This is a genomic window from Serratia sp. MMO-28, from assembly GCF_037199905.1.
GTDB classification, from domain to species: Bacteria; Pseudomonadota; Gammaproteobacteria; order Enterobacterales; family Enterobacteriaceae; genus Chania; species Chania oryzae.
Genome location: NZ_JBBCVB010000007.1, coordinates 1 through 56,703, shown reverse-complemented (window position 1 = coordinate 56,703; position 56,703 = coordinate 1). Strand labels below are relative to the sequence as shown.

Genomic DNA, 56,703 nt, shown 5'->3' with positions numbered 1-56,703 from the left:
GCGTAGGCGGCTGTGTGGCTTCGCAGGAAGGTGAGCACATCCGCAACCGGGCGCCTTGCGTTGACATCATTTTTGGCCCGCAGACGCTGCACCGCCTGCCGGAGATGATCAACCACGTCAAAGGGACACGTAGCCCGATCGTGGATATCAGCTTCCCTGAAATCGAGAAGTTTGACCGTCTGCCAGAACCCCGTGCCGAAGGGCCAACCGCCTTTGTTTCGATTATGGAAGGCTGTAACAAGTATTGTACTTTCTGCGTGGTGCCTTATACCCGCGGTGAGGAAGTCAGCCGCCCGAGCGACGACGTGCTGTTTGAGATCGCCCAGTTGGCTGCTCAGGGCGTGCGCGAAGTGAACCTGCTGGGCCAGAACGTTAACGCCTACCGTGGCGCAACCTATGATGGCGGGATCTGTTCCTTTGCCGAACTGCTGCGCCTGGTGGCGGCGATCGACGGTATTGACCGCATCCGCTTCACCACCAGCCACCCGATCGAATTCACCGATGATATTATTGCGGTGTATGAAGACACGCCGGAACTGGTGAGCTTCCTGCATCTTCCGGTGCAGAGCGGTTCAGATCGCATTCTTACCATGATGAAACGTTCGCATACCGCGCTGGAATACAAAGCGATTATTCGCAAACTGCGCAAAGTGCGCCCCAATATTCAGATCAGTTCCGACTTTATCATCGGCTTTCCAGGCGAAACCCAGGAAGATTTTGAACAGACCATGAACCTGATCGCCGAAGTAAAATTCGACAACAGCTTCAGCTTTGTCTATTCACCGCGCCCTGGCACGCCAGCAGCCGATCTGCCAGACGATACCAGCGAAGAAGAGAAAAAACAGCGGCTGTATATCCTGCAGGATCGTATTCACCAGCAGGTATTGCAATTCAGCCGCCGCATGGTGGGCACCGTACAACGTATTCTGGTGGAAGGCACATCGCGTAAGAGCGTGATGCAGTTGGCTGGCCGTACCGAGTGCAACCGCACGGTCAATTTCGAAGGCTCACCAGAAATGATTGGCCAGTTTGTGGATGTGGAAATTACCGAAGTGCTCGCCAACTCACTGCGCGGCACCGTGGTGCGCACCGAGCAGCAAATGGATCTGCGCGTGCATGAATCCCCGCAGGCGGTGATCGCACGCACCCGTAAAGAAAATGAACTGGGTGTCGGCACCTACCAGCCTTGATACCGCTTTCATGACATAACCCGTTTTCTCTGCCGGGCTGTTTTTGCCCGGCGTTTTTTTATTTTTGATGATGAGGCAACATAACAATGCAACTCCCACACTGCCCGAAGTGCAATTCTGAATATACCTATCAGGACAACGATATGTTTATCTGCCCTGAATGTGCCCACGAGTGGAGCGATAGCGCCACGGCAGAAGAGGCTGACGCCCTGATCGTGAAAGACGCCAACGGCAATCTGTTGGCCGATGGCGATGCGGTGACCGTGATCAAGGATCTGAAAGTCAAAGGCAGTTCTTCCATGCTGAAGATCGGCACCAAGGTGAAAAACATCCGTCTGGTGGAAGGCGATCACAACATCGACTGCAAAATCGATGGCTTTGGCCCGATGAAGCTGAAATCCGAGTTTGTGAAAAAGAACTGATCCTTCCCGGTTACAAGGGCCAAATTAATTGGCCCCCACCGCTTTCCCCCCTTGAATTCTCCTCCCGGTGCACAGATAGATCTGGCTGGACTTGCGCCCGCGCTGCGCACCATGAATAATTCAAGAAAGAGAGTTCGGGGTTTGTCCTGAACGCGTGCGTTGAAAACGCAGTTACGTGACATCAACCAGGCCCGGTGTGAGCCTTGAGGAATAGTTTGAACGTCGCAACACAAGAAATCCTGTTAGAGCCCGCAGACAACCAACGTTTGTTGAGCCTGTGCGGCCCGTTTGATGACAACATCAAACAGCTCGAGCGCCGATTAGGGATCGAAATCAATCGCCGTGACAACCGTTTCAAGCTGGTCGGTAAACAGCTGTGCGTGGTTGCCGCCGCCGATATTTTGCGCCACCTGTATGTGGATACCGCCCCGATCCGCGGCGTGATCCCGGACATCGACCCAGAGCAGATCCATCTGGCGATCAAAGAGAGCCGGGTGTTGGAGCAGGTTGCCGACAGCGTGCCGGATTACGGCAAAGCGGTGACCATCAAGACCAAGCGTGGCATGGTGAAGCCGCGCACGCCCAATCAGGCGCAGTACGTCGCCAATATTTTCGCACACGACATCACCTTCGGCATTGGCCCGGCGGGCACCGGTAAAACCTATCTGGCGGTTGCCGCAGCGGTTGATGCGCTGGAGCGCCAGGAAATCCGCCGTATTCTCCTGACCCGCCCAGCGGTTGAGGCCGGAGAGAAACTCGGCTTCCTGCCGGGGGATCTGAGCCAAAAGGTCGACCCGTATCTGCGCCCGCTGTATGACGCCCTGTTCGAAATGCTGGGCTTTGAGCGCGTGGAAAAGCTGATCGAACGTAACGTGATCGAAGTTGCCCCTTTGGCCTACATGCGCGGCCGCACCCTGAATGACGCCTTTATCATCCTGGACGAAAGCCAGAACACCACCATTGAGCAGATGAAGATGTTCCTGACGCGCATCGGTTTCAACTCAAAAGCGGTGATTACCGGTGATGTCACGCAGATCGACCTGCCACGCAACCAGAAATCCGGCCTGCGCCACGCGGTGGAAGTGTTGTCTGAAGTGGAAGAGATCAGCTTCAACTTCTTCCACAGTGAAGACGTGGTGCGCCACCCGGTGGTCGCCCGCGTGGTGATTGCCTATGAAGCCTGGGAAGCGGCCGAGCAGAAACGCAAAGACGCTATCGCCGAACAACGTCAACGCGAGGCGCACACTGCCTCTGAGCAGGAGGCCCCATGAGCCAGGTGATCCTGGATTTACAAATCGCCTGTGCCGACAGCCAGGGGTTACCGGATGAAGCCACCTTCCAGCGCTGGCTGGAAGGCGTGCTGCCGCAGTTTCAGGAAGTGGCCGAAGTGACTATCCGCCTGGTGGATGAAGCGGAAAGCAACGAACTGAATCTGACCTATCGCGGTAAAGATAAACCCACCAACGTGCTGTCATTCCCGTTCGAAGCCCCACCGGGGATCGAGCTGCCGCTGTTGGGCGATCTGATCATTTGCCGCCAGGTGGTTGAACAGGAAGCGGTTGAGCAACAGAAGGCGCTGGAAGCACACTGGGCGCATATGGTTGTTCACGGCAGCCTTCATCTGCTAGGGTATGACCATATTGAAGACGATGAAGCCGAAGAAATGGAGTCTCTGGAAACCGAGATCATGCAGGATATGGGTTATCCGGACCCTTATCTGGCGGAAAAAGACCCCAACTGATGTTAGCATCAGCCCCACCTGGCGCTGATGCTGGCCACCTTAACTCTGACATGAGTGATATTAACTAGAACGCCATGAGCGACGACCATTCACAAAACAACGACAGCCCCAGTCCCAAGAAGGGGTTCTTTACTCTTATCCTTAACCAGTTATTCCACGGCGAACCTAAAAACCGTGGCGATCTGGTAGAGCTGATCCGTGATTCCGAACAAAACGATCTGATCGATCCCGATACCCGCGACATGCTGGAAGGCGTGATGGATATCGCCGAGCAGCGCGTGCGCGATATCATGATCCCGCGCTCCCAGATGGTGACGCTCAAGCGTAACCAACGGCTCGAAGAGTGCCTAGACGTGATCATCGAATCCGCCCACTCACGCTTCCCGGTGATCAGCGAAGACAAAGATCACATTGAAGGCATTCTGATGGCCAAGGATCTGCTGCCGTTTATGCGCGCCGATTCCGAGCCTTTCAGCATCGACAAAGTGCTGCGTCCTGCGATAGTGGTGCCGGAAAGCAAGCGGGTTGACCGGATGCTGAAGGAGTTCCGCTCCCAGCGTTATCACATGGCGATCGTCATTGACGAATTCGGCGGTGTGTCTGGCCTGGTCACCATTGAAGACATCCTGGAGCTGATTGTCGGCGAAATCGAAGACGAATATGACGATGAGGAAGATCGTGATGTCCGCCAGCTCAGCCGCCATATGTTCACCGTGCGCGCGCTGGCACCGATCGAAGATTTCAACGAGATTTTCGGTACTCATTTCAGCGATGATGAAGTCGACACCATCGGCGGCTTGGTGATGCAAGCCTTCGGCCACTTGCCTGCACGCGGGGAAACCATCGAAATCGAAGGCTACCAGTTTAAGGTGGCGATGGCTGACAGTCGGCGCATCATCCAGGTGCATGTCAAAATTCCGGACGATTCTCCGCAACCGAAACTGGAAGAATAAATCACACATGGCTAAAGCCTTCTTACTTGAACGCCAGCGGGTTCGCGCCCTGCTGGCGCTATTGTCCGGTGCCAGCGGCACGCTGGCCTTCTCCCCTTACGATTTCTGGCCTGCGGCCATTGTTTCACTGTTCGGCCTGTTGGCCGTGACGCTCAACCGCACCACCCGCCAATCCGCCCTGCTTGGTTTCTGCTGGGGATTAGGGCTGTTCGGCACCGGTGTGAACTGGGTTTACGTCAGCATTGCCGATTTCGGCGGCATGCCGTTTGCCATCAATATCTTCCTGGTTGCGCTGCTGGCGGCCTATCTTGCGCTGTATACCGGGTTGTTTGCCGGGCTGCTAACGCGCATCTGGCCACGCACCACCTGGTGGCGGCTGGCGATTGCCGCACCGGCGCTGTGGCAACTGACGGAATTCCTGCGTGGTTGGGTGCTCACCGGTTTCCCTTGGCTGCAATTTGGTTACAGCCAGATCGACGGCCCGCTGAAAGGCATTGCGCCATTGTTGGGCGTTGACGCGATCACGCTGATCCTGATGTCCCTCAGCGGCCTGCTGGTTTTTGCCCTTAATCAACGCCGTCTCACCCCAGCGCTCATTGCGATCGCCATGCTGTTGCTGCCTTGGCCGCTGCGCCAACTGCACTGGTTTACCCCACTGCCGGAAAAAACGGTGAATGTCGCCATGGTGCAGGGCAATATCGCACAATCGATGAAGTGGGATCCCAAGTCACTGGTCAGTACGCTGCAAACCTACCTGGATGAGAGCCGGCCATTTATGGGTAAAGCGCCGATCATCATCTGGCCGGAGTCCGCCATTCCAGACGTGGAGAGCAACCAGAACGGTTTTCTCACCATGATGGATGACCTGATGCGCGCCAAAAACAGCAGCCTGGTTACCGGGATCGTCGACGCCCGCGCCACGGCACAGGGCACTCAGTTCTTCAACAGCGTGATCGTCTTGGGGGAAGAAACGCCGTACAGCTACCCGGCAGCTAATCGCTACAACAAGCACCATCTGGTGCCGTTCGGTGAATTCGTGCCGTTGGAAACGCTGTTACGCCCACTAGCCCCGTTGTTCGACCTGCCGATGTCTTCCTTCAGCCGTGGCGATTACGTGCAGCCACAGTTGAACGTACGCGGTTTCAACCTGACGGCAGCTATCTGCTATGAAATCGTACTGGGCCAGCAGGTACGCGATAATTTCCGGCCAGATACCCACTTCCTGCTGACGGTCTCCAACGATGCCTGGTTCGGCCACTCCATCGGCCCGTGGCAGCATTTCCAGATGGCACGCATGCGTGCGCTGGAATTGGGCCGCCCTCTGCTGCGCAGCACCAATAATGGTATTACCGCAGTGGTAGGCCCAATGGGCGAAGTGCAGGCGTCGATCCCGCAGTTCACCCGCAAAGTGCTGGCGGCGGAAGTCACCCCAACCACTGGCGTTACGCCGTATGCGCGCTTTGGTTCCGCCCCGGTTTGGCTCATCACCCTGCTGCTGGGCGGTATGGCGCTGATCGCTCGATTACGGCGTAAGTAGTTGCTTTTCAGGGCGCTAATGCGCCCTGCTTCATTTCTCCCTTCTCCTTCTGGCACGCTCCTTGCTTTAATTCCTCGGTAACAGGTAATGATTGATTTTTACTGATATCGTGCGGCACCCAATGCACAGCGCCAGAGCATAATATGCACCCGCAAAGTGCAATGGCCGTTTATTGCATCCATTTGGTGCGCGTGATGTCGCAAAAAATGAAACAAATTAGTTTCATACTGTTCACAATCGGCTATTTTCTATCGGCAATCCGTCTAAGAGTCTCTATAACACAAGTCGGTAATAGCCGTTTTCACCCGATGCTCGCTAAGCTCGGGCAATCACAACATCAGAGGAGTTGGACCATGCAAATGCGTAAATTGGCGTTATCGCTACTGCTTATCGGTATGTCTTGTAGCGTAGCCCATGCGGAAGAACTGACCGGTACGCTGAAGAAAATCAAAGACAACGGTGTGATTGTTGTCGGCCACCGTGAATCCTCAGTGCCATTCTCCTATTACGACAACCAGCAAAAAGTGGTGGGCTATTCCCAGGATTATTCCAACCAGATCGTTGAAGCCGTTAAGAAAAAATTGGATGCGCCAAATCTGCAGGTGAAAATGCTGCCGATTACCTCGCAAAACCGCATTCCACTGCTGCAGAACGGCACCTTCGATTTTGAGTGTGGTTCCACCACCAACAACCTTGAGCGCCAACAGCAGGCTGCGTTCTCGAATACCATCTTCGTCGTCGGTACCCGCCTGCTGGCGAAGAAAGGCTCCGATATCAAAGATTTCAAAGATCTGGCAGGTAAACCGGTTGTGGTAACTTCAGGCACCACCTCTGAAGTGCTGCTTAACAAACTGAACGACAAAGATCAGATGAAGATGCGCATCATCAGCGCCAAAGACCATGGTGACTCCTTCCGTACCCTGGAAAGCGGCCGTGCCGTGGCCTTTATGATGGATGATGCGCTGCTGGCGGGCGAGCGGGCGAAAGCCAAGAAACCCGATCAGTGGGAAATCGTCGGCACTCCGCAATCCAAAGAGGCCTATGGCTGCATGATGCGTAAAGACGATGCCCAATTCAAAAAACTGGTTGACGATACCATCGCTCAAGCGCAGACCTCTGGTGAAGCCGTCAAATGGTTTGATGTCTGGTTCAAGCAACCGATCCCACCAAAAAATCTCAACATGAACTTCGAACTGTCTGACGACATGAAGCAATTGTTCAAAGAACCTAACGACAAAGCACTGAACTAATAAAAGATAAAGCCGGAACAACCGGTTTTGTTGATGGCTGATTATGGGCAACAGGTATGCGGGGGGCCGTTCCCCTCCCGCATCCCCCCTTCAACCAGTGCATTGCGTGCGCTGCCGCTGCTGAATCGTCATCAAGCTTTAAGGTGCTCTGCACCTGCTTAACGGAGTTTGTTATGTCAATAGATTGGAACTGGGGTATCTTCCTGCAGCAGGCCCCGTTTGGGAATACCACTTACCTTGGCTGGATTTGGTCCGGCTTTCAGGTCACGGTCGCCCTCTCCGTCTGTGCATGGGTGATCGCTTTCTTTGTCGGTTCACTGTTCGGCATCTTGCGGACCGTGCCAAACCGTTTTCTCTCAACGCTGGGAACTTGCTACGTCGAGCTGTTCCGTAACGTGCCGCTGATCGTACAGTTCTTCACCTGGTATCTGGTGATGCCGGAACTGCTGCCTGCCGATCTTGGCATGTGGTTTAAAACCGAACTGGACCCTAACATTCAGTTCTTCGTCTCTTCCATGCTGTGCCTTGGGCTGTTCACCGCGGCCCGCGTCTGCGAACAGGTGCGCGCCGGGATCCAATCCCTGCCACGCGGCCAACGCGCCGCCGGGCTAGCCATGGGCCTGACGTTGCCACAAACCTATCGTTACGTACTGTTACCGAATGCCTATCGGGTGATTGTGCCACCGATGACTTCGGAGATGCTCAACCTGGTGAAAAACTCCGCCATCGCCTCTACCATCGGCCTGGTGGATATGGCCGCCCAGGCCGGTAAACTGCTCGATTACTCCGCGCATGCTTATGAATCCTTTACTGCCATCACCCTCGCGTATATCGGTATTAACGCCGTAATTATGCTGCTGATGCGTATCGTCGAGAAGAAAGTGCAGTTACCCGGCAATATGGGGAGTAAATAATGTACGAATTTGATTGGGGATCCATTGTCCCGAGCTTCCCGTATCTGCTGCAAGGGTTAATGGTTACGCTGAAGATTACCCTGACGGCCATCGTCTTTGGCATCATCTGGGGAACTATTCTGGCGGTCATGCGCCTGTCACCGATCAAGCCAATCAGTTGGTTTGCGGCGCTGTATGTCAACCTGTTCCGCTCCGTTCCGCTGGTGATGGTGCTTCTGTGGTTCTATCTGGTGGTACCAAGCCTGTTGCAACAGGTGCTGGGGCTGTCACCGAAAACCGATATTCGTCTGATCTCGGCCATGGTGGCCTTCTCCCTGTTTGAGGCCGCCTATTACTCGGAGATTATCCGCGCCGGTATTGAGAGCGTGTCACGCGGCCAATCTTCTGCAGCGCTAGCGCTGGGGATGACGAACTGGCAGTCCATGCGGCTGGTGATCCTGCCGCAGGCGTTCCGCGCCATGGTGCCGCTGCTGTTGACCCAGGGGATCGTTTTGTTCCAGGATACCTCGCTGGTTTACGTGCTGAGCCTGGCAGATTTCTTCCGTACTGCCTCCACCATCGGCGAGCGCGACGGCACGCAGGTTGAAATGATCCTGTTTGCGGGTCTTGTCTATTTTGTTATCAGTATCGCCGCATCGGCGCTGGTAAGCTATTTGAAGAAAAGGACTGTTTGATGATATCCCTGAAAAATGTTTCTAAGTGGTACGGTCACTTTCAGGTTCTGACCGATTGCAGCACTGAAGTCAAAAAAGGCGAAGTGGTGGTGGTCTGCGGTCCTTCAGGCTCAGGCAAGTCTACCCTGATTAAAACGGTCAACGGGCTGGAACCCATCCAGAAAGGCGATATTCTGGTGAACGGCACGCAGGTTAACAACAAGAGTACCAATCTGGCGCAACTACGTTCTAAAGTCGGCATGGTGTTCCAGCATTTTGAGCTGTTCCCGCACCTGTCGATCATTGAAAACCTGACGTTAGCACAGATCAAAGTGCTCAAACGCGACAAGGAAGCCTCACGCGAGAAAGGGTTGAAATTGCTTGAGCGCGTCGGCCTTTCCGCACATGCCAACAAGTTCCCCGGCCAGTTGTCCGGCGGCCAGCAGCAGCGTGTCGCGATCGCCCGTGCGTTATGTATGGATCCGATCGCCATGCTGTTCGATGAACCCACTTCCGCTCTCGACCCGGAAATGATCAACGAAGTGCTGGACGTTATGGTGAAACTGGCACAAGAAGGGATGACTATGATGGTGGTGACACACGAAATGGGCTTTGCCCGTAAGGTGGCTCACCGGGTGATCTTTATGGATGAAGGGAAAATCGTTGAAGATCGTAATAAAGACGATTTCTTCAACAATCCACAGTCCGATCGCGCCAAAGACTTTCTGGCCAAAATTCTTCACTAAGGCTTCTGATGCGCCCCGCTATGGGGCGCATCCATCATGCTGACAGGTTGCCGATCTTAAGGCTCAAACGGCCGGCGCTGGAACTGATCGTGGCCGCATTTCGGGCACAGCGGCAGCACTTCTGGCGTATAGAATGCCAGATGGTGGTGGCATTGCTCACACACCAGATTCCCCAACCCTACCACTTCGCCACTGTGATACACGCCGTGGTGGCTGACGTCTTTGAAAACCTCACGCCATTCCAACTGGGTTTTGTCGGTGATATCCGCCAGCTCCTGCCACAGGCTTTCTTTAATCACCCGCATAAATACGCTGTCGGTGAGATCATCCTGGCTCTCTTTATAGCTACGGGCAAACTCTTCCAGATCGCGGCGCACGGCTTGAGTAACCTGTTCCACCTCGGTACGAGTTAACTCCCCCACTTCGTCCAAACGTTTCTCGGCGCTGGCAACCAGCTCGTCGATATCACGCTCCCCGTTCTTCAAACGTTCCGTCAGAGATGCCACCAATTCGCGGTAATACTGAGCAACCTTGTTCATACTTTCTCCTCGATGAACTGCCGTGACCGGACTTATCCTTTCATTTTAGCCTTAAAACCCTGATGACACTCGATGAGTGTGGAAGATTGACCGGCGGTGGATCACATCATGGCGATGTTTTTTTTAAATACGCCGCGTCGGGGCGCTTGGTGTTGTTGCCGGGAGGTCTTATCAGCTATGCTATGCGGATCTAAGTACTCAACAGAATGCTACGGATGTAGCTGTTTCACACCTACAGGACCACCGGCCGCCATGCAAGAGCAATACCGCCCCGAAGAGATAGAATCGAACGTACAGCTTCACTGGCAAGAGAAGCAAACTTTCAAGGTTACCGAAGATGCGAGCAAGGAAAAGTATTACTGCCTTTCCATGCTGCCATATCCTTCTGGTCGCCTACACATGGGCCATGTTCGTAACTACACCATTGGCGACGTGATCTCCCGCTACCAACGCATGTTGGGCAAAAACGTGCTGCAGCCGATCGGTTGGGACGCGTTCGGCCTGCCGGCAGAAGGCGCGGCGGTGAAAAACAACACCGCACCGGCACCGTGGACCTACGACAACATCGAATATATGAAGAACCAGCTGAAATTGCTGGGCTTCGGCTATGACTGGGATCGCGAGATCGCCACCTGCAAACCAGACTACTACCGCTGGGAACAATGGTTCTTCACCAAGCTTTACGAAAAAGGCCTGGTTTACAAGAAGACCTCTGCGGTGAACTGGTGCCCACACGATCTGACCGTGCTGGCCAACGAACAGGTGATCGACGGCTGCTGCTGGCGCTGCGATACCAAAGTTGAACGCAAAGAGATCCCACAGTGGTTTATTAAAATCACCGCTTACGCCGATCAGTTGCTGAACGATCTGGATACGCTTGAAAGCTGGCCAGAGCAGGTGAAAACCATGCAGCGTAACTGGATTGGCCGTTCCGAAGGCGTAGAGATCACCTTCAGCGTGGCCAACAGCGACGAGCAAGTCACCGTCTACACCACCCGCCCAGATACCTTTATGGGTGCCACCTATGTGGCGGTGGCGGCCGGTCACCCGTTGGCGCAGCTCGGTGCCGTGAATAACCCGGCGCTGGTCGAATTTATCGACGAATGCCGTAATACCAAGGTTGCCGAAGCGGACATGGCCACCATGGAGAAGAAAGGCATGGCCACCGGCCTGTTTGCCATTCACCCACTGAGCGGTGAAAAGCTGCCGATCTGGGTTGCCAACTTCGTACTGATGGAATATGGCACCGGTGCCGTAATGGCAGTGCCTGCTCACGATCAGCGTGACTGGGAATTCGCCACCAAGTATGGCCTGCAGATCAAGCCGGTAATCCTGAATCTGGATGGCAGCCAGCCAGACATCAGCGTTGAAGCCATGACCGAGAAAGGCGTGCTGTTCAACTCTGGCGAATTCGACGGCCTGGAGCACGACGCGGGCTTCAATGCCATTGCGGATAAACTGGTTGCCCTGGGCGTCGGCCAACGCAAAGTCAACTACCGCCTGCGCGACTGGGGGGTTTCCCGCCAGCGTTACTGGGGCGCACCGATCCCGATGGTGACGCTGGAAGACGGCACCGTGATGCCAACGCCAGAAGATCAACTGCCGGTGATCCTGCCAGAAGATGTGGTGATGGACGGCATCACCAGCCCGATCAAAGCCGATCCTGAGTGGGCTAAAACCACCGTTAACGGCCAGCCAGCGCTGCGCGAGACCGACACCTTCGATACCTTTATGGAGTCGTCCTGGTACTACGCGCGCTATACCTGCCCGCAGTACGATCAAGGCATGCTGGATCCGGCTGCGGCCAACTACTGGCTGCCGGTCGATCAGTACATCGGCGGGATCGAACACGCGATCATGCACCTGATGTATTTCCGCTTCTTCCACAAGTTGATGCGTGATGCTGGCCTGGTGAATTCGGATGAACCCGCCAAACGCCTGCTGTGCCAAGGCATGGTCTTGGCAGATGCCTTCTACTACACCGGCAGCAACGGCGAGCGAATCTGGGTTTCTCCGGCGGATGCCATCGTTGAGCGCGACGAGAAAGGCCGCATCGTCAAAGCCACCGATCCTGATGGCCATGAACTGGTCTATGCAGGCATGAGCAAAATGTCGAAGTCGAAGAACAACGGCATCGACCCACAGTTGATGGTGGAAAAATACGGCGCGGATACCGTTCGTCTGTTCATGATGTTTGCCTCACCGGCAGAAATGACGCTGGAATGGCAGGAGTCCGGGGTTGAAGGAGCGAACCGCTTCCTGAAACGTGTCTGGAAACTGGCTTACGATCACGTAGAAAAAGGTGCCGTTCAGCCGCTGAACGTGGCTGAGCTGAATGCAGATCAAAAAGCGCTGCGCCGCGACGTGCACAAAACTATCGCCAAAGTGACCGACGATATCGGCCGGCGTCAAACCTTCAACACCGCGATCGCCGCCGTGATGGAGCTGATGAACAAACTGGGCCGTGCGCCACAGGAAACCGATCAGGATCGCGCTCTGCTGCAGGAGGCCTTGCTGGCGGTGGTTCGCATGCTGTATCCATTCACTCCGCACGTCTGTTTCACTCTGTGGCAGGCGCTGAACGGCGAAGGCGACGTGGATACCGCCGCCTGGCCAGTGGCCGATGAGGCTGCCATGGTGGAAGACTCCAAGCTGGTGGTAGTCCAGGTCAACGGTAAAGTTCGCGCTAAAATCACCGTGGCCGCCGATGCAACCGAAGAGCAAGTGCGTGAACGTGCCGCTGAAGAACATCTGGTGGCCAAATATCTGGAAGGGGTCACGGTACGTAAAGTGGTCTATGTTCCGGGCAAATTGCTTAACCTGGTTGTGGGTTAACACAAGGAGGCATTGTGCGACATCGTATTCTGACGTTGTTGCTGGGGTTGGCGGTGCTGGTCACCGCCGGCTGCGGTTTTCACCTGCGCGGCACCGCGCTGGTTCCCACTGAAATGCATACGCTGATCTTGGACAGCTACGATCCCTTTGGCCCGCTGACGCGTGCCGTGCGCGCTCAGTTACGCATCAACGGCGTGACCATTGTGAGCGATGCAAAGCGTAAGGATGTGCCGTCTCTGCGCATCGTAAACTCGACCCTAAGCCAGGATACTGTGTCGATCTTCCAGGATGGTAAAACGGCAGAGAACCAGATGGTGATGACCGTGCAGGCACAGGTCTTGATCCCAGGCCATGATATCTACCCGTTGGACGTCAAAGTGTTTCGTGCGTTCTTTGATAACCCGTTGACCGCACTGGCTAAAGATGCCGAACAAGAAATCATCCTGCAGGAAATGCGCCAGCAGGCTGCGCAGCAGATTGTGCGTAAGCTGATGGCAGTGCAGGCTGCAGAAAATAGTCTTCAACAGAAAGCCGCTGCCGCCGATGAAAAAGCGGCCAGTCAAGCTGCACAATGATTCGTCTCTATCCAGAACAACTTGCCGCGCAGCTCCGTGAGGGGCTGCGCGCTTGTTATTTATTGAGTGGCAACGAACCGCTGCTGCTGCAGGAAAGCCAGGATCTGATCCGTCATGCAGCCCAGCAACAACAGTTTACCGAGCATTACAGTATTTCCCTTGATGTTCATACCGACTGGGAGGCTATTTTCAGTATCTGCCAGGCAATGAGCCTGTTTGCCAGCCGGCAAACCCTGTTACTGACTTTCCCGGAAAATGGCCCAACCGCCCCAATTGCTGAACAGCTGGTCAAGCTGGCTGGTTTGCTGCATGAAGACATCCTGTTGGTATTGCGCGGCCCGCGCCTGACTAAAGCGCAGGAAAACAGCGCCTGGTTTAAAGCGCTCAGCCCAAACGGCGTTTTGATCAGTTGCCAGACACCGGAGCAGGCGCAACTGCCGCGCTGGGTGGCACAGCGAGCAAAATCCATGCAACTGGAACTTGACGACGCCGCCAATCAATTGCTGTGTTACTGCTATGAGGGCAACCTGCTAGCGCTGTCGCAGACGCTGGAACGGCTCTCCTTGTTGCACCCTGATGGCAAGCTGCCACTACCACGCGTTGAGCAGGCGGTTAACGACGCCGCGCATTTCAGCCCTTTTCACTGGCTGGACGCCCTGCTGGCAGGCAAAAGCAAGCGCGCCTGGCATATTCTGCAACAGTTGCAGCAGGAAGATGTCGAGCCGGTCATTCTGTTGCGCACTCTGCAACGCGAACTGTTGATGCTGCTGACCCTGCAGCGCCGTATGGCCAGCACCCCGCTGCGTACCCTGTTCGACCAGCACAAGGTTTGGCAGAATCGCCGCAGCCTGATTACTCAGGCATTGCAGCGGCTGTCGGGCCAACAGTTGCAACAGGCCGTTCGTCTGCTGGCACAAATTGAAGTTACCCTGAAGCAAGATTACGGCCAGTCAGTCTGGCCAGAGCTGGAAACCCTGTCGATGCTGATTTGCGGCAAACCGCTTACCACGAGTTTCTCTGATGGCCACTAAACCGGAACATGCCAACACGCTACATGCCCTTTTTGGCGGCACCTTTGACCCGATTCACTACGGCCATCTGCGCCCGGTTGAAGCTTTGGCTCGCGAAGTTGGCCTGAGTCAGATCACACTGTTGCCCAATCATGTACCGCCGCACCGGCCACAGCCGGAAGCCACCCCGCAGCAACGGTTGAAAATGATTGAGTTGGCGATTATCGACAACCCCCTGTTTGCGGTGGACGATCGTGAACTGCATCGCACCACTCCGTCCTACACCATTGAGACGTTGGAAACGATTCGTCAACAGCGTGGCACAGCCTTACCTCTGGCGTTTATCATTGGGCAGGACTCCCTGCTGACGCTGCACAAATGGCACCGCTGGCAGGCGTTGCTGGAGGTCTGCCACCTGCTGGTGCTGGCGCGCCCCGGTTATCACGATCGCATGGATACCCCGGAGTTGCAGCAATGGCTGGAACAGCACCGCGTTAGCGATGCCCGCCTGCTCAGCCAGCAACCGCAGGGTTATGTCTACCTGGCTGATACTCCGTTGCTGGAGATCTCGGCGACCGAGATACGTCAGCGCCGCCACCAGGGCATCAGTTGCGATGATTTATTACCGCGCGCCGTGCAACGCTATATCGAGTTACAGGGTTTATACAGATAGTGCTATACTGCGCCGCTCTTTTTAAGGTATCCACTGAAAACCCCGGAAACCTGGGCTGACCGGGCAATGACCCAAGGTCACAGAGCAGGATCCTACCGATATCATCATTATTCAGGCCACATACGTGTCTGATAAACAGAACATACCCGAGGGGGAACCTTTGCAAGGTAAAGCGCTCCAAGACTTCGTCATCGATAAAATTGATGACATGAAAGGCCAAGATATTATCGCTCTGGATGTACAGGGCAAATCCAGCATCACCGATTGCATGATCATCTGCACCGGCACCTCGACCCGTCACGTGATGTCGATTGCCGAACGCGTGATCGATGAAGCACGCGCCGTCGGTATGGAACTGTACGGCATGAAAGGCCAGGCAGTTTCCGACTGGGTAGTCGTGGATCTGGGTGAAGTAATTGTGCACGTGATGCAGGAAGAAAGCCGTCAGCTGTACGAATTGGAAAAACTCTGGAGTTAAGCGGTGAAACTGCAATTGGTTGCAGTCGGCACGAAAATGCCAGACTGGGTGCAGACCGGCTTTATGGATTACCTGCATCGCTTTCCGAAAGATATGCCGTTTGAACTGACCGAAATCCCGGCGGGCAAGCGTGGCAAAAATGCGGATATCAAACGCATTCTGGAAAAAGAAGGCGAGCAGATGCTGGCGGCGGTGGGCAAAGGCAACCGCATTGTCACGTTGGATATCCCTGGCACGCCGTGGGAGACGCCCCAGTTGGCACAACAGCTTGAGCGCTGGAAGCAGGATGGGCGTAACGTCAGCCTGCTGATCGGTGGCCCGGAAGGGCTGGCGCCGGCCTGTAAAGCCGCCGCAGAGCAGAGCTGGTCGCTCTCTCCGCTGACGTTACCACATCCTTTGGTGCGTGTTTTAGTGGCCGAAAGCCTCTATCGCGCCTGGAGTATTACCACAAATCATCCTTACCACCGGGAATGACCGGTGGTGACAGTAACAGAGTGAAATAAAGTAACGGGATGAACATAGATCGTAACCCTTTTCGCGACTATACGGCAGAATCTGCCCTGTTTGTACGCCGCGCCCTGGTGGCGTTTTTGGTTATTCTGGTGCTGACCGGCATCCTGATTGCCAATCTGTATAATCTGCAAATCGTTCGCTTTGAGGATTACCGTACCCGTTCCAACGAAAACCGCATCAAGCTGGTGCCAATCCCCCCCAGCCGCGGCATTATTTACGATCGTAACGGCACGCCGCTGGCGCTGAATCGCACCATCTACCAACTGGAACTGATGCCGGAAAAAGTCGACGATCTCAGTGCCACGCTGCAGGCACTGCGCCCGATCGTCGATCTGAGCGACGACGACATCGCCAATTTTGAGAAAGAACGCAAGCGCTCACGCCGTTTTGTCTCGATCCCGGTTAAGACCGCACTGACCGAAGTTCAGGTTGCGCGCTTTGCCGTCAACCAATTCCGTTTTCCCGGCGTGGAAGTGAAAGGCTACCAGCGCCGTTACTACCCTTATGGTTCTGCCCTCACCCACGTGATCGGCTATGTGTCGAAGATTAACGATCGCGACGTTGAACGCCTGGATAAAGATGGCAAGCTCGCCAACTATGCCGCCACCCACGATATCGGCAAACTGGGCATTGAACGTTTTTACGAAGATACCCTGCACGGCAAAACCGGTTATGAAGAGGTGGAAGTCAACAACCGTGGCCGGGTGATCCGCCAGTTGCATGAGCAGCCGCCTTCCGCTGGCAAAGACGTTTATCTGACACTCGATCTCAACCTGCAACGCTATATCGAGCAACTGCTGGTGGGCAGCCGAGCCGCCGTAGTGGTCAGCGATCCGCGCACCGGCGGCATTCTGGCGATGGTTTCGAACCCCAGTTACGATCCGAACCTGTTCGTTGACGGCATCTCCAGCAAGGATTATCAGGGGCTGCTCAACGATCCGAACCGCCCGCTGATCAACCGTGCCACGCAAGGGGTTTACCCCCCAGCCTCCACGGTGAAGCCCTATATCGCCGTATCGGCCCTCAGCGCCGGGGTGATCACCCGCAATACCGTGGTGTTCGATCCCGGCTGGTGGCAACTGCCCGGCTCTGAAAAGCGCTTTCGCGACTGGAAAAAGTGGGGCCACGGCCGCCTGAACGTCACCAAAGCCCTGGAAGAGTCTGCGGATACCTTCTTCTATCAGGTTGCCTATGATATGGGCATCGATCGTCTGTCGAGCTGGCTGAGCAAGTTCGGCTACGGTGACTATACCGGTATTGACCTGTCTGAAGAGCGTTCCGGCCTGATGCCGACGCGCGATTGGAAACTCAAGCGCTTCAAAAAACCCTGGTATCAGGGTGACACCATTCCGGTAGGGATCGGCCAGGGTTACTGGACCGCTACGCCGATCCAGATGTCCAAGGCTCTGAATACGCTGATCAACGACGGAGATGTCAAAATCCCGCACCTGCTGCAAAGCACCCGCATCAACGGGGTGCTGGTGCCGTTCCGTCAGGAAGAACACAAGCAGATCGGTGATATTCATTCAGGCTTCTGGGAAATTGCTAAAGACGGCATGTACGGCGTTGCCAACCGGCCCAACGGCACGGCACGCAAGTTCTTTGAGGGCACCCCCTACAAGGCCGCGGCAAAATCGGGAACCGCACAGGTGTTCGGTTATGAAACCTATAACGCCCACAAACTCGCAGAACACCTACGTGACCATAAACTGATGACCGCTTTCGCGCCGTACGACAACCCAACGGTCTCAGTAGCCATCATCCTGGAGAACGGCGGTTCAGGCCCGGCGGTAGGGACCATCACCCGCCAGATCCTCGACCATATCCTGTTGGGCGACAACAATACGCAATTACCCGACGCAGTCCCACTGCCGCCGGGTATAGAAGGTGATTAAGGTAGAACATGACTGAAAGCCAACAAAAGGGGTCCATCTGGACCAAGCTTCATATCGACCCGACTTTCCTGTTATTTATTCTGGCTCTGCTGGTCTATAGCGCATTCGTGATGTGGAGTGCCAGCGGTCAGGATATCGGCATGATGGAACGCAAAATCGGCCAGATCCTGATGGGGCTGATCGTGATGGGCGTGATGGCGCAGATCCCACCACGGGTGTATGAAAGCTGGGCGCCCTACCTGTATATTTTCTGCGTTATCCTGCTGATTCTGGTCGACGCCTTCGGGCAGATCAGCAAAGGGGCACAACGCTGGCTGGATCTGGGCTTTGTGCGTTTTCAGCCGTCGGAAATCGCCAAAATCGCCGTACCGCTGATGGTGGCACGCTTTATGAACCGCGACGTATGCCCACCCTCGCTGAAAAATACCGGCATCGCGCTGGTCCTGATCTTCCTGCCGACGCTGCTGGTGGCGGCCCAGCCCGATCTCGGTACCTCGATTCTGATCGCCGCCTCCGGCCTGTTTGTTCTGTTCCTATCCGGGATGAGCTGGAAGCTGATTGCCTTTGCTGCCGTACTGGTGGCTGCCTTTATTCCGGTGCTGTGGTTCTTCCTGATGCATGATTATCAACGGGACCGCGTCATGATGCTGCTCGATCCGGAAAGCGATCCTTTAGGGGCCGGTTACCATATTATTCAGTCAAAAATCGCCATCGGCTCCGGCGGCCTGTCGGGTAAAGGCTGGCTGCAAGGAACGCAGTCACAGCTGGAGTTCCTGCCCGAGCGCCACACCGACTTCATCTTTGCGGTGCTGGCGGAAGAACTTGGCCTGATCGGCGTTCTGGTGCTGCTGGTGCTCTATCTGCTGGTGATCACCCGCGGGTTGATGATCGCCGCACGGGCGCAGACCACCTTTGGCCGTGTGATGGTGGGTGGGCTGATGCTGATCCTGTTCGTTTATGTATTTGTTAACATTGGCATGGTCAGTGGCATTTTGCCGGTAGTTGGCGTACCTTTGCCTCTGGTCAGCTATGGCGGATCGGCATTGATTGTACTGATGGCTGGTTTCGGCATCGTGATGTCGATCCACACGCATCGCAAAATGCTGTCTAAAAATCTATAAGAGGTGAGTAATGCGTAAGGAATGGCTTTGGGTCGGTGCAGTTGCTGTTGCGGTATTACTTTCAGCCTGTACCACTACCACGGAAGAAACACCGGCTCCACAGCAGCAGCCCTACAACGGGCCCGTCACTGAAATTGGCGGTGTGGAGCCTCGGTATGAGCCCTATAACCCAACTACCATGCAGGATTATAAGGTCAATGGCGATACCTATCGCATTGTGAAAGATCCGCAAAACTTTTCGCAGACGGGTCTGGCCGCCTGGTATGGCGAAGAAGCCAACGGCAATACCACGGCCATTGGTGAGCGGTTTGATCCCAATGCCCTGACCGCCGCGCACCCTACTCTGCCAATCCCAAGCTACGTGCGCGTGACCAACCTGGCCAATGGCCGCCAGTTGGTGGTGCGCGTCAACGATCGCGGCCCTTATACGCAAGGCCGGATTATCGATCTGTCAAAAGCGGTGGCCGATCGCCTCAACCTGACGAGCAATACCAAGGTGAAAGTGGACTTTATCAGCGTAGCCCCTGATGGCTCGCTGAGCGGCCCAGGTTCCATCGGCACCGTGGTTGCCAAACAGAGTTATGCCTTGCCACAGCGCCCAGACCTCAGTTCAAGCAGCATGGGAACCCCCGTACAGCAAGAGCCGCCGGTTGACCATGGTGCTGCCGTGCGCCCAATTGATAACAGTAGCCTGAACAACAGCGACAGCGGTGATGCCCCAATGCGCAGTGGCGGGTTCCTGGGAGCGCCAAGCGCCTTACCGGCTGGCGTACTGGAAGGCTCGGAACCACAACCGGCCGTTACAGCCCCTGCCGTCACCGCGCCGGCTGTTGCCAGCACGGCAGCCAGCGCAGGCGGTAGCGTCGTGGTCCAGGTGGGTGCCTTGAGCAACGCCGAACGTGCACAAAGCTGGCAGCAACAACTGAGCCAGCAGTTTGGCGTTCCCGGTAAAGTCTCTGCCAATGGCAACGTCTACCGTGTTCAGCTAGGTCCGTTCAATAATCGTCAACAGGCGGCGCAACTGCAGCAGCGCCTGGCCAGTGAAGCACAGCAACAATCTTTTATCACTGCTGCACCCTAAAGCGTGACGCTCGGTAGGCGATTACGGCTGATAGCCCATTTTTTAGCTGAAACATTTTCTTTCAGGTAAATATAGGTAAACCACTATCAGTCGGGTGAATGCCTAATGCCTGCCGGGATCCCATCTGTTATAGTGTGGCTCGTTTTTTAACTTAATCTCACGGATGTTGTCGTTCCGATCATGAAACATGTAACTTCTTTTCGCTTAATCAAGAGCCTAACGCTCGGCACCGTCATCGCGATAAGCGCAGCGTCAGTTGCCCATGCAGACGACGTTAATATCAAAACCATGATCCCGGGTGTCCCGCAAATTGATGCACAAGCGTACATCCTGATTGATTACAACTCCGGTAAAGTGTTGGCAGAGTCGAATGCCGACGCGCGTCGCGATCCCGCCAGCCTGACCAAAATGATGACCAGCTATGTCATTGGCCAGGCGCTGAAATCCGGCAAGATTGGCCAGGATGATATGGTCACCATCGGCCAGGATGCCTGGGCCACCGGTAACCCGGTGTTTAAAGGCTCCTCGCTGATGTTCCTGAAGCCCGGCGATCGGGTGCCGGTTTCCAAACTGACGCGCGGCATCAACCTGCAATCCGGTAACGATGCCTGTGTCGCCATGGCCGACTACGTTGCTGGCAGCCAGGATGCGTTCGTCAACCTGATGAACACCTATGTCAAGCAGCTTGGCCTGCAGAATACCCACTTCCAGACCGTACATGGCCTGGATGCAGAAGGCCAGTTCAGCTCTGCGCGTGATATGGCGCTGATCGGCCAGGCGCTGATCCGTGACGTCCCTGACGAATACGCCATCTATAAAGAAAAAGAGTTTACCTTCAACAACATTCGCCAGATGAACCGTAACGGTTTGCTGTGGGATACCAGCCTGAACGTTGATGGGATCAAAACCGGCCACACCGAGGCCGCCGGTTACAACCTGGTGGCATCGGCGACCGAAGGCCAGATGCGCCTGATCTCCGCCGTACTGGGTGGCCGCACCTTCAAAGGGCGTGAAACCGAAAGTAAAAAATTGCTGACCTGGGGCTTCCGTTTCTTTGAAACCGTCGCACCGCTGAAAGCAGGTAAGGAATTTGCCTCAGAGCCGGTCTGGTTTGGCGATGCCGACCGCGTAGAACTGGGCGTGGATAAAGACGCTTTCCTGACCATCCCGCGTGGCCGGATGAAAGATCTAAAAGCCAGCTATGTGCTGAACACGCCGGAAATCCACGCGCCGCTGGCAAAAAATCAGGTGGTCGGCACCATCAACTTCCAGTTGGATGGCAAGACTATCGATCAACGCCCGCTGGTGGTATTGAACGAAGTGAAAGAAGGCGGCATCTTCAGCCGTCTGGTAGATTACATCAAGCTGATGTTCCACCACTGGTTTGGCTAAGGCTTGAAACGGGGAATTTTGGCCCCATATCCTACTTAGCAATCACTCCCGCTCCGGCGGGAGTTATACTTTATAGACAAGCTTTACCCACGGAGCGCATTCACATGCAAAAAACTAAACTGAACGAACTGCTCGAATTCCCTTGTTCCTTTACCTACAAAGTAATGGGCCTGGCACAACCCGAGTTGGTAGACCAGGTGGTTGAAGTGGTGCAGCGCCATGCTCCAGGGGATTACAACCCGCAGGTTAAACCGAGCAGCAAAGGCAATTACCACTCCGTTTCCATCACCATCACCGCGACCCATATCGACCAGGTGGAAACACTCTATGAAGAGTTAGGCAACATTGAGATTGTCCGCATGGTGCTGTAATTCCAGCCTATAACCCCCACCGGCATCGCCCGTTCGGGCTGTGCCTGGGTGCTGGGGATAAATGCTGGTCGTGAGCCAGAGCGCTCGGTATAATGGTTTTCTCACTTCTGTAACCTGACGATGACTCGTTTGCAACATAATAAGATCATTTTGCGTCACCTGGGGTTGCAGCCCTATGCGCCTGTATCCCAAGCCATGCATCACTTCACCGACAGCCGCACCGAATCCACGCCCGATGAGCTGTGGCTGGTGCAGCATCAGCCGGTGTTTACTCAGGGGCAGGCCGGCAAAGCGGAACACGTTCTGATGCCAGGGGATATCCCGGTGGTGCAGAGCGATCGCGGCGGCCAAGTGACCTACCATGGCCCCGGTCAGCAGGTGCTGTATGTGCTGGTGGATCTCAAACGCAACAAAGTTGGCGTACGCCAACTGGTCACCGCACTGGAAGAGACGGTGATCAACACCCTCGCCCATTTCAACATCACATCACGCGCGCGCCCGGATGCACCCGGCGTTTACGTGGGCGAACAGAAGATTTGTTCACTGGGCTTGCGCATCCGCAAAGGCAGTTCCTTTCATGGCCTGGCCCTGAATGTCGCGATGGATCTGGCCCCGTTTTTGCGCATCAACCCCTGTGGTTACGCCGGCATGCAGATGACACAAGTCAGCGCGCTGGTGCCTGGCGTCAGCATAGAAGACGTTCATCCAATCCTGGTACAGGAATTTGTTCATTTACTCGGCTACCAGACGGTCGAGCTACGTAACTGGAACCTGCACGATTATGAGTAAACCGATTCAGATGGAACGCGGCGTCAAATACCGCGATGCAGACAAAATGGCGTTGATCCCGGTTAAGACGGTGGTCACCGAACGGCAGGAGCTGTTACGCAAACCCGAGTGGATGAAGATCAAACTCCCTGCCGACTCTACGCGTATTCAGGGCATCAAAGCCGCGATGCGCAAGAATGGTCTGCATTCGGTGTGCGAAGAGGCTTCATGCCCGAACCTGTCCGAATGCTTCAACCATGGGACAGCAACCTTCATGATCCTGGGTGCCATCTGCACCCGCCGCTGCCCATTCTGCGACGTAGCCCATGGCCGCCCGGTTGCCCCGGATGCCAATGAGCCGGAAAAACTGGCGCAGACCATTGCCGATATGGCGCTGCGTTACGTGGTCATTACCTCGGTTGATCGCGACGATCTGCGTGATGGCGGTGCACAGCATTTTGCCGACTGTATCGCCGCAATCCGCGCTAAAAGCCCCAATATCAAGATCGAAACGCTGGTGCCCGATTTCCGTGGCCGCATGGACCGCGCCCTGGAGATCCTCACGGCTACCCCACCTGACGTGTTCAACCACAACCTGGAAAACGTGCCGCGTATTTATCGCCAGGTGCGCCCAGGTGCTAACTATGAGTGGTCACTGAAGCTGCTGGAGCGTTTTAAAGAAGCGCATCCGGATATCCCAACCAAGTCGGGCCTGATGGTCGGCCTGGGTGAAACCAATGCGGAAATCGTAGAGGTGATGCGCGATCTGCGCCGCCATGGCGTTACCATGCTGACTCTGGGTCAGTATCTGCAGCCAAGCCGCCACCATCTGCCTGTGCAGCGCTATGTCAGCCCGGCAGAGTTTGACGAAATGAAAGAAGAAGCCATGGCGATGGGCTTCACCCATGCCGCCTGCGGCCCGTTTGTTCGCTCCTCCTACCATGCCGATCTGCAGGCGAAAGGGTTGGAAGTGAAATAAGCACGGTAATTTTTTGTTACGCTTCGGCGCGCAAAAACACCAAAAAGCGGATGTCCTCACGGCATCCGTTTTTTATTGCTCAACAGCACGCAAAATTACACGTCTTTCTTCTCGACGCTCTGCTGTGTAGCCTGATTCTCTGCGGTATTTTGCGCGGGTGGAGCATCTTCCCCTACGGCTTTTTTGAAACCTTTCAGTGCCGCCCCTAAATCTGCCCCGAGGGTGCGCAGTTTGCTGGTGCCAAACAGCAATACGATCAACACCGCAATCACCAGAAGTTTGGTAATACTGATACCTTCCATATTCACCTTCTTTTTCATTATGGCTGCAAGATGCAGCGGGGGAACAAACCTTGCCTATCAATATTTAGCTACTTTCCAGCATTTGGAACAACAACAACATGTAACAGAGTGAGATCTGGCAGAGATGATCTATGCTTACAGTATGGGGCATGTTTCTCTATTTAGCGTTTCTCAAGTGCATGATACGCTGCATCATTAACTACAGGGGAGGCGTTGGATGCCAATCGCTCCATTAATCGCTACAACAACGGCGACGACACGACGATCGGGGCTCGGTTTTGCCAAACGCACTTACCTGCCACGTATCGTCGGCCTGGGGATTGGTTCGCTTTGCGTGCTTGCCGCCATCTACCCTTTACATCCGCCGTTTGCCGTATGGCTACTGCTGGCATTTAATGGTTTTATCTGGCCCCATATTGCTTATCAGTGGTCCATCCGTTCTGATAAACCCTTTGCTACCGAGATCCGCAATCTGCTGATAGATGCCTTGATGGGCGGTGCCTGGGTGGCTGCCATGGGTTTTAATGCCCTGCCCACGGTGGTGATCCTCTCTATGATGGGTATGAACAATATTGCTTCCGGTGGACTTTCGCTATTTTTTAAAGGGCTGACAGCGCAGATTATCGGTGCCGTGCTGACCAGTGCCGTGCTTGGTTTTCCTTTTTATCCGCAAACCACGCCACTGCAGTTGTATCTTTGCTTACCCATGATCTTTATCTACCCGACATTTCTTGGGTTTGTCACCTACCATACCGCCAAACACTTGGCAGAAAAAAAGCGCGAACTGTTGCGTATCAGTATGCGAGATGGTTTAACGGGCCTCTATAACCGTCGCCATTGGGAACATCTGTTGCACAACGAGTTTGACGGTTGCCAGCGTTATGGCCGCAAAGCCACGCTGATCCTGATGGATATTGATCACTTCAAGACGATTAATGATACCTTCGGCCATGCACTGGGGGATGAGGCGTTGATCGTTCTTGCGGAAGAGTTGCTGCTGGGATTACGTGTGGTAGATATCGTAGGCCGCTACGGTGGGGATGAATTTGGTGCTGTGTTGCCGAATACTAGCGCCGAGCAAGCCAGCCAGGCGCTGAAACGCATTCAGGAAAGTTTAAATGCAATCGTTTTCCGTGAAGCGCCCGAGCTCAGGTTGCACATCAGCGCCGGTATCGCTGAATACCAGCCAGGGATGCGCGGTTACCAAGATTGGCTGAAAGCGGCGGATGGTGCGTTATATCGAGCGAAAAATAATGGCCGCAACCGCCAGGAATTGGCTGTTCCTCAGTCCTGATGCAAAGGCTTCATGAAATATTTCGGCACCTCCCTGAATCCTTCTCGTTGGTAGAACGCATGCGCACGTTCGCGTCGGCTGTGGCAATGCACTTCGATGCGATCACAACCACGCTGTCTTGCCAATCGCTCTCCGACAGCAAGCAAGCGTTGCCCGATACCACCGCTACGCCCTTGGCTATCAACACAGAAATAGCTGATACGGCAAAAATCTCCAGCCAACGCCAACTGCGGGATAAAGTGCAATGAAAGAATCCCAAGCACTTTCCCCTGCTCGCTCGCTACCAACAAATTCTCATCCTCATGTATCAGTAGCTGTGCCAACCGTTTATCGATAAAAGCCTCGGTATTGGGGTAATCCAAAGCCGTCAAAAGTGCCGTAATACCATCACGATCGGCCATACAAGCTTTACGAATCTCCATTCTTTCACTCCTCTTTGTGGCCTAATACTACAAAATAGGTGCCGCAGCATGTAAAATCCATCTGGCCTGGTAAAAATACCCGTGCCGACAGACGGAGATGACATTCCTCCATAACCGCCCTCACCGGCTGATGATGTCTACGTAACCTCTCAGAGGGGAACGTAGTGTCATGCCCGAACCTTTCTGAGTTTCCTCAATTTTTTGTGAACAGGTTTTCGATCATGTTGAGTTCTTTACTGGCTGTGTTTATTGGCGGTGGCTTAGGCAGCGTGTTGCGCTGGATGGTAAGTATGAAGATGAATCCACTGCATCAGCATATCCCCTTAGGTACGCTGAGTGTGAATCTGGTTGGCGGGTTCATTATCGGCTTGGCCCTCGCACTGTTTACGCGAATGACGCACCTGGATGCGACCTGGAAACTGCTGATCACCACCGGCTTTTGTGGCGGGTTGACCACGTTTTCCACGTTTTCTGTCGAGGTTGTTTATCTGTTACAGGATGGCCGTCTGGTGTGGGCCATCGTCAATACGTTGCTCAATCTGGCGGGATCGCTGACCATGACGCTGCTGGCGTTTATGTTGGTCAGTTGGCTGAGCGGGCAATAAAAAACCCGCTCATGGAGCGGGTTTTAAGAATTTCGGCTACTGTAGCTTAGATAGCGATAACGTTAGCAGCAGATGGCCCTTTGGCACCGTTCGTGATTTCAAATTCTACACGCTGGCCTTCAGCAAGAGTTTTGAAACCATTGCTAGCGATGGCAGAGAAATGAACGAAAACGTCCTTGCTACCATCTTCCGGAGTAATGAAACCGAAACCTTTGGATTCATTAAACCACTTAACGCTACCTTTAATCTTAGACATCAAACTTACCTTTAACGTGAATGTAAGACACAAAGTGTGTGTCAAATACAGTACAGCAATTAGAGGGGATTTTGTCCACAACCGAGATCACATAAAATCGATAAAAAGTGAAAAAGACCGCAACCGGCACAGTAAACTGATTGTTACAGTCAGTAAACGTTAGCAACGCAGCCCGAACCTCTGAGGATCCTGCTACTTTCACCGCAGAACACCGCCCCTCTGTCACAGCAAGGCATTCCACGCTATCATAAACACTGTGACGAACGATTTTACGAGAATAATGATGAACGGCAAGATAACGACTTTTTTTGCAGACAAAGGCTTCGGTTTTATCACCGACGAGAACGGGGAAAATCGTTATTTTCACGTGATTAAAGTGCAGAACCCGGAGCTGATCAAAAAAAATGCGCTGGTGACCTTTGAACCCACCAACAATACCAAAGGGCCATCTGCCTATGCGGTAAAAGTACAAGCGCCCAGCAAATATATCACCATAGCTAATGAAAGGATCAAAATCTCCAGCATCAAATCCTTCCATACCTTTACTAAAGACGTGCCGGTAAAAGCCGATGTCGATAAAGAAAATACCGTGCTTTCAGTAGGTTTACTGATGAACCGCATCCGCCCGCAGGTGGCTGAAACACCACAAGCGCTGGAAACCCTGCGCATGTTGTCCATTACGACGTTCCAGAATGTGACTAATACCTTTTCAGAGCACGAAATTGATATTGATGAAACGCTGAAGGCGCTAAAGACGTTGTAACCCGGCAGGAAAACAATCAAAGCAATTTAATGTCACCTGTGTTAGCGTGAGTTTTCATCTGACACAGGTACACACCATGTCTGAATCCATTAGCGTCAAAGGTTTTAACAACCGCAAAACCCAAATCGCCTGCCCTAAATGCAGCTATGTCACCGAGCAGCAGTGTTCTAAATTACGCAAGAACATCACCCTGATCTGCCCAAACTGCGGCACTCAGTTTACGCCGAAACAGGGTTGAAGGTTATTTGAACATGTCATGACGCACGCTATGAGTACTGATGGTGTTGAACGATTCGACGCGGTTGTGGCCCTGAGACTTGGCGCGATAAAGCGCTGTATCCGCCATATTCATCAGTTGCTCGAGGGATTTTTCCTCATTCATCGCCAAGCTGGCGACACCGACACTGATGGTGATCCGCAGCGGGGTTTTGCCAGCCGGATTCATATCCGCACTTTCCACCCGCTTGCGCAGATATTCCCCCAGTGCCACGGCCTGCGTAGCCAACGCACGCGGCATCATGATGGCAAACTCCTCACCACCGAGCCGGCCAAATAGCTGATCGTGGCGCAGTTCACGCCGCAGAATATGAGAAAAGGTTGCCAACACCCGATCGCCGATCGCATGATCGTACATATCGTTAATCAGTTTGAAGTGATCGATATCGATCAACAGCAGTGACACCGCCTCTTTGGTTTGGTGCTTATATTCCAGCAATTCTCGCGCCTTACGTATAAATGCACTGCGCCCCAATGCCCCGGTAAGAAAATCATGATTAGCACTGTGCTCCAGTTGGCGCAGCAGTTTGCGATTCACAACGAGTGAGCTGGCCAGGATTAACGGCCCCATCACCAACATGGCAATCCCCAAACGGGCTGACATCAGCGTATCCAGCACGGCGGCGTTAGGTCCCGGTGTTTGATACAGCATAATATTGCTGGAAACGCTGATAATCTCGGTTACCCCAGTCAGCAACGTCAGCAAGGTGACGCTGAACAACTGGTAACGCACGGCGCACCACAGCAATGCGGGGATCGGGAACGCTATCGCTCCCGGCCCACCGATATACAGGCTGAACACCAGCGAACACAGCAGGGCCAAGAACGGCATACTGCTACGCCATTGCCAGTCAATTTGGATGCGCAACAGTTGTTTCAAACGCGGAGCGGCCAGAATTACAGGCAAGATCAGGAGGTTAGTTGAAAATTGCTCGCTGAACCACGCCCCCCAGGCCGCGGGGACCGAGTTGAAGTACAAGGCGTCATGACGCAGCACCGACAGCGTCGCAGAGATCGCCGCCCCCAGCAGGCAGGCGGTAAACATATATAGAATCGCCTGTGGTTTTCCCAGCCGCCGCTGGGCTTTTGGCAGCAGCAGCATCACCACATAGCCAGCCGCGATCAGCGCCATATTGCTGGCATTAAGCCAAAGGGCGAGCGACCAACCTTCACCGGTAGTCAGATCGGCCGCAACCATACCAACGTAAATAGCCATCCAGCCCACAAAAGTGGCATAAGCGGGTTTACGCAGCAGCAAACCGAGTAGAATGGCGTTCACCGGCCAAAACAGCGATAGTGCCCCCAAAGGACGGGTAAAAATCCCCATCAGAGAAAGCAGGAAGGCCAGCAAGAAAAGGGTTATCGACAGAACTGTGGCAGGCAGACGTTGCTTCGAATGTGACCCAGCGTTCATAACCTGATCCACAACGTTAAAATAACCATAAATACTTTATGCATACTCTCTTTCCCGGCAAAGTGAGAATGAAAAAAACTTCTCCCCTCTAAAAAAACCAAATGAATCAATCAAGAAACTGTACAACTCCTTATTGAACGGAATCAGCTTAATTCACTTTTTCGGGAATTGGAGGTTCGCGTTTACAGAAATTAATCCTTAATAACAAACGGCTAATCAAAGCATAGCTTAAAACGTTACCCTTTGAAAAAGACCCTGAACTGAAAAGAATATAACTCATCTTCTGAACGTCTTCTTTATCATGGCTTATTTTCCTGCAAGTCTCGCCAAAGCGCAACGAAAAAAGCCCGGCTAGGGACCAGGCACAATGATACGAAATGCAGTGTTAGCCCAAGCAGGCTAATAACGTTTCTTAGCATAGTGCTCAATTGTGCAAAAAAGTGAATTACGCTGAAGCCCCAGGCACCACGCCGTAGCCGTGCGCTGGTCTGCCATACGCAGCTTATGCCATCTGCCGATAAGTTCCTCAACCCAGCACGCCATCGTATCGATAGATAAAAAAATCCCGCACGAGGCGGGATAAACGTCAATAAGGGGATGGTCATACGCTACAGATAAAGAAATAACACAACATCATCGGGTAGGTTCTACACTACCAGCCAAAATGTATAGAACTGTCATGTAAACGTAAGTGTGATGTGACAGATGTAACTTCTGATCAAGCCATCAGTCAGTTGCAACCTGCTAATAAATAGGCTTTTGGATTTTCACACAGGGGGATTTAATGAGCATAATGAAATAAAAACCATACTATTATTCATGTTTTTAGTGGCCGACGGTAGGTAGCGATGGGAAGAAACCACCAGCCCAACACAATAAACATTAATTTCCATCCCGCCCAGCCGCTTGTTCATTCTATTTTTTAATATGGTGCTATATTTTTATGCACAATATCGATTCCATCAAGATTACAGCAAACTGCAGGTCACCGAATCACCCAGCGGACACAAAGTGCTGCGGTGGATCGCACCGTGCTTTAAAGAGGCAAATTACCGGGGTATCTATTTGCGCCATTAACCTGCTCCCCCGCAGCAAAAGCTAATGCACGTGTCATCCAGGCTCACGCGTGCTGATGGCCAAAATGGGGAACCCGTCCCCCTTCTGCCTTCTCCCCCAGGCCCCCTCGGATCAAAATATTCAGGAAATACCTTGAAAAATCCGGGTATAACTTCAATATACAGCATGTTGTCCGCCATTTCGGTAGGTCTAGCAAAGGGAAACGAATATGTTAGAGAATTATTTTGGCTCCGGGCTCGCACCGACAGAAGAGCAAAAGCGCAGATTACTGGCCGTGCAGGCGGCATTGGAGCTTTTGAAGGCAACGCTGTCTGACACCAATGATGGCAACGGTGTTGAATACCAATTAAGGACGGCAGAGAAATACGTTGGCTCTCTCGCTGATGCCATTCAGGCTGCCGTAGAGAAAAAGTAACTCCACCACAAGGCTGAACCTGCCCCTGCACAATATTGCACGCTGAGATTGTGTGGGGGTTTCTTTTTGCCCTTAGCACATCGGACAGAGTAGCTGGTTTGCCTAACCTAAGGCCTCCAGGGGCATCCCTAATGCCAGCTAGCGACGCCGATCGGGAGGGAATGAGAGATGACACACACTTCTGACAGGGGAATTTTTGATTCCCGTTTTTTCTACCTTGGGTTTTGTTATTAATGACTCCACAGTTGGCAAACAGGGAAGAATGACATGAACAGAGCCGATTTCTCTCAACGTATTGCCAACCTGGGTAATCTTACCGATACCGACCGGCGTATTATCGACTATTTCGACAAACATTTTGAGTCAATCCCCTACAGCAAAGTGATTGATATCTGCAATGAGGTCGACATTGCCAAGTCAACCCTGGGGCGGTTTATGATGAAAATCGGCTTCAATGGCTTTCGGGATTTTAAACAGTCCACCACTGAGCCCGATCTTCTCAGGAATATTTCGCCCATCGAGCGATTTAATAAAAAGAAAAACACCAACAATGGCATTGAGTATATTGAAAAGCACTGTGGCGAAATCACGAATAACATTAACAACACGTTAAATAACATCAACAGAAAGGATTTGGAGAAAACTATTGCGCTGATTTGCGATCCGCAAAAGCGGCTTTATGTGATTGGCAGCGCCACGGCACATGCCTTGGCAGAATATTTTTATCTGCTCGGCAGATATATTAAAAAAGACATTGTGCTGCTGGATGCCAACATTGCTAATCTGCCACATAAATTAATCGATTCGCGCAAAGGTGATGTGCTGCTTGCCATCTCCTACTACCGCTTCTCCAGCGTGACCACACGGCTGATAAAATGGTTTTATCAGAATCGCGGCGATACTATCGTGATCACCGATAACGCCGTCAATCCGTTCAGCCACTTCGCTACCGCACTGCTGCTGATGGAGAGCCAGCACAGCGGGTTGTTCAGCAGCCGCAGTGCCGGATTTGTGCTGATTGAAGCGTTGGTGAATTACATGGGAGAGGTGACCGATAATGAATTGGGTGATAACTTCCACGTAATGGAATCCCTATTTGAAGCCTTTAACGTTTTTAATAAATAGAATCAAATCAGCGTTAATTCATAATAAGAGAAAATAACTTATTTATTTGCCAATGTGCGTATTGGCATCATTTTCAGCTAATAAAAAACATCTGCCATGATGGCAATTTATATCTGGCTTTTATTTTATTCAACGAGGTTTCTATAATGAGCAGTGAAAACAGAGAGATTCCTGTTTGCCCTGAGCAACAAATAATGACCACCCCACAAGGGAATTTATCTTTCCGCACTTGTGGAGCCGGTGAAACCATTATCTTCTTGCACGGTATTCTCGGCAGTTCTAAAGCCTGGCCGTTCCAATTTGCCGCACTTTCGCCCACTTACCGCATCGTCGCCTGGGATGCTCCGGGGTATGCCGACTCAGCGCTGGTCGCCGCTGAGATCGATGCCTATGAGCAGATGTTACATCACCTGATTCTGCACCTTGGTGATGAAAAAGTGTCCCTGGTTGGCCATTCAATGGGGGGAACCATTGCCAGCCGCTACGCTGCCCGGCATCCCGAGAGGATCAAAAATCTGGTTCTGTCCTGCACACACCCGGGCTATGGCGCACCAGAAACGGCACCGATCTCAGAAAAATTGGAAACCCGGCTGAAAGAGCTGGCTGAAATCGGCCGCGAAGCCTATGGCAGAAACCGCGCACGCGATCTGCTCCCCTTCCCCGACGTGCCCGCTGCGGTATTGGACTACGCGGCAGAGATTGCGGCACAAACCAATCTGGAAGGCTTGAGACGCGCAACGCGGATGCTGCAGTTGGCCGATAACCGCCCGCTGCTGCCGCAGATATCCGTGCCTACGCTGATCTTGACCGGCGAAAAAGACGGCGTGGTACAGCCAAAATTAAAAGCCGATCTGTTAGCGCTGGTGCCTTATACCCAGCACATCGAGATGCCCGGTCTGGGCCATGCGCCTTATTTTCAGGCTCCGGACTATTACAACGCCTTGCTGCGTGAATTTATCGCCAATCACTGAAAATAGGGGGCTACGATGACTGGATTTATCATTGGCATAATCATTACCGTTCTTGCCGCCTGGTTTATTATCAAAAACTATCAGCCGCAGGCCATATTGCTGCTGGCCGGGTTGAGTTTATTACTCATCACGGCAATCTTCTTCCCGGAACAGTCGATCCTGTATGGTAAAGCCAAGTCTATCGGCTGGGTCGGTGGGGATATTTTTGCCTTTGTTAAAGAATCCTTGACCACCCAAGTCGCCGGTATCGGCTTGATCATTATGGCGGCGGGGGGGTTTGCCGATTATATGGATCACATCAAAGCGTCGAACTCGATGGTGAATCTGTGTATCAAGCCGCTGCAGATGATCAAAGCCCCTTACCTGATTTTGGCGATCGGCTACATCTTGTCTCAATTGCTGCATGTGGCGATCTCCAGTGCGGCCGGTTTAGCCATGCTGTTACTGGTGACCTTCTTCCCGGTGCTGGTGCGTTTAGGGGTCAGTAAAGCCGCTGCAGCTTCAATGATCGGTATGTCGGCATTTATGGATCTCGGCCCGGCGGTCGGCACCGCTAACCTGGCGGCAAAACACGCCGGTATGGAAACAGCGATCTACTTTGCCCACTACCAACTGCCGGTCGCCACCGGGGTGATGCTGGTGGTGGCCGTACTGATCTTCTTCACCGCACGCTATTTTGATGCCAAAGACGGGCACGTGGTGGCCCAACAGCACCACCAGCCACAAACCGATGAAAACAGCGAGAAAGTCCCGGCGTTTTACGCTTTCCTGCCGATATTCCCGGTCATTCTGGTGATCGTCTTCAGCCCGCTCATCGTCAGCAGTATCAAGGTTGACGTGGTGACCGCCATGATCATCGGCACCTTACTGGCATTTTTCTGTGAACTGCTGGTCAGGCGGGATTTCAAAGCGGCCTGCAAAGGGATCCAGGTATTCTTTAAAGGGATGGGGTCGATGTTTACCAGCATCGTCTCCCTGCTGGTGTGTGCCGACGTCTTCGCCCAGGGGCTGCAAATCATCGGGGCCGTGGATTTCATCATCCACACCGTTCAGGCCGCCGGTTTTGGCTTCGGCAATATGACCGTTGTGATGGCCCTGCTGGTTTGCGTGACTGCAGCACTGACCGGCTCCGGCGTCGCCGCGTTCTTTTCTTTCTCCGGCTTGGCACCGGGCATTGCCGCCAAGTTTGGTGAAAGCGCCGTCAGCATGATTCTGCCGATGCAATTGATGGCGGGTATGGGAAGATCGATTTCCCCGGTTGCTGGGGTGATTATTGCGGTCAGTAAAGCCGGTGAGTGTTCACCCTTTATGATTGTCCGCCGCACGCTGATCCCCGCTGCGGGCGGGATGATCGCCATGCTGGTGCTGAACGGCATTCTCAACTGATTTTCACATCTTCAGGGCGGTAAACTCACCGCCCTAGCTAAATGCGTACCTAGTCAATTCTTAAATAATCAAACGGATATATATAACCTTGCGCTTCAGTTGTACACTCTCTATCAGCCACTTAGTGTGAAAGGTTCAGATTTTATTAACAAGGAGTGTTGATATGTTCTCGAGGATCATGTTTGTTCTGTTTGCAGCCGCCGTCTTGTTGGCGCTGATCAACTGGGAGCGGATGTGGGCGTTCATCCGCCCGATGGTGTAATTCCGTGGCACCATTGATAACGCCTCCTTGGCTTTATCGATGGTGCTTTGGATAGGCGTCAATCCCTCTCCTGTGGGGTACTGATGCTGGAAACGCTCCGCCCTCTATTTATGGCAATATCATTGCTGCACTCTTTGTGGATTTCCGTGATTAACAGCCGCGCTAAGGGTGGCAGCGTGGTTTGTTGACGATAAAGCAAACTGTAATGGCCATCAGGCAGTTTTTCTTTCAACGGGATAAAGCAAAAGAGATCTTTCATCGAATCCGTGTGTTCAATCAGCTTAGGGCTGATGGACAGGTAGTCAGCTTCTAAGATCAAATGTTCTGCCACCGCGACGGAGTCCCCTTTCAATATCGAGTTTTCTGTTTCGGCTTCCGCTGGGAAAAAAAGGGACTCGAGATCGTTGTAATATCCCGCATCGGCCACCGGGAGATACCATTTGGCATTGCGAAGCGCTGCCAAAGAGGTCGCCTGCGCCAAAGGATGGCCTTTTCTGGCAATGACACCGAATGAACAGGAAAAGAGAGGCTCTTCGATAAACTCCCCCAAAGAGATGGCGTTAGAGATTATGCCAATAAAGAAATCCAGCTTCCCTTCCCGCAGGGCGGGCAATATCTCAGACTGCTGGCCTTCGTAAAGCGTTATCTCTGCATTGGGGTAAGCCTGCAGAATGCCCGTAACGGCATTGGAGATAAATCTGAACACCTTGGTGTGGGAACAACCAAATGAGACACTCCCCTGGTGCAACTCCTTGACCTGCTTCACTTCGTTTACCGCAGTTTCTAACTCACTCAGCACCAGTCTGACACGGGATTCGAAGCGCCTGCCAATATCAGTCAGCACCATACCCTTCGTGTCGCTAACCATCAGTTTCGCGCCCAAGATCGTCTCCAACTCACGCAGAGAACGAGACATATTCGATTGAGTTTGATTTAGCACCTTTGCGGCCGCGCGCATGCCGCCATGTTGAATAATGGCCTCAAAAATTTTGAGATGGCTTACTGTAGGCAAACGCGACATGAGGCACCTCTGGGCTAATCAATTTAGAACCACTTTCCAACGCTCTTTCTAACCCCTAAATAATTCGAGTTGCATGTAGGCGGCAACTGAGTGAAGCTCTGGGAGCAACAACGTGAATGACTAAGGGAAGACATAAAGAGACATCAGCAAACACATTAAATATCAATATGATGGGATTTTTCTCATCAAAAGAAGAATCCTCAAACACATCGCTTCAATAAAAATATAGCAAAATAATAAGCTCATCCGTCAAAAATTAGCTGCAATCTTTCTGTACCTCTCATTTTATGAAAGAAATATTTTTTTACATATCAATAGATGAAAATTAACATATTGTTTTTATTAAAAAAAACAAAATCACCACCATGCTTTGGCATCGCGCAAAACAATTTTGACATCTCCCCAGCAAGGTAGAATTATCCTATAGTGATTCTCGTTGATGCGTTGGAAAGGGAATATCAGGATATTTACTCTGACCTAAGCTCAATTAAATACAGGATTTGTTGCAAATAACTCCTCCGGGGATTTATTTACTCAAAACCCTCACTTGAGATGTAAACGTTGTTGGCGTTTCTTGTCGATAAGGACGTCATTTTTATAGAAAAAGGAAAGTAGCTCATGAAAAAGATCATTTTATCTACCCTTGCTGCGGCAATTCTGTCTACCGGTATGGCGCAGGCTGCTGATGGTGTGAAAAAAGAAATTACTATCGTTGCTAATATCAACGATGCCATCTATGTTTCTAAGCCAGATGGCAGCACCTGGTATGATAAAGAAGAATTATATGCTACCGATTACCGCCAGACCGCATTTGCTTCTAACGATCTGCCGGTACGTATCTGGACTACCGACGATGAAGTCAACGTATCCCTGGTACAACCGCTGACCGTGTCTCGTGAGGATGGCGCTCAACTGTCTGACGTTGCTATTACTTTTGCTGGCAAGCCTGTGGTTCAGGGCACCGCATTGAATATCAAGCAGGTCAACGGGGTCGCGGGGGCTTTTGACAGCACTTATACGCTGAAAATCAATGCCAAGGCACCTACTGCCGCAACGGGTGGCAACAATGGTTCATATCAGGGTGACCTGGTTATGCTGTTCGAACCTAAAATCTAATAGTTAAAAATACTCTTTCAAATATATCCTGAATAATTCTAATTGCAGAAAGGCTAACGCCCATTCAATTAGAGGCATAATGGTTATGTAAAGCAACAGGGTTATTTTAGGTAACCCTGTTCTTTAACAGCACATAACGTTTATTTAAAAACACTCGGTCATACCCAAAGGAACAGTCTCAAAATACATTATGGCGTATTTATTATTAAGCCATTGACGGTGATTAATAATAAATAATTTCTCTGCTGGACATACCTTCTTTTTACGGAATAAAAGAGATGGGCAGAATTATCCCTGGATGGGCTACAGGTCTATTATTACTGGCATTGCCAGCCACAACTTATGCCGACAGCACTCAGATCGAGTACCAGGTCCCCGCTGGATTTAGTGACGCGGACCAAGATATCTCCATGCAGTTTTTGGCCACCCTGGATAACAAACCTTTGCCCGGTCCGGTGAGTTGGTCAGCACAACATAATCGTCTCACGTTTGATGAGGCGCTATACCGCAGAAACGGGGTATCAACCGAACAGATAGCCTTACTGAATAAGGTTCTTCCCCAGATCCCCTATGCGGTCTGCCCAAATGGTTGTGACTATACCGTCAGCGGCCAGACGGTATCACTGGACAAGATTAAACAGTCGCTGACCATTAACGACAGCAGTCTACGTTACGTACAGCCCAAGACCATGATGGGCTTTATCCACAATCAGTCGCTGAACGTGCGTACCGCCTCTAACGATTATCGTGCCGTTTCAGCTTACGGCCAAGGGTATCTCGGCCTGCCTTGGCAAAGTTACGGATACGCGGGGTGGTACTACAACGACAATAAGAATTTTGATACCCGGTCGACGGACCAAGGGGTCAGTACCTGGTATCTACAGAAAAACTTTGCCAATACCTACTTGCGTGGCGGACGGCAGGACAGCAGAGATCTGACGGCGGGCAGCGTCAGCACCTCGCTCAACCCCAGTTTTGACCAGTTCGTCACGCTGGGAAGCCAAGACAACCTGAAACGTGATAGCCAGTCTGCAGGCAAGATCGTGCTGTTTGCCAGCGCGGATGGTGACTACGAGTTCTACCGTGACGGGCGGCTTATTCGCCGTATACCGGCGGTGATTGGCCGTAATGAGATTGACTACAACCAACTGCCGGGTGGGTTTTACAGTGTGGAAATCCGTCTGATCAATCGTAACGGCCAAGAGATCAGCCGCGAGAATCAGCAGATTGCCAACGTCAATTACGGCGGCAGCAACGGCTGGTATGTCACGCTGGGTAAAGAGCTTGATACGCAGCGGAACCTGCTCAGTACGGGTGCCAACTTCCAGAGCGACTGGTTTGCCGCCAGCAGTTCTCTGTTTAAGGGCACCGGCAACCGCTGGGCGATGGAGCACAACCTCACCCGCCCGATGCAGATAGCGCAAGTGGATATCACACCAACGATTGGCCTGATGGCAGGGGAAAAAAGAACCGGGGGCTACGCCAGCCTGAGCGCCGGTAACCCGCAACTGGGGTACCTGTCTGCGTCGAAGTACCAGAATACGGCAGTGTCTGACTTTTACCCGGCGAATAACAGCACCTCACTGTCGTACAGCCGCCAATTCGGGCCAACACGCCTGGGTTACAACTACAGCCGCTATGCCAACAGTGAGCGCCATCAGTGGCAAAGCAGTTGGAACTGGCGTGGCAACGGCGTCTGGGCCGTGATCTCTACCGGGTTACAGAAAGGCGGGTACGACAGCGGCAGCAATAACTACGGGGTGTATCTGAACACCACCTTTATGTTGGATCGCAATACTGGAACCTTTAACGCCGCCTACAACAACGGCAAGTTACACACCGGGGGCAGTTACCAGCGTGAATTTGAAGACAGTTTTGGCACCACTCAAGCCGGTGTGGACTTTAGCGAGATCGGCCGTACCAACGCCGTTGGCCTAAACGCACAGCGTAGCGGTACGCGCGGAGATGCTTCATTGCGTGTGGGGATTGACGACCATATCACCAATGGCAGCTTCAACTATAACGGCATGCTGGCCGCCAGCAAAGACGGCATCGCGTTAGGGCGCACCAGTCCTGGTGGATCGGCAATGCTGGTCAGTACCCCTGATTTGGGGGAAGCGAAGTACGGCTTCAAGGTTGAAGGCTATCCTGTCGCGGGGGGCAGCACCTATGCGGTGCCGTTAGCAAGCTATCAGGATGTGACCTTCGCGCGGGCCCAGACGGTGGACACCAATATGGACATGAATATCCGTTTGCCCGCCAACGTTGTCCGCGCGCACCCAGGGCAGGTGTACCCGGTGAAGGCCGAGGTAGAACTGAACATGCTGTACAACGGATTTATGGTCGACAAATTGGGGGCACCGGTGAGCGGGATACTGCAAGAAAGTGGCGATACGGTCTATCCCAATGGCCTGTTCTCGCTCACCTCGTCAACCCTGCTGACAGAGGTGATGCTTAACGGCAAACAAGGGCGCTATCGCTGCGACATGAGAAAGCCGAAAGGGAACTACTACACCTGCACCCTGATTAACTGAATGATATTTATAGATTAATGATGAGAATACAGCCATGACTAACATGAAACAGATAAAGACGATCTTTGCCGTACTGGGCACAACCTGCCTGCTGGCCCTGAGCTCTCTGGTGCAGGCTGACGGGCAACTGATGGTGATGCCAGCACGCACTATGGTGGAGGGGCAGCAATCACGTACGGTACAGGTCAGCAATCTTGGGGATAAACCGCTGTATCTGAAGATTGATCTGATGCGGGTAGAAAATCCAGGAGAGAACCCAGAACGCAAAACGGCGATTGGCGAAGTTGCACAGCCAGAGATGATGGCCAGCCCCGCAAAAATCACGCTGGGCCCCGGCCAGAAGCGGGATATCAATCTGGTCGCCCTGAAAGTGCCAACCAAGGAAACCCTGTACCGCCTATACATTGTGCCAGTCTCTAGCATCAAGGTGGTGGGCAACGAGAGCAAAGACAAAATCACCGCTCCGCTGACCTTTGGCGTGGCTTATGGTGTGGTGATCCATCACCTGCCGCCAGCCGGGGTTCAAACCCATAGTTGGGCGCACCAGTGCACCGCAGGCGGCTTGCAATTGACCGCCACCGGTAATGTCAGCAGCAAGTTCCACAGCCTGCTGGCAACACCGGCCGGCAGCGTTCCTGCCGAGCAAAAGGTCTTCCCCGGTACGCCACGGGTGTTCCCGGCCACCTCCCTGAAAGGAAACGTTGATGGCCAACCGTTTGAAGTACGCTGCCCATAACGCCCTGTTTGGGATCGGGTTGCTGGCGCTGCCCTGGGGCGCGCCGCAGGCGCTGATTGATATCAGCCCAAAGGTGTTAGAGGTGGATGATGAGCAAGCGGTCGTTAACGTGATCAACACCGGCGATAAGCCCGAGTTCGTTACTGTCACCCTCTATCAGGTCACCAATCCTGGCGTGCCTTCAGGCGAAGAACAAACGATACCGCTTGGGTTGATCAAAGATCCGTCTCTCTATGCTACGCCGTTCAAGCTGTCATTGGGGCCGCGCCAACAAAAGCAGGTGCAGTTGAAAGTGCTGAAAAATACCACGAAAGAGAAGGTCTATCGGCTGGCGGTGATACCCGAGCAGAAAGCCAGCATCAGCGGCACCCAAGATAATGTGATGCTGGTCGGCTTGGGCTACATGGGGCTGGTGCGGCAGCTCCCCCCGGTTCAGACGACAGCCTGGCGCCATCGCTGCGGCACTGACGGGATCACGCTGGAGGCTACCGGTACGGTGCGCACGGCATTTACCGAACTGAAACAAGACGGCAAAGATCTGGGCGACTTTAACCTCTACCCCGATGCGCCACGCACGCTTGTAGCGAAAACGCTGAGCGGAAAGGTAGAAAGCAAGCCCTTCAACGTTACGTGTGGCGCATAGCTAACGGCTAATAACAGGGAATAGACACCATGAAGGTATGGCAAAGAATAATGGGAGTCACGCTGCTGCTGACCAGCGTAGTAACGGGTGCAGCTGATATCCCACTCGGCAGCGTGCCAGTCAGTATCAACCTGACTAATCTACCGAGGATCACCATAGAGAAACCGGGCGGTGGCTGGTATGACACTCTGGTGCTCAGTAACAGCGCCGGCAGCGACATCACCCGCTATCAGGTGCAGGCACCGGTACAGGTCAGCATTCGCAACGAGCGTGACTTTAAGGTATCGCTGGTCGAGCCTCTGGTTCTGACGCATGAAACAGACGCCAGTCTGGCCTTTACGACCGAACAGGTGGCCTTTGGCCTCCAGGGCTCGGCACTGCAGACGCTGGGTGCTACGCCGGTAGATTTCAGCAACCCGGCGCTAATAGGCGATACCTCGACGGGCAATTACTGGCTGTCGATAGCCGCACATCAACCGGTCGGCACCACGGGGACCATTGCCGGCAATTATAGCGGCAAACTGATATTGCTGTTTGAAGTGAAAATATGACGCTGTCGAGAACGGGCCATATATCAACATGGTCAGTGTGAAATGATATCTCCAAGATAAAGCCAATATACCAAGGAATTAAAATGAGCAGACGCTATATATCGCTTTCCCTATTAGGCACGTTACTCTTGTGTAATTGGGTTCCGACGGCTGCAGGCGTAAACTCCTATAGTACATCCCTGTCAAATTGTTATATGACGAAAGTCGGTGATAGCCAGTGGAAAGTAAGCTTTTACCTGCAATCAACCCTCAATATGCCTAGGGTAGATACTGCAAGTAATTACTTCACTGTCAAAATACCCAAACTGAGCGCAAACGGTTCCACAATGAACACAAGCGCGTTTGTCAGCCCGATTCCTTCTCTGGATTTCACATTACCTGCCGGTTTGGCCACCCAAACCCCATCGGGTTCGTCGGTTACCGTTGGGGATAACTACGGTGGTATTAATATTTACAGCAGCGGCACCGTTTCCTTCATTTTCTCCAGCAAAGACAATGGTGCCTTTCCAGCGGCACTGGTGAATTATCGATATGATTACACTACCCCAACAGGGGGGATGACTGGCTGGGGATATTACTGGTTTATACCGGGCATCACCAATGGTACCTGCACAAAAAGAACCGTAGCCACTCCCCCTACGGTCCCGCCGATCGATGAAATTGATCCGCCCGAACCGGCGTTCAGCCTGAAATCTACTGTGTGGGAGTTGAATACCGCTGATGTGGCAGATATACCGGATGTCGCCGCGGCAGGTAATGGTTTTGAAGCCTCCATCAAGAACCCGGCAAGCAACAACCTATGTATCAGCTATGTCACTAAAGGGGTAAAAAACAAAAGTTATGCGCTCAGCGTCAGCAACGGCTCAACCACTCAAGGCGGGCGCAACCTGTTTACAATGAATGGTGCTGCGGGGAGCCAACTGTTTTACAGGCTGAATTTGGCCAGCAACGATGGCGTCACGGCAAATAATGTCGATCTACCTGCCGCTGCGGCCAAATATATTACCCTGTCGCAAGCGGCCAGTGGCGTTGCCGATCGTAGCGAAATGTGCTGGACGCCCAAAATCAATTTATTCAGCAATGCGGCAACCGCTGCCGGAATGCATACCGATACGCTCAACTTTATTATTACCCCGCAGGCGTAACAGGTAATAGGCTGGCTCGCTTTTATATAAAGGAAAAGATAATGGAGAAGAAAAAACTACTCTTACACTGCCCTTGCCATTTTATTCAAATGGGCCTGGAAGAAATCTTCAGCCAAGAACCATTTACTGAGCAAACTGAAATCGTTGCCAGTGTATCCACGCTAAAGCAGTGTGAATATGTGTTGTTCAAGCAACCTGTTTTAGAAATGGTAATATTAACGCTGGACAATCACTGTTTTAACCCTGTCTCATTGCTAAATTTGCTCACTCAGTGTTTGCCTGGATTACACCCAAACAGCAAGATAGTCCTGATTGGCGATATTATCCACATGAAAATGCTGAAACGTTATTTAGGGGAATTAAATCATCCTTATATCTTCCTGGATATTTCTCTCCCAGTATTTATCATGCAGCAGCAGTTACATTCAGCCCTGCAAGTCTGTTTGCCGCCCGCCAAAGTGCAAAACAATAGAGTGCCGGGTGCGTCACAACTCTCTTCGCGAGAGAAGATGGTTTTGAATCGCGTGCTCAATGGTGAAACGATTGCGATAATCGCGACAGATTTACGGCTCCACTATAAAACGGTCAATCATTACAAACGCTCAGCGCTGTTAAAACTTGGTGTGTATTCACTCCCCATGCTGCTGATGCAGGATTATAACCGAAAAATGGTGGGGCATATTTTAGGCCACCTCAGCAAGAAGCATCATGAAAAAGCTATCCCCAGCTGAAAAATGGAATACGTTTATAACGGCTATTATCTATGAAATTATTGCCTAAAATTAATTACCTGCAGATATTTCAATTTATTATACAACACGGAAGTATTCGCGCAGCCGCAGTCGCACTGAATCAGACTCAGCCCGCATTAAGCCGGGCAATGAATGAATTGGAAAAAATGCTTGGTGCCCCTCTGATGGTGCGTGGCACCCGCGGTGTGGTACTGACCGAGGCAGGTAAGCTGTTTGTTCCCCGCATGCAGTTCGCACTGAAAGAGTTGGAGCGTGCGGTTAATGAAGTAGGTCATATCAGTTATTCCTCCCACGGTATGGTAGCGGTAGGCAGCTCTTCACTCCCCTCTTTCACCATGCTCCCGGCTGCGATTCAGAAGTTTCAACGGCGATTTTCTCAGGTGAATATCCATCTTGCAGAAGGGCACCTTCCTGAAATGTTGGAATCAGTACGCACTGGTACGCTCGATTTCGCCATTGGGGCAACGCTGACGGAAAATATGGGAAGAGAATTTATTACCGAACCCTTTTTCACCATGCCTTTCTGCGTGCTGGCGCGGCGCGGGCACCCTTTGGCAGAAAGTACGTCGCTCAAAAAACTGCGGAAAGCCAAGTGGTATTTACCCTCATCAACCATGGGTTATTATCATCAGCTCGGCGAGATCATTTTTCCTCACGGCCAAGAGAATGCCTCTATCGTCCGGGGAAATACTGCCGTTATGGCGGTGCAGATGGTACTGAGTGCGGGCTATTTGACCATTGCACCGCAAGAGATCTTACAAGTTCCCTACCTGAAAGAGCATCTCTGTTGCATTCCGATCGCGGAGTCATTGCCAGATGCCGCGTACAGCTTTATTTACTCTCAACATCTGCCGCTGACCACCGTAGCCAGAAACCTGATGTATGAGTTACGCAAGGAGTGCGAAAATTATCCCTGGAGTCTGAGCGATGCTTACGCCAGTTATTGAACCCTAGCCTACGCGCTACCAGGAAGACAGCTGGCCATTCTGGCTCAGCCGACTGATGGCTAATGAGCGCAGAGATCGATGCCACATCGGCGATCGTCTCTTCCTGGCACCCAAAGGGCTCATGCAAGAGGCCATCGATAAAATCACCGCGCTTTATCGATGGTACAATTCCACCGTTGGTTCACCACGCTCTGATTGGCAACGATCTGCAGCGATAATGCCGCATCCAGCATATGTGTGATGCTGTACTCCAGCACCACATCATCCAGGTTACTGGCGGTGCGCTCAATTCTGAACAGTGCACAACCCTGCTCGATGTTCAACAGATGGGCTAATTTGGCGTCGCAGATCACGGGTAAATAGCGCTCCGTTGCCTTGGTTGGGGAGTAACCGAAGGTTTCCCGCAATTGCTCATACAGCGGGCTGCCATTATCAACGTGGCTCAGATCGTTATACACCCGGCCATTTAAATAGGTGACCGCATGGCCAACCACTTTCTCGCCTTGCATAAACAAACGTTCAAGGCGCATCAGTTGGCTACCCAAATCCAGCCCCATCCGTTCGGCCACCTCTTGGCTGGCCATGATCGAAAGCAGGGAGAGGATCTCTACCTCCACCGGCGTGGCGGAATGGAAGGCCACCAGGGCCTCGGGCAGGTCGGTATAGTGTTTATGCAGTGCATCACGATTGATAAAGGTGCCTTTACCCTGCTCGCGGTACACCATGCCGATGCTGGCGAGTGAATCAATCGCCTGCTTGATGGTACCGCGCGCGACTTTAAACTCATCGGCGAGCAGCAGCTCGCCAGGGAGTTTATCCTCATAAGTAAAGGTGATGATTCGTTGCAGGATAATGCCTTTTATCCTGAGATACAGTGGGAGTCCGTCAGACTCAAACATACTCATGCTCCACTCAGAGGTAGTGTATTTGGCTCCTGTAAGCGTCAAGTATATCCTGATTTATCTGCTGATTACCGTCTATGTTTGCACTCGCCAGGATCGGCGGCGTGCGCTGTTGCTGCTGCATCAGTTCGCAAATACGCAACACCAGGCTGTTGGCGATGGTCGCCCCCATGATGGTCGACAACGGCGCGGCTTTTTGCGCCAACCCTGGCAGGCTGACGGCGGCATCGCCATAGTCGCATTGGTTATCAATGGTGATATCGGCAATATCCACCAATAGCTTGCCGCTGGAATGGCGGGAACTGACGCGCGCGGCGGTAGCCAGGCTGGTGATGGCGATCACCTTGGCACCCAGTGCCCGGGCGGCCAGCGCCACATCAAGGGTGATGGCATTGCGGCCAGAAACCGAGTGGATCAGCAACGTATCCCCTGCCTGCAACGGTGATTGCTCAATCAGCACCCTGCCCAAGTGTTCAACATTCTCTACCGCGCTGGTCAGCGTCAATGGCCGCACGTTAAGCATCAGTGCGGGCGTAAACAACGGGTTGACGATCGCCAAGCCGCCAGCGCGGTAGCTCATCTCCTCCGCCAGAATACCCGCATGGCTGGCACCAAACACAAACAGGTTGCGGCCAGCCAGCGCCGTTTCGGCCATCACTTCCGCCGCGCGATTAATCGGCTCCGGCTGCTGTTCCAACAGTGCCAATTTTTGCCGAATTTGCTCGTAATATTGGCTTAATGCCTTGCTCATCGCCTTCCCTCCCCCGTCAGAATGTCAGCAGCTTGGTCAACGCACTAATCAACGGTGCCAGCATAAACATATCGCTGTCACCGGCCCACAGTGCGGTATCAGGAATGGTGCTGCCGATAAAATAATTGACGCAGAAGTATTGCCCCCAGGCCACCACGGTGGAGGTAATAAACCCGGCCAACAGCGCCCCTTTGTACCCGCCGGTGATATTGCCAAATACCCCCGCCGTACCCGCGTGGAAGAAAATCACAATCATGCTGGGAATGAAAACATAGCCGGTATAGTGGCCAATCAGGGTGAGCCACAGCAACGAACCGATAAAAGCGCCAACGAAGCCCAGCACCACCGCATTAGGGGCAAAGTTGAACAGGATCGGGCAGTCGAGCGCGGGTTTGGCACCGGGCACCAGTCGCGAGCCAATGCCGTTAAACGCCGGCACCATTTCACCAATAAACATCCGCACGCCCAGCAGCACCACGGCAATGCCGCCGGTAAACATCAGCGACTGCTTTAACGCATAAATATAGAAACTCAGGTCGCCAGACTGCGCCAGAATCTCCGCGGCCTTGGGCGTGCCTTTGATTTGCAGAATAAAGGTGCCGATAAAGAACAGCAGCGACATGGTCAGCGCGGTAACCACGTTGGAATCGCGCAGGAAGCCGAGTTTTTTCGGCACCTTGATATCTTCAGAACTGGTTTTATTCGCCGCAAATACCTGGCCAAACAGCGCCCCCAGCAACGCAACGGAAGCCGAGGTGTGCCCTAGTGCTACGTTGTCGTTGCCGGTGATTTTACGCACCCAGGGCTGCACCAGTGCAGGTTGCAACGTCCAATACAGCCCCATAATCACCGTCAGCATCAGCGTCAGTTGCAGGCCGGAAATCGCCGGGTTGCTGTTCACCATCACACCGGCAAAAATCATGGTAGTCCAGAACATCATATGGCCGGTCAGGTAGATATATTTAAACCGCGTCAGGCGAGCCAACAGCAGGTTGAGCGCGAATCCCCCGGCGATGGCAATCGTCACGCTGCTGCCATAGCGCTCGGTGAAATGCACCTGGCCGATGATATTGGTCAAGTTCATTGAGCTTAAGCCGAACACTTCAGTCCAGATAGGCTGAAAGATCAGCAGCGCCGAGACGATAATACCCGCCCCCGCACCAATGATCAGAAACCCCAGAATGCCTTTCAGCGTGCCAGAGACAATATCCGCCAGCGGTTTGCCTTGTAATACCAGCCCCAGCAGCACAATCAGGCCGATTAAAATGGAAGCCTCGCCAAAAATATTGACCGTAATCCAGCGCAATACCCCCAGAAATTCACTCATGGCTATGCTCCCTGCTGCAGAATACCGGCCTGTTCCAACGCCTGGGTAATCTCTTTGCTGTCGATGTAGTTATTCACGATCACCACCGGGCACGGCATATGCCGCAGGTTGTCCACCAGCTCTGCATTGGTGATCACCACGTCAGCACTGGCCGAAGCGGCAGAAGAGACATCCATATGTTCAACCGAAGCCTGAATGCCGTGCTGCTTTAACACCGACTCCACGTTCATTTTAAGAATCAGGCTGGAGCCCATACCCAAACCGCACACCGTCAGAATTTTCATTGTTCGTCACTCCGTGTTAAGCCATCAAGATCGGGTTATACCGCGCAGGCCATCAGCCGATAAAGCTGCTCAGGGTCGCGGGAATTCATTAGCATATGCAGGTTATTTTCATCTGCCAGCAAGGTAACAATGTGTTGAATCAGTTGAATATGCCGATCGCTGCTGGTGGCAGATAACCCCAGCACCACCTGCACCGGATCGTTTTCGACATGACCAAACTCCACGGGTTCGCGCAGCCGTATCAGGCTGAACTGCGCCTTGATGGCACCTTGCTCCGGGCGGGCATGCGGCATCGCCAAACCGGGGGCAATGACAAAGTAGGGGCCAAACTCCCGGTAACTAGCCACCATCGCCTGCACATATTCCGGCTGGCAGGCCCCCGCCTGACACAGCGCCTCACCCGCCGCCTGAATCGCCTGTTCTGCGTTGCTGGCCGGATAATCAATACTGATGGCTTGCCGAACGATCATCGCCGCCTCCTTCTGCCAAATGAAGGCGGATGGAAGCCAGCGTGGCCTCCAGCGCCTGCTGCACAAATGCCTGCCCTTTCTCCTGGCTGGCACAACGCGGATCGCCCAACACCGCATAGTCGGAAAACTCGGTCCAGCGCACCGGCCGGTAGCGGAAATTTGCCGGGAAGCGCGGGTAGTGCGCGCGTGCCTGCGCCATATCAACGTATTCCGGCGCCAGCGCCAGCATCAGGGAAGTTTCAATCTCATCGGCATGCATATAGCCGGGGTAGGCAACGGCAGAGGTGCGCAATTGGCTCACGCAGGCGTCGATACCGGCCCAGCTATAGCTGAGCAGCGTAATACCCTGTTCCTTCAGCATTCTCGCCGCCGCTTTAATGGCGTCAAAGTTGCCGTAGTGCGCATTAATCACCGCCGTGGTCGCAATGCCATAGCTGGCCATATTGCGTGCCAGCGCCACCAGCAGTTGCACCAGCAGATCGTGACCAATATCGATCGCCCCCGCATGCCCACGCAGTGACCACACCTGGCTGTAAGGCACCACCGGCAGGCTGATCGCCGCTTCTCCCAGTTGCTGATCCAACAGGGCGCAGAAGCGTTCGGCCAGCAGATTATCGGTATCCAACGGCAGATGATCGCCATGCGGCTCAACTGCCCCCAGCGGCAACAGAGCGATCTGCGCCCTTGCCAGCGCCTGTTTGGCCTGCTGTTCATTGAATTCATGCAGCTTCATGGTGCCCCCTTAGCCGAAAGCAAAGTAACGGGCAGGGTTTTCTACCAGGAAGTCATGCAGCAAGGCTTCGCCATCCAGCCCCTCTTCCTGAGCTTCGGCAATAAACCGTGGCCGCCAATCGGCCAGGATAAACTTCAGCCCCAGGCCGCCTTTGCCGTAGTGGGCACTCATAGATTTACGGGCGAAATCGCCGCCGATTAAAATGTGTTTCTGATAGCCGCGTTTGCACAGTGCCAATATGGCCTGGGTGCGAATATGTTCTGGGTAGTATTTGATACGGCTCATCCCGTCAAAAGAGAGAAATGCCCCGGTGTTGGCAATCTGACGGTGTAACCACGGATCAGGGTTACGGTCCATATGAGCAAAACACAGGCGGGACAAATCCAGCCCTAAACCGCGGAAGATCTGTGCCTGCTCCAGCCCCATGGTGCCCATTTCCGTATGGCTATGCATCGGCGCGCCAGTGCATTGCTGTGCCCTGACGATCGCCTCCATGGTTTTGCGTTCCAAGGGGGAAATGGTGTTGTAGCCGGTACCGCACTTCACCACACCGGCGCGATAATGGCTCCCTTCAATGCCGGTAGTGACCTCATGACAAACGTGCTCCACCAGTGCGTCGATCGGCGAGCGTTCAATCCAGTCGGCAAAGGTCTGCGTTGAGCCGGGCCGGTTGCTACTCCAGAGGAACCCTTTGTTAAAGCCGCTGGTGGCAATCACGTGCACCTGCTGGCGCTTGGCCATTTCAGCGACGGCAACCACCTGGCGGCCATAGTCGGGGGCGGTGGCATCGTAAATGGCCCGCCCACCCGCCTGATAAAAATCCGCCAGTTCCCGCTCGGAAGCGGCAGGATCATCCAGCAGCAAATCGTCATCCTGGCGTTCTGCCCAGTAGGGGGGAATACAATAAATGTGATCGTGGCTGTAGGTTACGCCAAGTTGGCTGGCGTCAATATCACCGTTTAACGTGCGGATAGATCCCATGAGAACCGCTCCCTGGATCGGAAATAGAGGGTGTTCTCAACATAGGTTAGGATCACTTGATCAGTCAAGTGATCAAGCTCGCAAATTAACCAACCTGTCAACGCGTTGTGAGTACCCGCACTGCTGCAAAAGCCGTCGGCAAAATTCGCGGTTCGCGTTCGATGAGATAAAAACGATCGAGAGCAGGGCCAGCGAGCGCTGGGGTAGAAAGGATAGTCAAAGCGTTTTCCAAAGTGGCCGTGGGGCACCTCCTTATGCCCCGTTCAAATCTGCACGTGCTAAAAGGTAATCAGCGAGAGCGTAAATCCAAGGCCACATCGACGATCATATCTTCCTGGCCACCCACCATCCGGCGTTTGCCCAGTTCCACCAAAATATCCACCGCATTGATGCCATACTTCTTCGCTGCCACTTCGCAGTGGCGCAGGAAGCTGGAGTAAACCCCGGCGTAACCGAGCGCCAGCGTTTCGCGATCGACACGCACTGGCCGATCCTGCAGCGGGCGCACCAGATCGTCGGCGGCGTCCATCAAGGCATACAGATCGGTGCCATGGTTCCAGCCGAGCTTATCCGCCGCTGCGATAAACACCTCCAGCGGCGCATTGCCCGCCCCGGCACCCATGCCAGCCAGGCTGGCATCCACACGATCACAGCCCTCTTCCACCGCAGCGATCGAGTTTGCCACACCCAGGCTAAGGTTGTGGTGCGCGTGCATCCCGGTGTGAGTTTCCGGTTTCAGCACCGCTTTCAGCGCGCGGAAACGGGCGCGGATATCGTTCATATTCATCGCACCGCCGGAATCCACCACGTAAATGCAGGTCGCGCCGTAGCTTTCCATCAGCTTGGCCTGGCTGGCCAGATTTTCCGGCGTGGTCATATGGCTCATCATCAGGAAGCCCACGGTGTCCATCCCCAGTTCACGGGCATAGGCAATGTGCTGCTTTGACACATCGGCTTCGGTGCAGTGGGTTGCCACGCGTACCACCCGCGCCCCGGCGTTATAGGCATCTTTCAGATCGTGGATGGTGCCGATCCCAGGCAGCAGCAGAGTGGCAATTTTTGCGTGCTGGGTAACGTCTGCCGCCGCCGCGATCCACTCCAGATCGGTATGCGCGCCAAAACCGTAGTTAAAGCTGGAACCCTGCAGGCCATCGCCATGCGCCACTTCGATCGAATCCACCTTCGCTGCATCCAGCACGCGGGCAATGTCCTGCACGTTTTGCAGCGTATATTGGTGGCGAACTGCGTGCATCCCGTCGCGCAATGTCACATCTGAGATGTAAATTTTTTTCCCGTTCATACCCGTTCTCCCATCGCCTGAGCCATACGCTCGGCGGTTGCCAGCGCAGCAGAAGTCATGATGTCGAGGTTGCCAGCGTAGGCGGGCAGATAGTGCGCCGCCCCTTCAACCTCCACAAACACCGAGGTTTTCAGGCCGGAAAAACGGCCAATCCCCGGCAGGTTTAGCGGTGCTTCCGCTGGGATCACATCAAACTGCACTTTCTGCTTCAGGCGGTAACCCGGCACATAGGCCTGCACCGCGGCGGCCATTTCATTGATCGAGGCCTCAACTTTAGCCTGATCCACCGCCTCGCTGAGCACATAGACGGTATCGCGCATCATCAGCGGCGGTTCCGCCGGGTTCAGCACGATAATGGCTTTGCCCCGCACGGCTCCGCCCACCACCTCAATCACTTTGCTGGTGGTTTCGGTAAATTCATCGATATTGGCACGGGTGCCTGGCCCGGCGGATTTACTGGCGATCGAGGCGATGATTTCGGCGTAATGCACTTTCGCCACCCTAGAAACCGCCGCCACCATCGGAATGGTCGCCTGCCCGCCGCAGGTCACCATGTTGACGTTGCCCTGGCTGAGATTCGCTTCCAGGTTCACCACCGGCACGCAGTAAGGGCCAATCGCCGCCGGGGTAAGATCGATCAAGCGAATCCCCGGTTTGGCCGCCCGCAGCACGGCATCATTCTTCACATGCGCGCTGGCGCTGGTAGCATCAAACACAAAGTCGATCCCGGCAAACTCCGGCATGGCGATCAGCCCCTGTACACCGGCATGGCAGGTCGGCACGCCCAAACGACGCGCACGTGCCAAGCCATCCGACTCTGGATCGATCCCCACCAGCACGCCCATCTCCAGGTGTTTGGCGTTACGCATGATTTTGATCATCAGGTCAGTACCGATATTACCAGAACCGATGATCGCCACTTTTCTCTTACTCATGACGCGTTATCCTCATAAAAATAGGTCGCTACCGTGCCGACGCCGTCAATTTCTGCCTTAAAACTGTCACCGCATTTCACCGCCACCATCGGCCCTAACGCGCCGGTCAGCACCACATCACCCGCTCGCAGCGGCGTACCCAGGCTGGCCATGGTGCGTGCCAGCCACACCGCCGCATTGATCGGGTGCCCCAGGCATTCGCTGCCGCGCCCGGTAGACACCACCTCGTTATTGCGCGTCATCCGCATACCGCAATTCTGTAAATCCAGCCCGGCAAAGCGACGCGCTGGCCCCCCTAGCACATACACGCCACAGGAGGCGTTATCCGCCACGGTATCGACAAACTTGATCGACCAATCTTTGATGCGGCTACCCACCACTTCCAGCGCAGGCATCACCCATTCCACCGCGTTGCACAGCTCGTCGAAGGTGGTATCGGCATGTGGCAGATCGCGGTTCAACACCAAGGCAATCTCTGCCTCAATGCGCGGCTGCATCACGCGTGAAAACGCGATGCCCTGGTTATCGCCATAACACATATCGGCAAACAGCGTGCCAAAGTCGGGCTGATCCACCCCCAGTTGCTGCTGCACCTTAGGGTGGGTGAGGCCCACTTTGCGCCCCACTACGCGGCGGCCAGCGGCCTGCCAATGCTGTACGTTCAGTTGCTGGATGGCATAAGCCGCTTCGCCATTGCCAACGCCGAGGCGATCGCGCAAGGGGTCGATCACCTTGCCGCTGGCCTCTGACTGGCGTAACGCCTCAGCCAACTGCTCCAGACTGTAATCACTCATGACTCGCTCCCTGATTAATGGCTGAGGAAATCCAGCACCATGCGGTTAAAGGTTTCAGCATGCTCCCATTGCGCCCAGTGCCCGCAGTTGCTGAACACGTGCAACTGCGATCCGGCAATGCCCGCCAGCAGGCGCAGCCCGGTATCCATCGGCACAAAGCGATCGTTACGCCCCCAGACAATCAGCGTTTTGGCCTTGATCTCGCCTAAGCGCGGGCTGAAATCCGGGAACTGTTTCGGGTTAATCGCCAGGCTTTTGGTGAAGTTTTCCAGGTGAGTACGGTTCGCCAGAATATTGTCGAGGCGCGTTTTGAACAGCTCTTCGGTCAGATCGCTCGGATCGTAAACAAAGATATTCATCATTTTGCGCAGGTTGTCGATATTGGGCTCGCGGTACAAACCTTGCAGCAGCTTGATGCCTTCGGTCGGCATCGGCACAAACGGGCTGGCCCCGCCGGTGCCGCCGCCCATCAACACCAGCTTGCCAACGCGCTCTGGCCAGCTCAGGGTAAAGGCCACGGCGCTGTGGCCGCCCATCGAGTTCCCCAGCAGGTGCACCTGCTGCAGATCCAGCGCGTCCACCAGCCCTTTCAGGATGCGGGCATTGAGATCGGAACGGGAGCCGGTGCTGACGATCGAGTCACTTTTGCCCCAGCCGGGGCAATCCAGCAGGATCACCCGGTAACCGGCCGCCACCAGCGGTTCGATATTGCGGCTGAAGTTGGCCCAGCCGCTGGCTCCGGGGCCAGAGCCGTGCAGCATCACCACGGTTTCCGCGCCGCTGCCGCAGTCGTTGTAATGGATACGCAGATCGGCTTCGCCCTCACGGATTTGCACAAAGCGGCTGGTGTTTTCTTCAGTAAATAATGTCATGACTTTCTCCTGTCATTCTGGTGATTTCAGCGGCGTAGCGCGGCGCTGAGGGAGCCAAAACCGGTGATCCACTCCGGCAGTTCGCGGTAATAGCGGCCTTCCGCCTGATACGGGCCAAACGCCGAGAGCGCCGCAAAAGCGGCCATCCAGGCTTTAACCTCATGGGTCGACTTGCCCGCAATCTCTGACAGCTCCTGATTACCGAGCGCATCCAGTTCGCTGAGCTTGCCGCTGGAAAGAATGTCCATAAACTGGTTGTCCCAAACCGGGTTGAGCGGGTGCAGCGAGTTTTTATCCTCAACAAAGCCGCGCGCCGCAGAAATAACGCGGTGCTGGCGTGCCTGGCGTTCGTCTGGCGGTAAGTGGCGGCCGCTGCCCAGCAGGCGATCGCGCATGTGCGCGTCGGCCCCCGCCAATTGCGGCACCGGTGGCTGGTGTGATAACCCGCCGGAGCCGAGGAACAGTACCCGCTTATTGAGGCCACGGGCGAAACGGCCCACGGCCTCACCCAGCAGGCGCGTGCGCTGGAAGCTTGGCATCGGCGGTGCCACGCCGTTGACGAACACCGGCAGCACCGGGTAGTTCGCCAAGCCGCCGAGCAGATATTCCAGCGGCTGGGCAAAACCGTGATCCACCTGCATACAGTAGGAAACCGCCACATCCACCCCGGCATCCATCACCGCTTGGGCACAGGCTTCGGCCAGTTCGGCAGGAACCGGGATTTCGCCCGCCGCGCTGCTGAAGTCACCGATCGCCGTGGCCGCCGTGCCAATACAGAACGACGGCATCATGTCGTAGAAGAAACCGTTGTAATGATCCGGCGCGAACAGAATCACCAGTTCGGGATCGAATACGCGGATCCGCTCCCGCGCATCAGCAATGGTTTTTTCCACTTCCGCCAGCACGTCAGGAGCCGGATCAACGTACCCCACCAGCGGTGAGTGCGAGAGGCAATGGAGATAAGCGTTCATATCAAGCCACCTTATTTTCAATAATGGGAGTGAGCACCGGGGAGCGCAGCGAAACGGCCACGGCCAGGGCATCCATCAGGTTGCCGAGCGTTTGTGGCGTCGCCATACCGGCGATAAAACGGTCAGGGCGCAGCACCACGATCGAGTGCTGCTGGCTGGCGAACCAGTCTTTGAGCCGTCCGGTGGTATCGCCGAGGCAAATCACACCGGCCGGGCGTTGGCCTACGGCCGGTAACTGCACTTCCGGCACCACCTGAATAAACCGCGTACCCGCCTTTTGCCACTGGGTAATCTGCGCGTCGTTTAGGCCCCACTGCGGGTTACAGCCCCAGGCGATAATGGCAAAGTGCGGCCCGATGACGTCGTCCAGCAGCCGTTGCTGGACGTTTGCCAGCGTGACCTTCGGCTGAATGAACATGCGCCCGATCGGCGAGTTTTTTTCTTTGCTCGCCACCAGCGCACCGGTTTGGTATTGCGGCATCGGTTTAAAGCGCATTTCGAGGAAGTAACGTTTGACCGGCGGCAGGTAGCTGAAGGCCCAACTGAGGCCATCGCGCAGTTTGCCCTGCCAGCGATGCGGCGGCGCCAGCACATGCCCGGCGGTGACAGAAAGATCGATCATCGCTTTGGCATGATCGCGGCGTTCCTGCTGGTAGGTGTTAAGCAGCGTTTCTTTTGCCTGCTCATTGACCACCATCGCCAGTTTCCAGGCCAGGTTAAAGGCATCACGCATGCCGCTGTTATAGCCCTGCCCTTGCCACACCGGCATGATATGCACCGCATCCCCGGCCAGCAGAATACGATCGACGCGGAACTGCGCTGCCAGGCGGGCGTTGTGGGTGTAAACCCGCTGGCGGATCAGTTCCACCCGATCGGGATCGGGCAGTACCTTCGCCAGCAGTTCACGCATTTTTTCCGGCTTGCTCAGTGCGCTCTCGGTTTCACCCGGCATCACCATAAACTCGAAACGGCGCACACCATGCGGCAACGCCGCCGAAACATAGGGCCGCACCGGGTCACAGCACATATAGATATGCGGCGTGCTCAGCGGATCGTTGGCGATATCCACCACCACCCATTGGTTGGGGGCGGTTTTGCCCTCAAAGCTGATGCCCAGAGTACGGCGCACAAAGCTGCCGCCGCCGTCGCAGGCTACCAGCCAGGCGGCACGCACCGTTTCACGCTGGCCTTCATCATCTTCAATTTGCAGCGTGACGCCGGTGGCGTCCTGGCTGAACGCCATCAGGCTGCGGGAAAAAAGGCTGCGCACCTTGGGGAAGCGCTTCAGGCCATCAAACAGCACGGCATCCACCTGCGGCTGAATAAAGGCGTTGCGGCGTGACCAGCCAAACTCGTCGGTCATCGGCTGGATATCGGCAAAGCAGCGCCCTTTTGGGGTAAGAAAACGCATCGCGTGCCACGGGGTGGTGTGCGGCAGCACGTTATCGACCAAGCCGACGGCCTGAATGGTGCGCAGGGCTTCGTCGTCGATACCAATGGCGCGCGGGTAGTCGATTAGGGTATTGAGCTTCTCGATCAGCAGAACCTCAATCCCCATCTGGCCAAGATAATTCGCCATCATCAGGCCGACCGGGCCAGCGCCGACGATAGCAACCTGAGTCTGGTAATCGGCAACCAGACTGTGTTGTGAAGCATTGTTGTAGGGCATAGGTTACTCACTTGTTAACAATTTTTTATTGTTTTGGGAGTATATGAGGCGCTTTTTTCGCCTACAATGAAAACCCCTTATGCCGTGCACTAGGTGCACCACCATGTTTTAAAAGGATTTATTGAGGCTTATCATGCAACCCGACCACAATACCGAATACAAAACCGTGCGCGGCCTGACGCGCGGGCTGGCGCTGCTCAACGTACTGAATCGGTTGGACGGCGGTGCCAGCATTGCGCAGTTGAGTGCCATCACACTGTTGCACCGCACCACCGTGCGCCGCCTGCTGGAAACCCTGCAGGATGAAGGCTATGTGCGGCGCAGCCCTTCGGACGACAGCTACCAGCTCACGCTCAAAGTGCGCGAGTTGAGCGAAGGCTTCCGCGATGAGCAATGGATCTCAGCCGTCGCGGCCCCGCTGCTAGGGAAGCTGTTGCAAAAGGTGGTGTGGCCTACCGACGTCAGCACCCTGAATGTCGACGCCATGGTGGTGCGTGAAACCACTCACCGCTTCAGCCGCCTGTCGTTCCACCGCTCGATGGTTGGCCGCCGCCTGCCGCTGCTGCTGACCGCTTCCGGGCTGACCTACCTGGCGTTTTGCCCGGATCATGAACGGGAAGCGCTGCTCTCGCTGCTGGCCACCCGCGATGAGGCGGAATACCGCCTGGCGCGTGAGCCGCTCAGGTTAGGCGGCATCCTGCAACGCATCCGGCAGCGGGGTTACGGCGAGAACTACATGGGCTGGCAGCAAGAGCAGAAGATCGCCTCGATCGCCGTGCCCATCCACCATCAACAGCGGGTAATCGCCAGCCTGAACCTGGTGTATATCGCCAAAGCGATGTCCATTGAGCAGGCGGCAGAGCGCCATCTGGCCGCGCTGCAGGAAACCGCACGGCGCATTGAAGCGGGCATACGCCAGGACGTTTCTGGGCACGATGCGTAAAGCGCCCTCACCCTAACCCTTGTATGTTTGTAGTTGATGTAAAAAGATAGGTTGTACCGTGTTCTTACCCGGCGTGGCAGCACGTACGCCCTCTGGGACACCAAGCCCGTGGGAGAGCTTAT

Annotated in this window: 59 protein-coding genes and 1 riboswitch (1 of these 60 only partly in view); of the genes, 40 read left to right on the top strand and 19 right to left on the bottom strand. The window is 54.0% G+C overall.

Annotation, left to right across the window (positions count from 1 at the left end; genetic code table 11):
* The 10 genes from miaB to WG891_RS07940 form a co-directional block, all read left to right on the top strand.
* On the top strand, positions 1-1,190 hold the 3' portion of the coding sequence (miaB, locus tag WG891_RS07985) for a tRNA (N6-isopentenyl adenosine(37)-C2)-methylthiotransferase MiaB (protein WP_337262044.1). 235 nt of this gene lie to the left of the window's left edge; 1,190 of the gene's 1,425 nt are visible here — the last part of the coding sequence; the start codon falls outside the window, past its left edge; its stop codon occupies positions 1,188-1,190.
* Positions 1,191-1,276: 86 nt separating this feature from the next.
* On the top strand, positions 1,277-1,612 hold the full coding sequence (locus tag WG891_RS07980; RefSeq protein WP_076940803.1) for a zinc ribbon domain-containing protein YjdM: 336 nt from the start codon (positions 1,277-1,279) through the stop codon (positions 1,610-1,612).
* 215 nt (positions 1,613-1,827) lie between these two features.
* On the top strand, positions 1,828-2,883 hold the full coding sequence (locus tag WG891_RS07975; RefSeq protein WP_076940801.1) for a PhoH family protein: 1,056 nt from the start codon (positions 1,828-1,830) through the stop codon (positions 2,881-2,883).
* Positions 2,880-3,353, top strand: a complete 474-nt coding sequence (gene ybeY, locus WG891_RS07970; RefSeq protein ID WP_076940799.1) for an rRNA maturation RNase YbeY — start codon at positions 2,880-2,882, stop codon at positions 3,351-3,353. The genes WG891_RS07975 and ybeY overlap by 4 nt, the downstream gene beginning before the upstream one ends.
* A gap of 74 nt (positions 3,354-3,427) precedes the next feature.
* Positions 3,428-4,306, top strand: coding sequence for a CNNM family magnesium/cobalt transport protein CorC (corC, locus tag WG891_RS07965; RefSeq protein WP_076940797.1), 879 nt, complete (start codon positions 3,428-3,430; stop codon positions 4,304-4,306).
* Between the two features lie 7 nt (positions 4,307-4,313).
* Entirely contained in the window at positions 4,314-5,843 is a 1,530-nt protein-coding gene (gene lnt, locus WG891_RS07960) for an apolipoprotein N-acyltransferase (protein ID WP_337262043.1), read from the top strand.
* A 353-nt stretch (positions 5,844-6,196) separates the two neighbouring features.
* Positions 6,197-7,093, top strand: coding sequence for an amino acid ABC transporter substrate-binding protein (locus WG891_RS07955; RefSeq protein WP_076940793.1), 897 nt, complete (start codon positions 6,197-6,199; stop codon positions 7,091-7,093).
* Positions 7,094-7,266: 173 nt separating this feature from the next.
* A complete protein-coding gene (locus WG891_RS07950; protein ID WP_076940791.1) occupies positions 7,267-8,007 on the top strand; it encodes an amino acid ABC transporter permease in 741 nt (246 codons plus the stop codon).
* Positions 8,007-8,681, top strand: coding sequence for a glutamate/aspartate ABC transporter permease GltK (gene gltK / locus WG891_RS07945; RefSeq protein ID WP_076940789.1), 675 nt, complete (start codon positions 8,007-8,009; stop codon positions 8,679-8,681). Before WG891_RS07950 ends, gltK begins: the two co-directional genes overlap by 1 nt.
* The gene (locus WG891_RS07940) at positions 8,681-9,406 is read left to right on the top strand and encodes an amino acid ABC transporter ATP-binding protein (protein WP_076940787.1); all 726 of its coding nucleotides are present in this window, start codon (positions 8,681-8,683) and stop codon (positions 9,404-9,406) included. Before gltK ends, WG891_RS07940 begins: the two co-directional genes overlap by 1 nt.
* Positions 9,407-9,462: 56 nt before the next feature.
* Here WG891_RS07940 and WG891_RS07935 read toward each other — a convergent pair whose 3' ends face one another.
* Positions 9,463-9,945: a zinc ribbon-containing protein gene (locus WG891_RS07935; protein ID WP_076940785.1), complete on the bottom strand. Its 483-nt coding sequence runs from the start codon at positions 9,943-9,945 to the stop codon at positions 9,463-9,465.
* A gap of 252 nt (positions 9,946-10,197) precedes the next feature.
* On the opposite strand from WG891_RS07935, the gene leuS reads away from it, so the two are divergent.
* From leuS to lipA, 13 genes are all read left to right on the top strand, one after another.
* Positions 10,198-12,780 (top strand): leucine--tRNA ligase, encoded by a 2,583-nt coding sequence (leuS, locus tag WG891_RS07930; protein ID WP_337262042.1) that lies wholly within the window; start codon positions 10,198-10,200, stop codon positions 12,778-12,780.
* A gap of 14 nt (positions 12,781-12,794) precedes the next feature.
* The gene (gene lptE / locus WG891_RS07925) at positions 12,795-13,355 is read left to right on the top strand and encodes an LPS assembly lipoprotein LptE (protein ID WP_337262041.1); all 561 of its coding nucleotides are present in this window, start codon (positions 12,795-12,797) and stop codon (positions 13,353-13,355) included.
* Positions 13,352-14,386: a DNA polymerase III subunit delta gene (gene holA, locus WG891_RS07920; protein WP_337262040.1), complete on the top strand. Its 1,035-nt coding sequence runs from the start codon at positions 13,352-13,354 to the stop codon at positions 14,384-14,386. The genes lptE and holA overlap by 4 nt, the downstream gene beginning before the upstream one ends.
* Positions 14,376-15,038: a nicotinate-nucleotide adenylyltransferase gene (gene nadD, locus WG891_RS07915; RefSeq protein ID WP_337262039.1), complete on the top strand. Its 663-nt coding sequence runs from the start codon at positions 14,376-14,378 to the stop codon at positions 15,036-15,038. Before holA ends, nadD begins: the two co-directional genes overlap by 11 nt.
* A 160-nt stretch (positions 15,039-15,198) precedes the next feature.
* Entirely contained in the window at positions 15,199-15,516 is a 318-nt protein-coding gene (rsfS, locus tag WG891_RS07910; RefSeq protein WP_076941232.1) for a ribosome silencing factor, read from the top strand.
* A 3-nt stretch (positions 15,517-15,519) separates the two neighbouring features.
* Positions 15,520-15,990, top strand: coding sequence for a 23S rRNA (pseudouridine(1915)-N(3))-methyltransferase RlmH (gene rlmH / locus WG891_RS07905; protein WP_004949595.1), 471 nt, complete (start codon positions 15,520-15,522; stop codon positions 15,988-15,990).
* Between the two features lie 38 nt (positions 15,991-16,028).
* The gene (gene mrdA, locus WG891_RS07900; RefSeq protein WP_337262038.1) at positions 16,029-17,924 is read left to right on the top strand and encodes a peptidoglycan DD-transpeptidase MrdA; all 1,896 of its coding nucleotides are present in this window, start codon (positions 16,029-16,031) and stop codon (positions 17,922-17,924) included.
* An 8-nt stretch (positions 17,925-17,932) separates the two neighbouring features.
* Positions 17,933-19,045 (top strand): peptidoglycan glycosyltransferase MrdB, encoded by a 1,113-nt coding sequence (gene mrdB, locus WG891_RS07895; RefSeq protein ID WP_337262037.1) that lies wholly within the window; start codon positions 17,933-17,935, stop codon positions 19,043-19,045.
* A gap of 10 nt (positions 19,046-19,055) precedes the next feature.
* A complete protein-coding gene (gene rlpA / locus WG891_RS07890) occupies positions 19,056-20,126 on the top strand; it encodes an endolytic peptidoglycan transglycosylase RlpA (RefSeq protein WP_337262036.1) in 1,071 nt (356 codons plus the stop codon).
* A gap of 180 nt (positions 20,127-20,306) precedes the next feature.
* Positions 20,307-21,518, top strand: a complete 1,212-nt coding sequence (gene dacA / locus WG891_RS07885) for a D-alanyl-D-alanine carboxypeptidase DacA (RefSeq protein ID WP_076940767.1) — start codon at positions 20,307-20,309, stop codon at positions 21,516-21,518.
* Positions 21,519-21,622: 104 nt separating this feature from the next.
* Complete coding sequence (gene ybeD, locus WG891_RS07880) at positions 21,623-21,889, top strand: DUF493 family protein YbeD (RefSeq protein ID WP_024911480.1); 267 nt, start codon at positions 21,623-21,625, stop codon at positions 21,887-21,889.
* A 120-nt stretch (positions 21,890-22,009) separates the two neighbouring features.
* On the top strand, positions 22,010-22,678 hold the full coding sequence (gene lipB, locus WG891_RS07875; protein WP_337262035.1) for a lipoyl(octanoyl) transferase LipB: 669 nt from the start codon (positions 22,010-22,012) through the stop codon (positions 22,676-22,678).
* Entirely contained in the window at positions 22,671-23,636 is a 966-nt protein-coding gene (lipA, locus tag WG891_RS07870; protein ID WP_076940763.1) for a lipoyl synthase, read from the top strand. The genes lipB and lipA overlap by 8 nt, the downstream gene beginning before the upstream one ends.
* Before the next feature lie 95 nt (positions 23,637-23,731).
* Here lipA and tatA read toward each other — a convergent pair whose 3' ends face one another.
* Positions 23,732-23,938, bottom strand: a complete 207-nt coding sequence (gene tatA, locus WG891_RS07865) for a Sec-independent protein translocase subunit TatA (RefSeq protein ID WP_337262034.1) — start codon at positions 23,936-23,938, stop codon at positions 23,732-23,734.
* A 217-nt stretch (positions 23,939-24,155) separates the two neighbouring features.
* On the opposite strand from tatA, the gene WG891_RS07860 reads away from it, so the two are divergent.
* On the top strand, positions 24,156-25,232 hold the full coding sequence (locus WG891_RS07860) for a diguanylate cyclase (RefSeq protein ID WP_337262033.1): 1,077 nt from the start codon (positions 24,156-24,158) through the stop codon (positions 25,230-25,232).
* On the opposite strand, the gene WG891_RS07855 is transcribed toward WG891_RS07860, so the two are convergent.
* Positions 25,223-25,654: a GNAT family N-acetyltransferase gene (locus WG891_RS07855; RefSeq protein WP_337262032.1), complete on the bottom strand. Its 432-nt coding sequence runs from the start codon at positions 25,652-25,654 to the stop codon at positions 25,223-25,225. The genes WG891_RS07860 and WG891_RS07855 overlap by 10 nt on opposite strands.
* Before the next feature lie 84 nt (positions 25,655-25,738).
* Positions 25,739-25,801, top strand: a riboswitch (Fluoride riboswitch).
* Between the two features lie 74 nt (positions 25,802-25,875).
* On the opposite strand from WG891_RS07855, the gene crcB reads away from it, so the two are divergent.
* Positions 25,876-26,259 (top strand): fluoride efflux transporter CrcB, encoded by a 384-nt coding sequence (crcB, locus tag WG891_RS07850; protein ID WP_337262031.1) that lies wholly within the window; start codon positions 25,876-25,878, stop codon positions 26,257-26,259.
* 46 nt (positions 26,260-26,305) lie between these two features.
* Here crcB and cspE read toward each other — a convergent pair whose 3' ends face one another.
* Positions 26,306-26,515 carry a transcription antiterminator/RNA stability regulator CspE gene (gene cspE / locus WG891_RS07845; protein WP_002210315.1) on the bottom strand — a complete coding sequence of 70 codons (210 nt, stop codon included), beginning with the start codon at positions 26,513-26,515 and terminating at the stop codon, positions 26,306-26,308.
* Between the two features lie 283 nt (positions 26,516-26,798).
* Here cspE and WG891_RS07840 point away from each other — a divergent pair, with 283 nt between their 5' ends.
* On the top strand, positions 26,799-27,278 hold the full coding sequence (locus tag WG891_RS07840) for a cold-shock protein (RefSeq protein ID WP_337262150.1): 480 nt from the start codon (positions 26,799-26,801) through the stop codon (positions 27,276-27,278).
* Between the two features lie 76 nt (positions 27,279-27,354).
* Entirely contained in the window at positions 27,355-27,516 is a 162-nt protein-coding gene (locus WG891_RS07835) for a YnfU family zinc-binding protein (protein WP_167370511.1), read from the top strand.
* Between the two features lie 3 nt (positions 27,517-27,519).
* Here the strand turns inward: WG891_RS07835 and WG891_RS07830 are convergent, their stop codons facing one another.
* Entirely contained in the window at positions 27,520-28,968 is a 1,449-nt protein-coding gene (locus tag WG891_RS07830) for a GGDEF domain-containing protein (RefSeq protein WP_337262030.1), read from the bottom strand.
* Positions 28,969-30,253: 1,285 nt separating this feature from the next.
* Here WG891_RS07830 and WG891_RS07820 point away from each other — a divergent pair.
* From WG891_RS07820 to dcuC, 4 genes are all read left to right on the top strand, one after another.
* Complete coding sequence (locus WG891_RS07820; RefSeq protein WP_076940750.1) at positions 30,254-30,460, top strand: hypothetical protein; 207 nt, start codon at positions 30,254-30,256, stop codon at positions 30,458-30,460.
* Between the two features lie 267 nt (positions 30,461-30,727).
* Positions 30,728-31,585 (top strand): MurR/RpiR family transcriptional regulator, encoded by an 858-nt coding sequence (locus WG891_RS07815; RefSeq protein WP_337262029.1) that lies wholly within the window; start codon positions 30,728-30,730, stop codon positions 31,583-31,585.
* A 194-nt stretch (positions 31,586-31,779) separates the two neighbouring features.
* The gene (locus WG891_RS07810) at positions 31,780-32,556 is read left to right on the top strand and encodes an alpha/beta fold hydrolase (RefSeq protein WP_337262028.1); all 777 of its coding nucleotides are present in this window, start codon (positions 31,780-31,782) and stop codon (positions 32,554-32,556) included.
* 15 nt (positions 32,557-32,571) lie between these two features.
* On the top strand, positions 32,572-33,942 hold the full coding sequence (gene dcuC / locus WG891_RS07805) for a C4-dicarboxylate transporter DcuC (protein ID WP_337262027.1): 1,371 nt from the start codon (positions 32,572-32,574) through the stop codon (positions 33,940-33,942).
* 320 nt (positions 33,943-34,262) lie between these two features.
* Here dcuC and WG891_RS07800 read toward each other — a convergent pair whose 3' ends face one another.
* Entirely contained in the window at positions 34,263-35,225 is a 963-nt protein-coding gene (locus WG891_RS07800) for a LysR substrate-binding domain-containing protein (protein WP_337262026.1), read from the bottom strand.
* A gap of 618 nt (positions 35,226-35,843) precedes the next feature.
* On the opposite strand from WG891_RS07800, the gene WG891_RS07795 reads away from it, so the two are divergent.
* The 8 genes from WG891_RS07795 to WG891_RS07760 all read left to right on the top strand — a co-directional run bounded on the left by WG891_RS07795 (position 35,844) and on the right by WG891_RS07760 (position 43,649).
* Entirely contained in the window at positions 35,844-36,341 is a 498-nt protein-coding gene (locus WG891_RS07795) for a CS1 type fimbrial major subunit (RefSeq protein ID WP_337262025.1), read from the top strand.
* Positions 36,342-36,751: 410 nt separating this feature from the next.
* The gene (locus WG891_RS07790; RefSeq protein ID WP_337262024.1) at positions 36,752-38,875 is read left to right on the top strand and encodes a TcfC E-set like domain-containing protein; all 2,124 of its coding nucleotides are present in this window, start codon (positions 36,752-36,754) and stop codon (positions 38,873-38,875) included.
* A 52-nt stretch (positions 38,876-38,927) separates the two neighbouring features.
* Entirely contained in the window at positions 38,928-39,611 is a 684-nt protein-coding gene (locus WG891_RS07785; protein WP_443006064.1) for a pilus assembly protein, read from the top strand.
* Complete coding sequence (locus WG891_RS07780; protein ID WP_337262022.1) at positions 39,580-40,254, top strand: hypothetical protein; 675 nt, start codon at positions 39,580-39,582, stop codon at positions 40,252-40,254. Before WG891_RS07785 ends, WG891_RS07780 begins: the two co-directional genes overlap by 32 nt.
* 29 nt (positions 40,255-40,283) lie before the next feature.
* Positions 40,284-40,805 (top strand): fimbrial protein, encoded by a 522-nt coding sequence (locus WG891_RS07775; protein ID WP_337262021.1) that lies wholly within the window; start codon positions 40,284-40,286, stop codon positions 40,803-40,805.
* A gap of 326 nt (positions 40,806-41,131) precedes the next feature.
* Entirely contained in the window at positions 41,132-41,950 is an 819-nt protein-coding gene (locus WG891_RS07770) for a hypothetical protein (protein WP_337262020.1), read from the top strand.
* A gap of 41 nt (positions 41,951-41,991) precedes the next feature.
* The gene (locus WG891_RS07765; RefSeq protein WP_337262019.1) at positions 41,992-42,681 is read left to right on the top strand and encodes a helix-turn-helix transcriptional regulator; all 690 of its coding nucleotides are present in this window, start codon (positions 41,992-41,994) and stop codon (positions 42,679-42,681) included.
* Positions 42,682-42,713: 32 nt separating this feature from the next.
* On the top strand, positions 42,714-43,649 hold the full coding sequence (locus tag WG891_RS07760) for a LysR substrate-binding domain-containing protein (RefSeq protein WP_337262018.1): 936 nt from the start codon (positions 42,714-42,716) through the stop codon (positions 43,647-43,649).
* Positions 43,650-43,792: 143 nt separating this feature from the next.
* Here the strand turns inward: WG891_RS07760 and WG891_RS07755 are convergent, their stop codons facing one another.
* From WG891_RS07755 to WG891_RS07695, 13 genes are all read right to left on the bottom strand, one after another.
* Positions 43,793-44,548 carry a GntR family transcriptional regulator gene (locus tag WG891_RS07755; protein WP_337262017.1) on the bottom strand — a complete coding sequence of 252 codons (756 nt, stop codon included), beginning with the start codon at positions 44,546-44,548 and terminating at the stop codon, positions 43,793-43,795.
* Positions 44,549-44,561: 13 nt separating this feature from the next.
* Positions 44,562-45,302, bottom strand: a complete 741-nt coding sequence (locus tag WG891_RS07750; RefSeq protein ID WP_076940737.1) for a sugar isomerase domain-containing protein — start codon at positions 45,300-45,302, stop codon at positions 44,562-44,564.
* Positions 45,303-45,318: 16 nt separating this feature from the next.
* On the bottom strand, positions 45,319-46,629 hold the full coding sequence (locus WG891_RS07745) for a PTS ascorbate transporter subunit IIC (protein ID WP_076940735.1): 1,311 nt from the start codon (positions 46,627-46,629) through the stop codon (positions 45,319-45,321).
* A 2-nt stretch (positions 46,630-46,631) separates the two neighbouring features.
* Complete coding sequence (locus WG891_RS07740) at positions 46,632-46,913, bottom strand: PTS sugar transporter subunit IIB (RefSeq protein WP_076940733.1); 282 nt, start codon at positions 46,911-46,913, stop codon at positions 46,632-46,634.
* Positions 46,914-46,948: 35 nt separating this feature from the next.
* Positions 46,949-47,383 carry a PTS sugar transporter subunit IIA gene (locus WG891_RS07735; RefSeq protein ID WP_337262016.1) on the bottom strand — a complete coding sequence of 145 codons (435 nt, stop codon included), beginning with the start codon at positions 47,381-47,383 and terminating at the stop codon, positions 46,949-46,951.
* Positions 47,355-48,116, bottom strand: coding sequence for a creatininase family protein (locus tag WG891_RS07730; RefSeq protein WP_337262015.1), 762 nt, complete (start codon positions 48,114-48,116; stop codon positions 47,355-47,357). Before WG891_RS07730 ends, WG891_RS07735 begins: the two co-directional genes overlap by 29 nt.
* Positions 48,117-48,125: 9 nt before the next feature.
* Complete coding sequence (locus WG891_RS07725) at positions 48,126-49,097, bottom strand: phosphotriesterase family protein (protein WP_337262014.1); 972 nt, start codon at positions 49,095-49,097, stop codon at positions 48,126-48,128.
* A 289-nt stretch (positions 49,098-49,386) separates the two neighbouring features.
* Positions 49,387-50,397, bottom strand: a complete 1,011-nt coding sequence (gene mhpE / locus WG891_RS07720; protein ID WP_337262013.1) for a 4-hydroxy-2-oxovalerate aldolase — start codon at positions 50,395-50,397, stop codon at positions 49,387-49,389.
* Complete coding sequence (locus WG891_RS07715; RefSeq protein WP_337262012.1) at positions 50,394-51,332, bottom strand: acetaldehyde dehydrogenase (acetylating); 939 nt, start codon at positions 51,330-51,332, stop codon at positions 50,394-50,396. Before WG891_RS07715 ends, mhpE begins: the two co-directional genes overlap by 4 nt.
* Entirely contained in the window at positions 51,329-52,126 is a 798-nt protein-coding gene (mhpD, locus tag WG891_RS07710) for a 2-keto-4-pentenoate hydratase (protein WP_337262011.1), read from the bottom strand. The genes WG891_RS07715 and mhpD overlap by 4 nt, the downstream gene beginning before the upstream one ends.
* A gap of 14 nt (positions 52,127-52,140) precedes the next feature.
* Positions 52,141-52,998: an alpha/beta fold hydrolase gene (locus tag WG891_RS07705; RefSeq protein WP_337262010.1), complete on the bottom strand. Its 858-nt coding sequence runs from the start codon at positions 52,996-52,998 to the stop codon at positions 52,141-52,143.
* A 26-nt stretch (positions 52,999-53,024) separates the two neighbouring features.
* Positions 53,025-53,969, bottom strand: a complete 945-nt coding sequence (mhpB, locus tag WG891_RS07700; protein ID WP_337262009.1) for a 3-carboxyethylcatechol 2,3-dioxygenase — start codon at positions 53,967-53,969, stop codon at positions 53,025-53,027.
* Position 53,970: 1 nt separating this feature from the next.
* Positions 53,971-55,638, bottom strand: a complete 1,668-nt coding sequence (locus WG891_RS07695) for a bifunctional 3-(3-hydroxy-phenyl)propionate/3-hydroxycinnamic acid hydroxylase (protein ID WP_337262008.1) — start codon at positions 55,636-55,638, stop codon at positions 53,971-53,973.
* Positions 55,639-55,771: 133 nt separating this feature from the next.
* Here WG891_RS07695 and WG891_RS07690 point away from each other — a divergent pair, with 133 nt between their 5' ends.
* Positions 55,772-56,581 (top strand): DNA-binding transcriptional regulator, encoded by an 810-nt coding sequence (locus WG891_RS07690; protein WP_337262007.1) that lies wholly within the window; start codon positions 55,772-55,774, stop codon positions 56,579-56,581.
* Positions 56,582-56,703 lie beyond the last annotated feature (122 nt).

Bases quoted from the DNA above. Each gene is read 5' to 3' on its own strand.
- WG891_RS07980 (WP_076940803.1), top strand. From the start codon at position 1,277: ATGCAACTCCCACACTGCCCGAAGTGCAATTCTGAATATACCTATCAG.
- ybeY (WP_076940799.1), top strand. From the start codon at position 2,880: ATGAGCCAGGTGATCCTGGATTTACAAATCGCCTGTGCCGACAGCCAG.
- corC (WP_076940797.1), top strand. From the start codon at position 3,428: ATGAGCGACGACCATTCACAAAACAACGACAGCCCCAGTCCCAAGAAG.
- lnt (WP_337262043.1), top strand. From the start codon at position 4,314: ATGGCTAAAGCCTTCTTACTTGAACGCCAGCGGGTTCGCGCCCTGCTG.
- WG891_RS07955 (WP_076940793.1), top strand. From the start codon at position 6,197: ATGCAAATGCGTAAATTGGCGTTATCGCTACTGCTTATCGGTATGTCT.
- WG891_RS07950 (WP_076940791.1), top strand. From the start codon at position 7,267: ATGTCAATAGATTGGAACTGGGGTATCTTCCTGCAGCAGGCCCCGTTT.
- gltK (WP_076940789.1), top strand. From the start codon at position 8,007: ATGTACGAATTTGATTGGGGATCCATTGTCCCGAGCTTCCCGTATCTG.
- WG891_RS07940 (WP_076940787.1), top strand. From the start codon at position 8,681: ATGATATCCCTGAAAAATGTTTCTAAGTGGTACGGTCACTTTCAGGTT.
- WG891_RS07935 (WP_076940785.1), bottom strand. From the start codon at position 9,945: ATGAACAAGGTTGCTCAGTATTACCGCGAATTGGTGGCATCTCTGACG.
- leuS (WP_337262042.1), top strand. From the start codon at position 10,198: ATGCAAGAGCAATACCGCCCCGAAGAGATAGAATCGAACGTACAGCTT.
- holA (WP_337262040.1), top strand. From the start codon at position 13,352: ATGATTCGTCTCTATCCAGAACAACTTGCCGCGCAGCTCCGTGAGGGG.
- nadD (WP_337262039.1), top strand. From the start codon at position 14,376: ATGGCCACTAAACCGGAACATGCCAACACGCTACATGCCCTTTTTGGC.
- mrdA (WP_337262038.1), top strand. From the start codon at position 16,029: ATGAACATAGATCGTAACCCTTTTCGCGACTATACGGCAGAATCTGCC.
- mrdB (WP_337262037.1), top strand. From the start codon at position 17,933: ATGACTGAAAGCCAACAAAAGGGGTCCATCTGGACCAAGCTTCATATC.
- rlpA (WP_337262036.1), top strand. From the start codon at position 19,056: ATGCGTAAGGAATGGCTTTGGGTCGGTGCAGTTGCTGTTGCGGTATTA.
- dacA (WP_076940767.1), top strand. From the start codon at position 20,307: ATGAAACATGTAACTTCTTTTCGCTTAATCAAGAGCCTAACGCTCGGC.
- ybeD (WP_024911480.1), top strand. From the start codon at position 21,623: ATGCAAAAAACTAAACTGAACGAACTGCTCGAATTCCCTTGTTCCTTT.
- lipB (WP_337262035.1), top strand. From the start codon at position 22,010: ATGACTCGTTTGCAACATAATAAGATCATTTTGCGTCACCTGGGGTTG.
- lipA (WP_076940763.1), top strand. From the start codon at position 22,671: ATGAGTAAACCGATTCAGATGGAACGCGGCGTCAAATACCGCGATGCA.
- tatA (WP_337262034.1), bottom strand. From the start codon at position 23,938: ATGGAAGGTATCAGTATTACCAAACTTCTGGTGATTGCGGTGTTGATC.
- WG891_RS07860 (WP_337262033.1), top strand. From the start codon at position 24,156: ATGCCAATCGCTCCATTAATCGCTACAACAACGGCGACGACACGACGA.
- WG891_RS07855 (WP_337262032.1), bottom strand. From the start codon at position 25,654: ATGGAGATTCGTAAAGCTTGTATGGCCGATCGTGATGGTATTACGGCA.
- crcB (WP_337262031.1), top strand. From the start codon at position 25,876: ATGTTGAGTTCTTTACTGGCTGTGTTTATTGGCGGTGGCTTAGGCAGC.
- cspE (WP_002210315.1), bottom strand. From the start codon at position 26,515: ATGTCTAAGATTAAAGGTAGCGTTAAGTGGTTTAATGAATCCAAAGGT.
- WG891_RS07840 (WP_337262150.1), top strand. From the start codon at position 26,799: ATGAACGGCAAGATAACGACTTTTTTTGCAGACAAAGGCTTCGGTTTT.
- WG891_RS07835 (WP_167370511.1), top strand. From the start codon at position 27,355: ATGTCTGAATCCATTAGCGTCAAAGGTTTTAACAACCGCAAAACCCAA.
- WG891_RS07830 (WP_337262030.1), bottom strand. From the start codon at position 28,968: ATGAACGCTGGGTCACATTCGAAGCAACGTCTGCCTGCCACAGTTCTG.
- WG891_RS07820 (WP_076940750.1), top strand. From the start codon at position 30,254: ATGTTAGAGAATTATTTTGGCTCCGGGCTCGCACCGACAGAAGAGCAA.
- WG891_RS07815 (WP_337262029.1), top strand. From the start codon at position 30,728: ATGAACAGAGCCGATTTCTCTCAACGTATTGCCAACCTGGGTAATCTT.
- WG891_RS07810 (WP_337262028.1), top strand. From the start codon at position 31,780: ATGACCACCCCACAAGGGAATTTATCTTTCCGCACTTGTGGAGCCGGT.
- dcuC (WP_337262027.1), top strand. From the start codon at position 32,572: ATGACTGGATTTATCATTGGCATAATCATTACCGTTCTTGCCGCCTGG.
- WG891_RS07800 (WP_337262026.1), bottom strand. From the start codon at position 35,225: ATGTCGCGTTTGCCTACAGTAAGCCATCTCAAAATTTTTGAGGCCATT.
- WG891_RS07795 (WP_337262025.1), top strand. From the start codon at position 35,844: ATGAAAAAGATCATTTTATCTACCCTTGCTGCGGCAATTCTGTCTACC.
- WG891_RS07790 (WP_337262024.1), top strand. From the start codon at position 36,752: ATGCAGTTTTTGGCCACCCTGGATAACAAACCTTTGCCCGGTCCGGTG.
- WG891_RS07780 (WP_337262022.1), top strand. From the start codon at position 39,580: ATGGCCAACCGTTTGAAGTACGCTGCCCATAACGCCCTGTTTGGGATC.
- WG891_RS07775 (WP_337262021.1), top strand. From the start codon at position 40,284: ATGAAGGTATGGCAAAGAATAATGGGAGTCACGCTGCTGCTGACCAGC.
- WG891_RS07770 (WP_337262020.1), top strand. From the start codon at position 41,132: ATGAACACAAGCGCGTTTGTCAGCCCGATTCCTTCTCTGGATTTCACA.
- WG891_RS07765 (WP_337262019.1), top strand. From the start codon at position 41,992: ATGGAGAAGAAAAAACTACTCTTACACTGCCCTTGCCATTTTATTCAA.
- WG891_RS07760 (WP_337262018.1), top strand. From the start codon at position 42,714: ATGAAATTATTGCCTAAAATTAATTACCTGCAGATATTTCAATTTATT.
- WG891_RS07755 (WP_337262017.1), bottom strand. From the start codon at position 44,548: ATGTTTGAGTCTGACGGACTCCCACTGTATCTCAGGATAAAAGGCATT.
- WG891_RS07750 (WP_076940737.1), bottom strand. From the start codon at position 45,302: ATGAGCAAGGCATTAAGCCAATATTACGAGCAAATTCGGCAAAAATTG.
- WG891_RS07745 (WP_076940735.1), bottom strand. From the start codon at position 46,629: ATGAGTGAATTTCTGGGGGTATTGCGCTGGATTACGGTCAATATTTTT.
- WG891_RS07740 (WP_076940733.1), bottom strand. From the start codon at position 46,913: ATGAAAATTCTGACGGTGTGCGGTTTGGGTATGGGCTCCAGCCTGATT.
- WG891_RS07735 (WP_337262016.1), bottom strand. From the start codon at position 47,383: ATGATCGTTCGGCAAGCCATCAGTATTGATTATCCGGCCAGCAACGCA.
- WG891_RS07730 (WP_337262015.1), bottom strand. From the start codon at position 48,116: ATGAAGCTGCATGAATTCAATGAACAGCAGGCCAAACAGGCGCTGGCA.
- WG891_RS07725 (WP_337262014.1), bottom strand. From the start codon at position 49,097: ATGGGATCTATCCGCACGTTAAACGGTGATATTGACGCCAGCCAACTT.
- mhpE (WP_337262013.1), bottom strand. From the start codon at position 50,397: ATGAACGGGAAAAAAATTTACATCTCAGATGTGACATTGCGCGACGGG.
- WG891_RS07715 (WP_337262012.1), bottom strand. From the start codon at position 51,332: ATGAGTAAGAGAAAAGTGGCGATCATCGGTTCTGGTAATATCGGTACT.
- mhpD (WP_337262011.1), bottom strand. From the start codon at position 52,126: ATGAGTGATTACAGTCTGGAGCAGTTGGCTGAGGCGTTACGCCAGTCA.
- WG891_RS07705 (WP_337262010.1), bottom strand. From the start codon at position 52,998: ATGACATTATTTACTGAAGAAAACACCAGCCGCTTTGTGCAAATCCGT.
- mhpB (WP_337262009.1), bottom strand. From the start codon at position 53,969: ATGAACGCTTATCTCCATTGCCTCTCGCACTCACCGCTGGTGGGGTAC.
- WG891_RS07695 (WP_337262008.1), bottom strand. From the start codon at position 55,638: ATGCCCTACAACAATGCTTCACAACACAGTCTGGTTGCCGATTACCAG.
- WG891_RS07690 (WP_337262007.1), top strand. From the start codon at position 55,772: ATGCAACCCGACCACAATACCGAATACAAAACCGTGCGCGGCCTGACG.